The sequence below is a fragment of the Nitrospinota bacterium genome, assembly GCA_016208975.1.
Lineage (GTDB): Bacteria > Nitrospinota_A > UBA7883 > UBA7883 > JACRLM01 > JACQXA01.
Window position 1 is genome coordinate 1 of the sequence record JACQXA010000001.1, and the last position, 57671, is coordinate 57671.

The 57671-nt window shown below is 56.2% G+C and carries 45 protein-coding genes, 2 tRNA genes and 1 other RNA gene (1 of these 48 running past the window's edge); 36 read left to right on the forward strand and 12 right to left on the reverse strand.

Annotation, left to right across the window (positions count from 1 at the left end; genetic code table 11):
* The 12 genes from tuf to HY751_00060 all read left to right on the forward strand — a co-directional run.
* Positions 1 to 211, forward strand: a 211-nt coding sequence (gene tuf, locus HY751_00005; GenBank protein ID MBI4664770.1) for an elongation factor Tu, incomplete at its 5' end; no start/stop codon positions are given.
* A gap of 18 nt (positions 212 to 229) precedes the next feature.
* Complete coding sequence (gene rpmG, locus HY751_00010) at positions 230 to 379, forward strand: 50S ribosomal protein L33 (protein ID MBI4664771.1); 150 nt, start codon at positions 230 to 232, stop codon at positions 377 to 379.
* 32 nt (positions 380 to 411) lie between these two features.
* A tRNA-Trp gene (locus tag HY751_00015) sits at positions 412 to 488 on the forward strand.
* Between the two features lie 32 nt (positions 489 to 520).
* Entirely contained in the window at positions 521 to 712 is a 192-nt protein-coding gene (secE, locus tag HY751_00020; protein ID MBI4664772.1) for a preprotein translocase subunit SecE, read from the forward strand.
* 7 nt (positions 713 to 719) lie between these two features.
* Entirely contained in the window at positions 720 to 1268 is a 549-nt protein-coding gene (nusG, locus tag HY751_00025) for a transcription termination/antitermination protein NusG (protein ID MBI4664773.1), read from the forward strand.
* Between the two features lie 38 nt (positions 1269 to 1306).
* Entirely contained in the window at positions 1307 to 1729 is a 423-nt protein-coding gene (gene rplK, locus HY751_00030) for a 50S ribosomal protein L11 (protein MBI4664774.1), read from the forward strand.
* A gap of 36 nt (positions 1730 to 1765) precedes the next feature.
* The gene (gene rplA, locus HY751_00035) at positions 1766 to 2476 is read left to right on the forward strand and encodes a 50S ribosomal protein L1 (GenBank protein ID MBI4664775.1); all 711 of its coding nucleotides are present in this window, start codon (positions 1766 to 1768) and stop codon (positions 2474 to 2476) included.
* A gap of 15 nt (positions 2477 to 2491) precedes the next feature.
* On the forward strand, positions 2492 to 3028 hold the full coding sequence (locus tag HY751_00040; protein ID MBI4664776.1) for a 50S ribosomal protein L10: 537 nt from the start codon (positions 2492 to 2494) through the stop codon (positions 3026 to 3028).
* A 60-nt stretch (positions 3029 to 3088) separates the two neighbouring features.
* Entirely contained in the window at positions 3089 to 3457 is a 369-nt protein-coding gene (gene rplL / locus HY751_00045) for a 50S ribosomal protein L7/L12 (GenBank protein MBI4664777.1), read from the forward strand.
* A gap of 164 nt (positions 3458 to 3621) precedes the next feature.
* A complete protein-coding gene (rpoB, locus tag HY751_00050) occupies positions 3622 to 7671 on the forward strand; it encodes a DNA-directed RNA polymerase subunit beta (protein MBI4664778.1) in 4050 nt (1349 codons plus the stop codon).
* A gap of 90 nt (positions 7672 to 7761) precedes the next feature.
* Positions 7762 to 11928, forward strand: a complete 4167-nt coding sequence (gene rpoC, locus HY751_00055; protein ID MBI4664779.1) for a DNA-directed RNA polymerase subunit beta' — start codon at positions 7762 to 7764, stop codon at positions 11926 to 11928.
* 91 nt (positions 11929 to 12019) lie between these two features.
* Positions 12020 to 13798 carry a chloride channel protein gene (locus HY751_00060; GenBank protein ID MBI4664780.1) on the forward strand — a complete coding sequence of 593 codons (1779 nt, stop codon included), beginning with the start codon at positions 12020 to 12022 and terminating at the stop codon, positions 13796 to 13798.
* Between the two features lie 4 nt (positions 13799 to 13802).
* Here the strand turns inward: HY751_00060 and waaF are convergent, their stop codons facing one another.
* Genes waaF through hisB form a run of 4 tightly spaced genes read right to left on the reverse strand, consistent with a single transcriptional unit; the run spans position 13803 to position 17052 of the window.
* Complete coding sequence (waaF, locus tag HY751_00065; protein MBI4664781.1) at positions 13803 to 14792, reverse strand: lipopolysaccharide heptosyltransferase II; 990 nt, start codon at positions 14790 to 14792, stop codon at positions 13803 to 13805.
* An 8-nt stretch (positions 14793 to 14800) separates the two neighbouring features.
* Entirely contained in the window at positions 14801 to 15793 is a 993-nt protein-coding gene (locus HY751_00070) for a lysophospholipid acyltransferase family protein (protein MBI4664782.1), read from the reverse strand.
* Positions 15786 to 16412 (reverse strand): imidazole glycerol phosphate synthase subunit HisH, encoded by a 627-nt coding sequence (hisH, locus tag HY751_00075; protein ID MBI4664783.1) that lies wholly within the window; start codon positions 16410 to 16412, stop codon positions 15786 to 15788. Before hisH ends, HY751_00070 begins: the two co-directional genes overlap by 8 nt.
* Positions 16413 to 16461: 49 nt before the next feature.
* Entirely contained in the window at positions 16462 to 17052 is a 591-nt protein-coding gene (gene hisB / locus HY751_00080) for an imidazoleglycerol-phosphate dehydratase HisB (GenBank protein ID MBI4664784.1), read from the reverse strand.
* Positions 17053 to 17242: 190 nt separating this feature from the next.
* Between hisB and HY751_00085 the strand changes: the two genes are divergently transcribed.
* The 3 genes from HY751_00085 (at position 17243) to motA (ending at position 20848) form a co-directional block, all read left to right on the forward strand.
* The gene (locus HY751_00085; protein ID MBI4664785.1) at positions 17243 to 18709 is read left to right on the forward strand and encodes a diguanylate cyclase; all 1467 of its coding nucleotides are present in this window, start codon (positions 17243 to 17245) and stop codon (positions 18707 to 18709) included.
* A gap of 9 nt (positions 18710 to 18718) precedes the next feature.
* Positions 18719 to 19744 (forward strand): rod shape-determining protein, encoded by a 1026-nt coding sequence (locus HY751_00090; GenBank protein ID MBI4664786.1) that lies wholly within the window; start codon positions 18719 to 18721, stop codon positions 19742 to 19744.
* Between the two features lie 246 nt (positions 19745 to 19990).
* Positions 19991 to 20848 (forward strand): flagellar motor stator protein MotA, encoded by an 858-nt coding sequence (gene motA / locus HY751_00095; GenBank protein MBI4664787.1) that lies wholly within the window; start codon positions 19991 to 19993, stop codon positions 20846 to 20848.
* A gap of 128 nt (positions 20849 to 20976) precedes the next feature.
* On the opposite strand, the gene cobA is transcribed toward motA, so the two are convergent.
* The 3 genes from cobA to HY751_00110 all read right to left on the reverse strand — a co-directional run bounded on the left by cobA (position 20977) and on the right by HY751_00110 (position 23692).
* On the reverse strand, positions 20977 to 22497 hold the full coding sequence (cobA, locus tag HY751_00100; GenBank protein ID MBI4664788.1) for a uroporphyrinogen-III C-methyltransferase: 1521 nt from the start codon (positions 22495 to 22497) through the stop codon (positions 20977 to 20979).
* A gap of 35 nt (positions 22498 to 22532) precedes the next feature.
* An RNA gene (gene rnpB, locus HY751_00105) (RNase P RNA component class A) lies at positions 22533 to 22941 on the reverse strand.
* Positions 22942 to 22948: 7 nt separating this feature from the next.
* Positions 22949 to 23692: a hypothetical protein gene (locus tag HY751_00110; GenBank protein ID MBI4664789.1), complete on the reverse strand. Its 744-nt coding sequence runs from the start codon at positions 23690 to 23692 to the stop codon at positions 22949 to 22951.
* A gap of 521 nt (positions 23693 to 24213) precedes the next feature.
* On the opposite strand from HY751_00110, the gene HY751_00115 reads away from it, so the two are divergent.
* From HY751_00115 to HY751_00130, 4 genes are all read left to right on the forward strand, one after another.
* Positions 24214 to 25251 (forward strand): polyprenyl synthetase family protein, encoded by a 1038-nt coding sequence (locus tag HY751_00115; GenBank protein MBI4664790.1) that lies wholly within the window; start codon positions 24214 to 24216, stop codon positions 25249 to 25251.
* A 152-nt stretch (positions 25252 to 25403) separates the two neighbouring features.
* Entirely contained in the window at positions 25404 to 26594 is a 1191-nt protein-coding gene (locus HY751_00120; protein ID MBI4664791.1) for a nitronate monooxygenase, read from the forward strand.
* A 25-nt stretch (positions 26595 to 26619) separates the two neighbouring features.
* On the forward strand, positions 26620 to 28077 hold the full coding sequence (locus HY751_00125) for a magnesium chelatase (GenBank protein MBI4664792.1): 1458 nt from the start codon (positions 26620 to 26622) through the stop codon (positions 28075 to 28077).
* Positions 28078 to 28536: 459 nt separating this feature from the next.
* Complete coding sequence (locus HY751_00130; GenBank protein MBI4664793.1) at positions 28537 to 29592, forward strand: hypothetical protein; 1056 nt, start codon at positions 28537 to 28539, stop codon at positions 29590 to 29592.
* A 38-nt stretch (positions 29593 to 29630) separates the two neighbouring features.
* Here the strand turns inward: HY751_00130 and HY751_00135 are convergent, their stop codons facing one another.
* Positions 29631 to 33218 carry a UvrD-helicase domain-containing protein gene (locus tag HY751_00135; GenBank protein MBI4664794.1) on the reverse strand — a complete coding sequence of 1196 codons (3588 nt, stop codon included), beginning with the start codon at positions 33216 to 33218 and terminating at the stop codon, positions 29631 to 29633.
* Positions 33215 to 36484: an exodeoxyribonuclease V subunit gamma gene (locus HY751_00140; protein ID MBI4664795.1), complete on the reverse strand. Its 3270-nt coding sequence runs from the start codon at positions 36482 to 36484 to the stop codon at positions 33215 to 33217. The genes HY751_00135 and HY751_00140 overlap by 4 nt, the downstream gene beginning before the upstream one ends.
* A 75-nt stretch (positions 36485 to 36559) precedes the next feature.
* Between HY751_00140 and HY751_00145 the strand changes: the two genes are divergently transcribed.
* From HY751_00145 to dnaJ, 14 genes are all read left to right on the forward strand, one after another.
* Positions 36560 to 37102, forward strand: coding sequence for a TIGR00730 family Rossman fold protein (locus tag HY751_00145; protein MBI4664796.1), 543 nt, complete (start codon positions 36560 to 36562; stop codon positions 37100 to 37102).
* Positions 37103 to 37183: 81 nt separating this feature from the next.
* Complete coding sequence (locus HY751_00150; protein ID MBI4664797.1) at positions 37184 to 37423, forward strand: type II toxin-antitoxin system HicB family antitoxin; 240 nt, start codon at positions 37184 to 37186, stop codon at positions 37421 to 37423.
* Positions 37424 to 37453: 30 nt separating this feature from the next.
* On the forward strand, positions 37454 to 37648 hold the full coding sequence (locus HY751_00155; protein MBI4664798.1) for a type II toxin-antitoxin system HicA family toxin: 195 nt from the start codon (positions 37454 to 37456) through the stop codon (positions 37646 to 37648).
* A gap of 143 nt (positions 37649 to 37791) precedes the next feature.
* On the forward strand, positions 37792 to 42096 hold the full coding sequence (locus HY751_00160; GenBank protein ID MBI4664799.1) for a CoA activase: 4305 nt from the start codon (positions 37792 to 37794) through the stop codon (positions 42094 to 42096).
* A 25-nt stretch (positions 42097 to 42121) separates the two neighbouring features.
* Positions 42122 to 42370 (forward strand): YfhL family 4Fe-4S dicluster ferredoxin, encoded by a 249-nt coding sequence (locus HY751_00165; GenBank protein ID MBI4664800.1) that lies wholly within the window; start codon positions 42122 to 42124, stop codon positions 42368 to 42370.
* A 160-nt stretch (positions 42371 to 42530) separates the two neighbouring features.
* Complete coding sequence (locus HY751_00170; GenBank protein MBI4664801.1) at positions 42531 to 42770, forward strand: hypothetical protein; 240 nt, start codon at positions 42531 to 42533, stop codon at positions 42768 to 42770.
* A gap of 77 nt (positions 42771 to 42847) precedes the next feature.
* The gene (locus HY751_00175) at positions 42848 to 43285 is read left to right on the forward strand and encodes a DUF192 domain-containing protein (GenBank protein MBI4664802.1); all 438 of its coding nucleotides are present in this window, start codon (positions 42848 to 42850) and stop codon (positions 43283 to 43285) included.
* Entirely contained in the window at positions 43282 to 43581 is a 300-nt protein-coding gene (locus HY751_00180) for a hypothetical protein (GenBank protein MBI4664803.1), read from the forward strand. Before HY751_00175 ends, HY751_00180 begins: the two co-directional genes overlap by 4 nt.
* A 140-nt stretch (positions 43582 to 43721) precedes the next feature.
* On the forward strand, positions 43722 to 44723 hold the full coding sequence (locus HY751_00185; GenBank protein MBI4664804.1) for an ATP-binding cassette domain-containing protein: 1002 nt from the start codon (positions 43722 to 43724) through the stop codon (positions 44721 to 44723).
* Entirely contained in the window at positions 44724 to 45506 is a 783-nt protein-coding gene (locus tag HY751_00190; GenBank protein ID MBI4664805.1) for an ABC transporter permease subunit, read from the forward strand.
* A gap of 24 nt (positions 45507 to 45530) precedes the next feature.
* A complete protein-coding gene (locus tag HY751_00195; protein ID MBI4664806.1) occupies positions 45531 to 46898 on the forward strand; it encodes a GldG family protein in 1368 nt (455 codons plus the stop codon).
* 9 nt (positions 46899 to 46907) lie between these two features.
* The gene (locus tag HY751_00200; protein ID MBI4664807.1) at positions 46908 to 48689 is read left to right on the forward strand and encodes a DUF4340 domain-containing protein; all 1782 of its coding nucleotides are present in this window, start codon (positions 46908 to 46910) and stop codon (positions 48687 to 48689) included.
* A 16-nt stretch (positions 48690 to 48705) separates the two neighbouring features.
* Positions 48706 to 49287 carry a nucleotide exchange factor GrpE gene (locus tag HY751_00205; protein MBI4664808.1) on the forward strand — a complete coding sequence of 194 codons (582 nt, stop codon included), beginning with the start codon at positions 48706 to 48708 and terminating at the stop codon, positions 49285 to 49287.
* Between the two features lie 2 nt (positions 49288 to 49289).
* Positions 49290 to 50393, forward strand: a complete 1104-nt coding sequence (gene dnaJ / locus HY751_00210; GenBank protein MBI4664809.1) for a molecular chaperone DnaJ — start codon at positions 49290 to 49292, stop codon at positions 50391 to 50393.
* A gap of 170 nt (positions 50394 to 50563) precedes the next feature.
* Here the strand turns inward: dnaJ and HY751_00215 are convergent, their stop codons facing one another.
* The 3 genes from HY751_00215 to HY751_00225 form a co-directional block, all read right to left on the reverse strand.
* The gene (locus HY751_00215) at positions 50564 to 51490 is read right to left on the reverse strand and encodes a chemotaxis protein CheV (GenBank protein MBI4664810.1); all 927 of its coding nucleotides are present in this window, start codon (positions 51488 to 51490) and stop codon (positions 50564 to 50566) included.
* Positions 51491 to 51637: 147 nt separating this feature from the next.
* Complete coding sequence (locus HY751_00220; protein ID MBI4664811.1) at positions 51638 to 53188, reverse strand: NAD(P)H-hydrate dehydratase; 1551 nt, start codon at positions 53186 to 53188, stop codon at positions 51638 to 51640.
* Between the two features lie 29 nt (positions 53189 to 53217).
* The gene (locus HY751_00225) at positions 53218 to 55509 is read right to left on the reverse strand and encodes a hypothetical protein (protein MBI4664812.1); all 2292 of its coding nucleotides are present in this window, start codon (positions 55507 to 55509) and stop codon (positions 53218 to 53220) included.
* 383 nt (positions 55510 to 55892) lie between these two features.
* Here HY751_00225 and HY751_00230 point away from each other — a divergent pair, with 383 nt between their 5' ends.
* The 3 genes from HY751_00230 to HY751_00240 all read left to right on the forward strand — a co-directional run.
* Entirely contained in the window at positions 55893 to 56186 is a 294-nt protein-coding gene (locus HY751_00230) for an HU family DNA-binding protein (GenBank protein ID MBI4664813.1), read from the forward strand.
* Positions 56187 to 56386: 200 nt separating this feature from the next.
* Positions 56387 to 56462, forward strand: a tRNA-Ala gene (locus tag HY751_00235).
* A gap of 59 nt (positions 56463 to 56521) precedes the next feature.
* A protein-coding gene (locus HY751_00240; GenBank protein MBI4664814.1) for an efflux transporter outer membrane subunit crosses the window boundary here: on the forward strand, positions 56522 to 57671 show its 5' portion. It continues 266 nt past the right edge of the window; 1150 of the gene's 1416 nt are visible here — the first part of the coding sequence; it begins with the start codon at positions 56522 to 56524; the stop codon falls past the right edge of the window.

Consider the following 57671-nt stretch of genomic DNA (forward strand, 5'->3'; position numbering starts at 1 on the left):
CGGATACCGGCCGCAGTTTTATTTCAGGACGACGGACGTGACAGGTGTCGCCACGTTGCCTGAAGGCGTAGAGATGGTGATGCCCGGAGACAACGTTACGCTGGCGGTGGAGCTGATCACCCCCATAGCGATGGAGAAGGAACTCCGGTTCGCCATCCGCGAGGGCGGCAGGACCGTGGGCGCCGGAGTTATCACCGAGATTTCGGAGTAGGAAAGGCGTAGTTAGGCGATGCGCGACATAGTCCATCTGCAGTGTACCGAGTGCAAGAGGAAGAACTATAGCACCACGAAGAACAAGAAGACGGTGACGGACCGGTTGGAGTTTTCCAAGTATTGCCGGTTTTGCAAGAAGCACACCGCCCATCGTGAGGCCAAGTAGCACAGGCTGGGTAGCGGTTTACAAGTTTGGGAAGGCCAGTAGCTCTAACGGCTAGAGCACCTCGCTCCAAACGAGGGTGTTGGGGGTTCGAATCCCTCCTGGCCTGCCATTGTTTTTTTGTGGGGCTTTAACGGTTTTGTGATGAGCAAGGTAGAGCAGTTTAAGCAGTTCTTCAAAGAAGTGCGGATGGAGACCAAGAAGGTCACCTTTCCGAGCAGGAAAGATACCGTGGCCACCACGATGGTGGTGATAGCGGTGGTGATAATGATAGGAATCTATCTTGGCGTGGTGGATTTCGCCCTGTCCAAGATAATCGGGCTTGCGCTCAACTAGAGAAGTCATGGAAACGGAAAACGAAGCGAAGGCCAGGTGGTATGTGCTCCACACCTACTCGGGTTACGAGAAAAAGGTGAAAGAGCAGTTGATGGAACGGCTCCGCCAGCACGGCCTCCACGACAAGGTGGGGGAGATACTGGTGCCGGAGGAGAGCGTGGTGGAGATTAAGGGAGGGAAGAAACGCGTGTCCCTCCGCAAGTTCTTCCCGGGCTATATACTCATCCAGCTTGTGATGGACGAGAAGACCTGGCACGTGGTGAAAGACACGCCCCGGATAACCGGTTTTTTGGGGGACGCCAGCGCCCCCATACCGATGTCCGAGACGGAGGTGGAGCGTCTGCGGGAGCAACTTTCAGGCACGGCGGAGAAGCCCAAGCCCAAGTTCGCGTTCGAGGTGGGCGAGTCGGTGCGGGTGAACGAAGGTCCGTTCGCCAATTTCACCGGCGTGCTCGACGAGGTGAACCTGGAGCGTGGCAAGGTGAAGGTGATGGTGAGCATATTCGGCCGGGCGACGCCCGTGGAGCTGGAGTTCGCCCAGATAGAGAAGATTTAACCATAGCGACAACAGGCGCCGAGAGGTTATAGAAGAAAATGGCTAAAGAGATAACAGGAAAAATAAAACTCCAGGTTCCCGCCGGTTCGGCCACGCCCGCGCCCCCCATAGGGCCCGCGCTTGGCCAGCACGGCGTAAACATCATGGAGTTCTGCAAACAGTTCAACGCCAGGACCCAGGGGCAGGAAGGGCTTATCATCCCGGTGGTGATAACGGTGTTCTCCGACAGGAGCTTCACCTTCGAGCTCAAGTCGCCCCCGGCGTCGGTGCTGATAAAGAGGGCCGCCGGTATAGCCAAGGGTTCGGCGGAGCCTCACAAGAATAAAGTAGCTAAGATCACGTGGGACCAGGTGCGGGAGATAGTGCGCACGAAACGGGCGGACATGTCCGCGGCCGACGAAGAAGCCGGCATGCGGAGCGTTGCGGGAACCGCCCGTTCGATGGGCGTAATTGTCGAGTGACCGCGCCCCTCACAGGTAAGGAGACGGTGTAGACAGATGCCAGCAAGAAGCAAGCGTTACAAGGCGGCGGTCTCCGGCGTGGACAGGGACAGGAAGTATTCCCTGCTCGAAGCGCTGAAGCTCGTCAAGGCGAACGCGAAGGCGAAGTTCAACGAGACTGTGGAGATGGCCATACGGCTGGGGGTTAACCCCACCAAGGCCGACCAGATGGTGCGCGGGGCCGTCACAATGCCCAAGGGCACGGGGAAGGTCCGCAAGATCGCCGTGTTCGCCAAGGGCGAGAAGCTCAAGGAAGCGGAGGCGGCGGGCGCGGACTTTTCCGGGGCCGATGAGCTGATCCAGAAAGTGGCGGGCGGATGGATGGATTTCGACGTGGCCGTGGCCACGCCGGACATGATGGGCCAGGTGGGCAAGCTGGGCAAGGCGCTCGGTCCCCGGGGTCTTATGCCCAATCCGAAATCCGGCACGGTAACTTTCGACATCGAGAAGGCCATTAAGGAGATCCGGGCCGGCAAAGTGGAGTTCCGGGTGGACAAGGCGGGCGTGGTTCACGCCCCGGTTGGCAAAGCCAGCTTCGCCCCGGAAGACCTTTACGAGAACGCCCGGGCGCTTTTGGATCATCTTATGAAAATCAAACCCTCAACCGCCAAGGGCACTTATGTGAAATCCGTGGCGGTAAGCTCCACCATGGGCCCCGGCGTGAGGGTGGACACGGCCGACGCCGCAGGCGCCGGCAAGGCCGCCTAGGGAGGGACGCGGAAAATGGTTACAGAAGTTAAGAAAACTGAGCTGGAGGAGCTCCGCGAGAGCTTCAAGACCGCCAAGATGGCGCTGATGGCCAATTTCAGCGGCGTCACCGTGGAGGATGTGGACGTTCTGCGCAGGAACCTTCGCGCCTCCAACACCCGGCTGAAGGTTGTGAAGAACACCCTGGCCAGGCTTGCGGTGAAAGACACGCCGATTGAAGGCGCGGATAAGATGTTCAAGGGCCCTGTCACCGTGGCGTTCGGTTATTCGGACGACATAGGCGCCTCGGCGAAAACCTTTCTGGATTTCGCCAAGGCCAAGGCCGACAACCTGAAGATCATCGGCGGCGTGGTGGAAGGATCGGTCCTGACGGCCGAGCAGGTGAGGAAACTTGGCGACATGCCAACCAAGCCCGTGGCCCAGGCCATGTTCCTTGGGTTGTTACAGTCGCCTGCCAGGAACTTCCTGGGCGTCATGGAAGCGGCGGCCCGGAAATTCCTTTACGCGCTCAACGCCGTGGCGGAGAAGAAACAGGAAGGGGGCCAGGCTTAAGGCCGGCCCGTCTTTTCCATAAACGTATTTACAAGACTCGAGTTGGAGGATATTGGACAGATGACTAAGGACGATGTGAAGGATTTCATCAGGAACATGCCCGTTCACGAGCTTTTGGGCCTCGTGAAGGAGCTTGAAGACGAGTGGGGCGTTTCCGCCGCCGCTCCGGCCGCCGTTGCCGTGGCTGGCCCTGCCGCCGCCGCCGTCGAGGCCGCCCCCACCGAGGTTTCGGTGATACTGGCTGGCGCTGGCGACAAGAAGATACAGGTGATCAAGGTTGTGCGCGAGGTTACCGGCCTTGGCCTGAAAGAGGCCAAAGACCTGGTGGACGGCGCCCCGAAACCCGTAAAAGAGAAGATCTCCCCGGAAGAGGCCCAGAAGATAAAGGCCCAGCTGGAAGAGAACGGCGCCACTGTAGAGATAAAGTAACACGCGAAAGCATGTTGCGAACCGGCGGGGGCTGACCTCCGCCGGACAGGTTTTTGAAAAATGGGAGGGGCGGGATAAGTCCGCCCTTACCCTTTTTATAAGCTCACTATCACGCGCGCGCCGCCACACGGCAAAACAGAGCGGGCGATTGGGAGGTTTACAGGATGACTGAGGTCGCCACCTATAGGTCGGGCAAAGAGCCGATTTCACGCAGGAATTTCTCCCGCATCCCCACGATCGTAGAAATTCCCAGGCTGTTGGAGATCCAGACCAGGTTTTACGAAAAGTTCCTGCAGAAGAACGTCGCCCCGCAGAGGCGGGCCAGCGTGGGGCTACAGGAGGTTTTCACGGGCGTTTTTCCCATCACGGACTACAACGAGACCGCTACGCTGGAGTTTAAAGGGTACGAGCTGGGCATTTGGGAATGCAAATGCGGCGAGTACATGGACCTTGGCGGGCCAGGGGTGGTATGCCCCACGTGCAAGCGTGAGGTGAGCTACAAGGAAACCTATCCCACCGAGGAATGCCTCAAGCGGGGCCTTACATACGCCGATCCGCTAAAGATAAAAGTACAGCTTATCCTCAAGTCCAAAGACGAGGAGACCGGCGAGACGCAGGTTCGCGAGATAAAGGAGCAGAAAATCTATCTCGGCGAAATACCGCTGATGACCGACACCGGCACGTTCATAATCAACGGCACCGAGCGGGTGGCCGTTAGCCAGTTGCACCGTTCCCCGGGCGCGTTCTTCACCTCCGAGAAGGGGAAAGGCGCCCAGGCAGGGCTGACAAGCTACTCCGCCAGGCTAATACCGTACCGGGGCTCCTGGCTGGACTTCGAGTTTGACGTGAAAGACATCCTTTACGCGAGGATAGACCGCAGGCGCAAATTCCAGGCCACCATCCTGTTGAAGGCGTTGGGGTACGACACGCAGGACATCCTGAAGTTCTTCTACAACTCCGTGCAGGTGCATTACAGCGCGGCCAAGGACGAGTTCACCGTGGACCTGTCCAAGGACATATTGCCGCTTGGGTTCAAGGCTCCCTTGGACATAAAAGACCCAAAAACCGGCGAAGTGGTGCTGAAAGCCGGCAGGAAGCTCAACAGGAAAACCCTTCGCCATCTGGAGACTTCCGGCGTCAAATCGCTGAAGCTCACCGAGGACGAGGTTCTGGGCCGCTTCATGGCCGAAGACATAGTGGACGAGGCCACCGGCGAGATATTTATTGAGAACAACAGCGAGATAAAGCAGGACACGCTGAAAACCATCCGGGAGCGCAGGATAGATTCCTTCCCGGTGCTGGTGATAGACGAGCAGTTCAGGGACACAGCCATCCGCGACACGTTGCATATGGACAAGGTGGAGTCCACCGAAGAGGCTCTGAAGGAGATTTACAAGAGGATGCGCCCCGGCGACCCGCCCACGGCGGATACGGCGCGCGCCCTGTTCGAGAACCTGTTCTTCAACCCGAAACGGTACGACCTTTCGGAGGTGGGAAGGCTGAAGCTGAACACCAGGCTTGGGCTGGAGTTCCCCCTGAACAAGCGCCTGTTGACCAAGGAAGACATCCTGCACACCCTCAAGGTGCTGTTCGATCTGCGCCGGGGGCAGGGCCAGGTGGACGACATCGACCATCTTGGCAACCGCCGGGTGCGCTCCGTGGGCGAGTCGGTGGAGAACCAGTTCCGCATAGGCCTTGTCCGCATGGAGAAGACCATAACCGAGCGGATGAACATGATGGACCTGGCGGCCTGCATGCCGCACGACCTGATCAACTCCAAGCCGGTTACCGCGGCCATAAAGGAGTTCTTCGGGTCCTCCCAGCTGTCACAGTTCATGGACCAGACAAATCCGCTGTCGTCGGTTACGCACAAGCGCAGGCTTTCGGCCCTTGGGCCGGGCGGCCTTACCCGGGAGCGGGCGGGGTTCGAGGTGCGCGACGTCCATCCGAGCCATTACGGGCGGATATGCCCCATCGAGACCCCTGAAGGCCCGAACATCGGCCTTATATCCTCCCTTTCCACTTACGCCCGGGTCAACGATTTCGGGTTTATCGAGACCCCGTACAGGAAAGTGGTGGACGGGAAAGTGACCGCCGAGGTCAGCTATCTTTCCGCCATGGAGGAGGATAAATACACCATAGCCCAGGCCAACGCGACCCTCGGCAAAGACGGCGCGTTCCTGGACGAGCTTATATCGGCCCGGCGGGGCGGCGATTACGTGCTGGTGCCGCCCAACGCGGTGGACTGCATGGACGTGTCGCCCAAACAGCTGGTGTCTGTTGCCGCGTCGCTGATACCGTTCCTTGAGAACGACGACGCCAACCGCGCCCTCATGGGTTCGAACATGCAACGCCAGGCAGTGCCGCTTCTAAAGACCGAGGCCCCATACGTGGGCACCGGTATGGAGTTGAAAGTGGCGCGGGACTCCGGCGCCGTGGTTTCCGCCAGAAACGCCGGGGAGGTGATTTCGGTGGACTCCTCGCGAGTGGTTGTCCGCGCCGAAACCGGCGACCGGCACGAGTCCAAGGTGGACATCTACCGGCTCACCAAATACTCGCGGTCCAACCAGAACACCTGCATCAACCAGGTTCCCATAGTGAGCCTGGGGCAGAAGGTGAAGAAAGGTGACGTGATAGCCGACGGGCAGAGCACCGACCGGGGCGAGCTGGCCCTGGGGCGCAACGTGCTGGTGGCTTTCATGCCCTGGAACGGGTACAACTTCGAGGACGCCATAATCATATCCGAGAAGATAGTGAAGGAAGACGTGTACACCTCCATCCACATCGAGGAGTTCGAGGTGGAGGCGAGGGACACGCGGCAGGGCAAGGAAGAGATAACCAGGGACATACCCAACGTCTCCGAGGACTCTTTGAGGAACCTGGACGAGTCGGGCATCATAAGGATAGGCGCCAAGGTGAAGACCGGCGACATCCTGGTGGGCAAGGTTACTCCGAAAGGTGAAACGCTCCTTTCGCCCGAGGAGAAACTGTTGAAAGCCATCTTCGGCGAGAAGGCCGGAGACGTGCGCGACACATCCCTCACGGTCCCCCCCGGCAACGAGGGCACCGTGATCAACGTGAAGGTGTTCTCCCGCAGGGGCTCCGACAAGGACGCCCGCGCGGAAGCCATCGAGAAAGATGAGCGGGAGCGGCTTGAGAAGGACATGAACGAGGAGATCGAGATCGTCCTTCAGGAGAAGGACGGGAAGATCCGTTCGTTGCTTCTCAACAAGACCTGCGGCGACGACGTCAAGCGCGGCTCCAAGGTGCTGGTGGCCAAAAAGACCAAGCTCACCCGCGATGTGCTGGCCGAGCTTGAGGGCAAGGACCTGATGAAAGTCTCCGTGGACGATACGGAGGCCATCGACAGGATCCGCCAGATAGACGATGAGGCCCGCGAGGAGATAAGCGTCATAAAGAACCGCTACGAGGACAGGATCGAAAAGTTCTCCCGCGGCGACGAGCTTCCCCCGGGCGTGATCAAGATGGTGAAGGTTTACGTGGCCATCAAGCGCAAGCTCCAGGTGGGCGACAAGATGGCGGGCCGCCACGGCAACAAGGGCGTGGTGTCGGTCATCGTCCCCGAGGAGGACATGCCCTTCATGGAGGACGGCACCCCCATCGAGATAGTTTTGAACCCCCTGGGCGTTCCCTCCCGTATGAACGTGGGGCAGATAATGGAGACAAACCTGGGCATGGCCGCCAAACGGATCGGCCAGCACATGATGACTCCGGTGTTCGACGGCGCCCATGAGAAAGAGATAAGCGATCTTCTGGAGAAATCCGGCTATCCGCGCAACGGAAAAGTGGCGCTGGTGGATGGCAGAAGCGGCGACAAGTTCGACCAGAAGGTGCTGGCCGGCTACATCTACATGCTGAAGCTCCATCATCTGGTTGACGACAAGATCCACGCCCGCTCCACGGGCCCATACTCGCTGGTCACGCAACAGCCCCTGGGGGGCAAGGCCCAGTTCGGCGGCCAGAGGCTCGGCGAGATGGAAGTGTGGGCGCTGGAGGCTTACGGCGCGGCTTACACCCTGCAGGAAATGCTTACAGTCAAGTCGGACGATGTGGAGGGTAGGAAGCGGATGTACGAGTCGATAGTAAAAGGCGACCATACACTGCACCCCGGCCTGCCGGAGTCGTTCAACGTGCTGGTGAAAGAGTTGCAGGCGCTGGCTTTGGACGTGGAGCTTTTACAGCACCAGGGCTAAAGGCGCAAAAGAGGTTTTTTGTTTCGCCTCAAGGCGCAATAGTCTTGAGGCGGCGCGAATATATGACAATTAGAACAGGGAGATAAGCCATTGGAAACGTTCACCGCTTCCTTTGTGGAAAAACCCAGGGATCCCATATCGTTCAACGCGATTAGAATCAGGCTCGCCTCCCCGGAGAAGATACGGTCGTGGTCTTTCGGTGAAGTCAAGAAACCGGAGACCATAAACTACCGCACCTTCAAGCCGGAGAGGGACGGGCTTTTCTGCGCCAAGATATTCGGCCCGGTGAAGGACTGGGAGTGCAACTGCGGCAAGTACAAACGGATGAAGTACAAAGGCGTGGTTTGCGAGAAGTGCGGCGTGGAGGTGACCCTCTCAAAGGTGCGGCGCGAGCGGATGGGGCATATAGAGCTTGCCAGCCCCGTCGCGCACATATGGTTCTTCAAAGGGCTACCGTCGCGCATCGGCAACTTCCTGGACGTCACCCTGAAGGACCTGGAGAAGATAATATACTTCGAATCCTACGTGGTCACAGACCCGGGCGATACGGACCTAAAATACAAACAGCTTCTCACCGACGACCAACTGCGCAAGGCGGTGGAGCAACACGGAGAGCTGGCGTTCCGCGCCGGAATAGGCGCCGAGGCCATCGAAGAGCTTCTGCGCAACACCAACGTGGAAGACCTGGCCGAGGAGCTGAAAGCCGCCCTTAAGGAGACCACCTCCCAGCAGACCTTGAGGAAGCTGGCCAAGCGGCTTAAGGTGGTGGAGTCTTTCCGCAAGTCCGGCAACAAGCCTGAGTGGATGATCCTGAAGGTCGTCCCGGTCATACCGCCCGAGCTTCGGCCCCTGGTGCCGCTGGACGGCGGCAGGTTCGCCACGTCGGACCTCAACGACCTGTACCGGCGCGTCATCAACCGCAACAACAGGCTCAAGAGGATTCAGGAGCTCAAGGCGCCGGACATCATAATCCGCAACGAGAAACGCATGTTGCAGGAGGCTGTGGCCGCCCTGTTCGACAACGGCCGGCGCGGCAGGACGTTAAAAGGCCCCAACAAACGCCCCTTGAAATCCCTGTCGGACATGCTCAAAGGCAAGCAGGGCCGGTTCCGCCAGAACCTTCTGGGCAAACGCGTGGACTACTCCGGCCGGTCTGTCATCGTGGTGGGGCCCGAGCTGAAATTCTTCCAGTGCGGCCTGCCCAAGAAAATGGCCCTGGAAATGTTCAAACCGTTCATCTTCCACAGGCTGGAGGAGAAGGGTTACGCCACCACCATAAAAATGGCCAAGAAAATGGTGGACCAGGAGCGGCCCGAAGTGTGGGAAGTATTGGAAGAGGTTGTCACAAACCATCCGGTACTGCTAAACCGCGCCCCCACGCTTCACAGGCTCGGCATCCAGGCGTTCATGCCGGTGCTGGTGGACGGGAAGGCCATAAGGCTCCATCCGCTGGTGTGCGCCGCGTACAACGCCGACTTCGACGGAGACCAGATGGCTGTCCACATCCCGCTTTCACTGGAAGCGCAGATAGAGGCCAAGTTCCTGATGATGTCGGTGCACAACATACTGTCGCCCGCATCTGGCAAGCCTATCGCCGTGCCCTCGCAGGACATAGTGCTGGGTTGCTATTACCTTACCAAGGAGCGTGGCGGCTCGTTGGGCGAGAACAGGACCTTCTCGGGCATTCAGGAGGCCCGCTCCGCCTATGACAACGGCGAGCTTTCGCTGAACGCCCGGATCAGGGCCCGCCTTAACGGCAAGGTTTACAACACCACCGCAGGCCGCGTGTTCATGTACGAGATCATGCCTGAAGGCATGCCTTTCGACCTGGTCAACCGCCTGCTGGACAAGAAGACCCTGCAGGAGCTTGTGAACGAGGTGTTCATCAGCAGGGGCCGCGACACCACCGTGAAGTTCCTGGACGACCTTAAGGACCTGGGTTTCTCCATCGCCACCAAGGCGGGCATATCCATATCCATGGACAACATGCTCATCCCGGACGACAAGGAGAAGCTGGTCCGCAAGGCCGCCGAAGAGGTTGCCAAGGTGGATTCGCAGTACCACAACGGCCTAATAACCCACGGCGAGCGTTACAACAAGATCGTGGACATCTGGGCCCACGTCACCGACGAGGTCTCTAAGGAGATGTTCAAGGAGCTGGCCCGGCAGGACGAGGCCGTGGTTAAGGGCGAGGCCCGCGACCTTGACTTCAACTCCATATTCATTATGGCCGAGTCCGGCGCGCGCGGCTCTCAACAGCAGATCCGCCAGCTGGCCGGAATGCGCGGCCTTATGGCCAAGCCCTCGGGCGAGATCATGGAGACTCCGATAACCTCCAACTTCCGCGAGGGGCTGACGGTGCTCCAGTACTTCATATCCACCCACGGCGCGCGCAAAGGTTTGGCGGACACGGCCTTGAAAACGGCCAACTCCGGTTACCTTACCCGCAGGCTTGTGGACGTGGCCCAGGACATCATCATCCTGGAGGAAGACTGCGGCACGCTCAACGGCATCGAGATATACGCCCTGGTGGAAGGCGGCAAAGTGATACAGGACCTGGGCGAGCGCGTTCTGGGCAGGATTGCCCTGGAGAACGTGATAGACCCCTTCAACAAGGACGTACTGCTGGAAGCCAACCAGATGGTGGACGAGCAGGCCGTAGAGCTCCTGGAGGAGAGGGGCATAGAGCATATCAAGATACGCTCGGTGCTTACCTGCGAATCCAAAGAAGGCGCCTGCGCCCTGTGCTATGGCCGGAACCTTGCCAACGGCAAACTGGTGGAGATAGGCGAGGCGGTGGGCGTCATCGCGGCCCAGTCCATCGGCGAGCCGGGCACCCAGCTTACCATGAGAACCTTCCACATAGGCGGCACGGCCTCCAGGGTGGCGGAGCAGACAACGCTTGCGGCCAAGAAGGAAGGTATCGTGCGGTACGTGGAGATAAAGAGCATCCCGCTGGGCGAAGGCTCAGCGCAGAGGGAATGGGTGGTTATGAACCGCAACGGCGGCATCATCATCCAGAACGAGGAAGGGCGCGAGCTGGAGCGGCACCGCATAGTTTACTCCGCCCGCATGAAGGTGGCGGACGGCGCCCGGGTGAAAGAGGGCGAGATCCTGGCCGAGTGGGATCCGTACACCCAGTCCATCCTCACCGAGTTCGGCGGTAAGCTGGCCTTCGGCGACATCGTGGAGAACGTCACCATAAAAGAGGAGATAGACGAGACCACGGGCCACGCCGAGAAGGTGGTGCTGGATCACCGCGATCCCACCAAACAGCCCCGGTTATCCATAAAGGATGACAAGAACAAGACCATCGCCCGCTACCTTCTGCCGGCCGGGGCCCACCTGGCCGTTATTGAAGGCCAGGCGGTGAAAGCTGGTGACGTGATAGCCAAGATACCCAGGGAAACCACCAAGACCAAGGACATCACCGGCGGCTTGCCGCGGGTTGCGGAGCTTTTCGAGGCCCGCAGGCCGCACGACCAGGCCACCATCACCGAGGTTTCGGGCAAGGTGTCGTTCGGCGGCATCATGAAAGGCATGAGGCGGCTCATCGTTACCACCGATACCGGCGAACAGCACGAGTACCTCCTGCCGCGCGGCAAGCACGTGAACGTGCACGAAGGCGACTATGTGCGGGCTGGTGAGGCGCTTATGGATGGAGCGGCCAATCCGCACGACATCCTGGCGGTCCTCGGCGAGAAGGAGCTTCAGAAGTACCTGGTCAACGAGATACAGGAGGTTTACCGCCTCCAGGGCGTTATGATAAACGACAAGCACATCGAGGTGATCGTGCGGCAGATGTTGCGCCATCTTGTGATAGAAGACGGCGGCGACACCGACATGATGATTGGCGAGATGGTCCCAAAAGCCATGTTCGCCGAGAAGAACCGCGCGGTGATGGCCGATGGCGGGCATCCGGCCAAAGGGCGGCCCATACTGCTGGGCATCACCAAGTCGTCGCTCTCCACGGAGAGCTTCATCTCAGCGGCGTCGTTCCAGGAGACCACCAGGGTGCTTACCGAGGTGTCGGTGTCTGGCAAGGTGGATACGCTGAAGGGGTTGAAGGAAAACGTCATCATGGGCCGGCTGATACCCGCCGGAAGCGGCGCCAGGCGCTACTTCGGCTATGGGCTGAGGATGACGGAGCTTCCCAGGTTCCAGAGGCGCGAGGAGCCGGTGGACCTTTCCCCGGCGGCGGTGCTGGACGTGGATATCGAGGACGAGGACGACATCGAACTGGAAGACGCGGAATAAGCGCCGCGTTAGCGAAGTTTTAAAGAAGGCCGGTGAGTCGTAAAAGAATCACCGGCCTTTAGTTTTTCATGGGGGTGTTAAAATCGGGCGCATGACCGGAAAATTCGCCGAGAGCATCCGCAAGACGCTGGAGCGGAGCTTCGCCTCCCGATCCTCCCACGAGCACACTGTGTTCATGATTACCGCCAGCGTGCTTGGCGCCACATGTGGCGCGTTAGCGGTATTGTTCGAAAAACTTGTGGAGTTTTTCGAGTATCTCTTTTTCGAGGTTTCATGGAACTTCACCGGGGGAGACTCGACAGTCTTCAAATGGCTCGTCATCCCACTGCTTCCAGCGTTAGGCGGGCTATTGGTGGGGCTTCTGACATGGCGGTTCCGGATGGGGGCGGAGTCCGCTTCCGCCGCCGAGGTAATGAAATGGACGGCCGTTGACGGCGGTGTGGTGAAACCCCGCATAGTTTGGTTCCGGACGCTGGTGTCCACTATCTTTCTTGGGTCTGGCGGCTCCGGCGGACCGGAAGGGCCGATCGCCCAGGTGTGCGGCGCGTGGGGGTCCACCATTGGTCAATTTCTTAACGCCTCGTCGGAGCGGTTGCGGCTGTTGGTGGGTTGCGGCGCGGCGGCTGGCATCGCGGCGGCGTTCAACGCCCCAATAGCCGGGGTGATATTCACCGTGGAGCTTGTTCTGGGCGACTTCAACGTAATATCGTTCCTCCCCATAGTTATAAGCTCGGTGATGGCCACCACGGTAAAACGGCTCATGCTGGGCGAGGTGCATGTGTTCTCCGCCCCGCCTTACGCCCTGGTGTCTTCATGGGAAATATTCCTGTACGCAATCCTTGGCGTGCTGTGCGGGCTGGCGGCGCGGCTTTTCGTGGCCACCAGCGCCCGCAGTGAGGAGTTCTTCAAGAAGAAAGTAAGAATCCATCCAGCGTTAAAACCGGCGCTGGGCGGTTTGCTGGTGGGCATAATAGGAATATGGTGGCCGGAGATTTTTGGCGGCGGTTTTGAGACCATGGACGTGATGCTGGCCGGTGAGATGGCCTTGAGCCTGGCGTTCACCCTCGTTTTCATAAAGATAATCGCCACGGCCATATCATTGGGCTCTGGCGGCTCCGGCGGCATATTCGCCCCATCGCTTTTTATAGGTTGCATGACCGGCGGGGCGTTCGGCTATCTGGTGAACATGGCCGCGCCGGACGCGGTGGCCTCGCCCGGCGCCTACGCCATGGTGGGGCTTGCGGCCGTTATGGCCGCCGTGGCGCACGCGCCGCTAACAAACATCCTCATGGGTTACGAGCTTACGGGGAACTACGAGATCATCCTGCCCATCATGACCTCCTGCATCATGGCCACGTTCGTGATAACCCGGTTCTCGCCGGAATCCATGTTCACGGAAAAACTCTCTAAACGAGGCATCCGCCTGTGGCGCGGGCGGGACCTGGCGGTGATGGACAGGATAAAGGTTGGGGAGATAATGACAAACCAATTCACCACAATTCCCGAGAACACGCCGTTCCGCAGGATAATGGAGCTTATCGCCACTTCGCGGGACAGTTATTTCCCCGTGGTGGACGCTTCCGGAAACTTAACCGGCATCATATCCATCCAGAACGTGCGGGAGATATTGCTGGACAGCGTGGATCTGGCGGACATAGTGGTGGCCAAGGAAATAGCCACCGAGCATGTCATCACCGTTATCGAAAGCAACAACCTCAACGAGGCCATGGAGCGGTTCGCCATGAAAGAGATAGAGCAGTTGCCCGTGGTCGCCATGGACGACTCTAAGAAGATCATCGGCATGTTGAAGAGGGTGGACGTGATGGCGGCGTATAAAAAGGAAGTGCTTAAGAAAACTTCGCAGGACTGACCAGTTATTTTCGTCTCAACATTTCCAGCGCCGCGCCGTAAACCTCGTCCACGGTGATAGACTCCATACATAAATGATCCGTGGGGCATTTGCGTTTCCAGCAAGGGGCGCAGGCGGCTTTCTTGTAAATCACCTTCACATTGGGGCCCAGGGGGCTTGTTTCCTCCGGCGATGTGGGGCCGAAGATGGCCAGGGTGGGCGTGCCCAGCGCCGCTGATATATGCATGGGGCCTGTGTCGTTGGTTATGTAAATGGCCAGGCGGGCCATGACCGCGGCCAGCGCGCCGATGTCTGTCTTGCCAACAAGGGAGAACGGTTTCACCTTTTCGCAGGTTTTTAAAATCTCATCTTCAGCCCACCGGTCTGCCTCGCCGCCCAGCAATACTATTTGATAATCGCTGGAAAGCCGGGCCGCCAGCTCCGCGAATTTTCTTGACGGCCACATCTTTGCGGAACCATAGGTTGCCCCGAACCCGAACCCCACAAAAGGTTTTTGAACGGGTGGCAAAATGCTCCCGGCCTTGGCTTTGGCTTCGGCGGTTACGGTAAGCTCCGGCGCGGCGATTGTGATGTCCGGGGCGATCTCCCGCGCCAGACGCAGGAAATACTCCGACTGATGGAGTGAATGTTTAACTCCCGGTTTGGCGACAGGGCGTGTGAGAAGCCAGGACCGCAAATCCCCCGCGTAACCAATCCTAGCGGGCGCGCCGGTTCGAAAAACCTCCCACGCCGACCGGAAGGAGTTGGGTAGAACCAGAGCCGTGTCGAATTTTTCCGCACGGGCTTTGGTGATATATCCGCCAGCGTCATCCAGCGGCAATACATCATTCGCCGAAGGTATCAAACGGCCAAGGCCTGCCAATTGGCTTTTCATCAACAAAGTTATTTGGCAGTGGGGCAGGGCGGCGCGGAGCCCCATTATGGACGGAGCGGCCATGACGCAATCGCCCAGCCAGTTGGGCATTCTGATCAGGATTTTGGATGGCTGGCTCATTGGCTTTGCTATTTTGCCGGGGCGCTGGCGCCTGTGGTGGCGTTGATTATTTTCAAGTCCGCTTCGATGGCGGCCAGGTCTTTTTCCTCCGGCGCGGTCTTCCAGCGTTTGTGTATCCACAACCATTGTTCCGGGGCGGCTTTCACAGCCTCTTCCAGCGCCTCGTTTATCTTCATGGTGACAAGCCTTATGTTGGCGGACATGGAGCCTGTGGGATGTAATTTGACCGCCGGATGGATTTTCACTTTAAGGATATTCTCCCGCCCGTCCCATATGGAGAACATGGGCAATACCGGAGCGCCGGTCCGCAAAGAGGCCACGGCGGGGGCCACTATGGTGGCCGCAAGTTTTCCAAGGAACGGGGTGAAAATGTTGTTGAACCCGGCGTTTTGGTCCACCGCGATGGTCACCATCCCACCGGAGCGAAGATGTTTGATTATCTCCGTGGCGGCGTTCTCCTTTTTGATAACGCCAAGGCCCGTGGATGTCCGGCAATCGTCGGTGAGCCAATCAATGTCTTTGTTGTCCACGGTGCGGATGACCGACCAGACTGGATAGCCCTCAAGGGCCAGCGCGCCGTTGGCCGTTTCGAACCAGCCGAAATGGGCCGTAGCCAGGATGACCCCTTTTTTCAGCGCAAAAGCTTCCTTAAGGTTCTCGAGCCCTTCGAAGCGGATTAACTTGTCCGCGTCTTCCCGCGTAAGCGATTTCAGCCTGCCCGCCTGGATTATGAACCGGCCCCAGTGCAGGCACATCCTCCGGGCCAGCGCCGAAAGCTCCTCGCCGCTGGCGGAAGGATAAAGGTTGCGCATGTTATCCATGGCCACCTTCAGCCGCGTGGCGCGAACCACCAGCCAGAAGAGCCTCCCAACCAGGTTTCCCAGCGCCAGAGAACCTTTGAAAGAAAGCAGGTTAGCGAGCCATCGCAGACCAAGGGTGGCGAAGAATGCCAACTTACCGGGTAGCGGGTTCTTTTTCTTGCCCACGGGTTTGTTATACAAGTCCCGCCACGCGGGCGAAATTTGCAAGCACCGCCAGCCCGGCCCTTTGGCTTTTTTCCGGGTGGAACTGGGTGGCGAAAATGTTCCCGTTCTCCACCGCCGAGGCGAAGGTCTGCCCCGCGTATTCGGTGGTGGCGCACACTATGTCCGCTCCGGGTATTGGGAAGTAGGAGTGTACGAAATAAAAATCTGTCCCATCGGCGATGCCTTCGAACAACCGGCTTTTTTTCGTGATCCTGGCCTGGTTCCAGCCCATGTGGGGTATTTTGGCGCGCGATTCCTTCGGAAACGAAAACCTTACGCATTTTCCCGGAAATACGTTCAATCCGGTGATGGGGCCGAACTCATCACTCTCTTCGAAAAGTAGCTGGTAGCCCACGCAAATCCCCAGGAACGGTTTGCCCGAGCGAAGATATTCCCTTACCGGATTTAAGAGGCCATATTTTCCGAGATTGGCCATGCACTCGCCGAACGCGCCCACGCCCGGAAGAATGAGCGCTTCCGCCGAAAGCACATCCGCAGGGTTTGAGGAGACCAGGGTTCTCGCCCCGGTTTTTTCGACAGCTTTCTGCACGGACCTCAGGTTGCCGACATCGTAATCCACAATCACCGCGGGCATGGCTGTATCCTGTAAATAGTTGGTATAACCGGCGGACTCGGGGCGGTTTTTAAAGCACGCCCTTGGTGGAGGGCACAATGCCTTCCAGCCGGGGGTTTTTCTCCACCGCATGGCCCAGCGCCCTGGCCACGGCCTTGAACATGGCCTCTATCACATGGTGCAGGTTTGTCCCATGGCGGGCGGTGATATGGAGCGTAATACCCGCCGCGTTGACGAAGGCGCGGACAAACTCCTCGGCCAGTTCCGCGTCGAACTCTCCCACCTTGCCCTTGGGCAGTTCCGCCTCGAACACGCAGAAGGGCCTGCCGGAAATGTCCAGGCTGGCCTCCACCAGCGCCTCGTTCAAGGGGACGGAGGCGAAACCGTAACGGTTAATCCCTTTCTTGTCTCCCAAAGCGTTTACCAGCGCCATTCCTAGCGTAAGGCCCACGTCCTCCACCGTATGATGGCCATCTATCTGGATGTCCCCTTTGGCCGATACGCTCATGTCTATAAGAGAATGGCGGGCCAGATGGTCCAGCATATGGTCGAAAAAAGGTATCCCAGTGTTGTGGGCGCTTTTCCCGGAGCCGTCCAGATCGAGTTCGACGGTGATGTCCGTCTCGTTGGTTTTCCTAGTTATGTTCGCAGTTCTGGCCATTCGTTTAAAAAACCTTATGTTTCATGGGATACGGGATACATGTTACCCGATTTTGCGCCGGTTGCCCATATTTAGCCGCTTTTAGACAGTGTAGATTTCGGGCTTTTTCATCCCGGCTTTGGGGTTTATACTTAGGTACTGCCAATGGGGCAGAGGATGGTTAACTGAGGGTTTTTTAGCAAGCAGGCATATGCCGCAAACGCTTGACGAAGATATATCGCGCCTTGTGAGCCTGGTGGCCAACGTCACCGACGCGTTCACGGCGGCCTTGTTCCTCGTAGAGGGCAAGAAGGGGGATAAACTCAGGCTTCGCGCCTGCCAGTCCCTTTCCAACAGTGTTGTGCCCGGGGCGGAGTTCCCTGTGGGGCACGGCCTTGTGGGTTGGGTGGCCAAGACCGGCAAGTTCACCCAGGCCGCGAATTTCAAGAGCGACACTACCACGCTACAGTTCTATTCGAAGGACGAAGACATAAAATCCTTCGCCGCCGCGCCGGTGCTGGACCATTCCGGCAGGGTGATGGGGGTGTTAAGCGTGGACAGCAAGAAAAACTACGTCTTCACCGAGAAGATGGGGAAGATACTGGTGGAATTCGCGGCGGCCCTGGCCAATGTGGTCATCCATGGCCGCAAGCGGATACGCCTCAACGTGGAAGCGATGGCTCTGGACGGCCTGCTGGAGGTGGTCAACCGCCTTACGGCTTGCGAGACCATCGCCGAGCTGGCCCAAACGTTGCGGGCGGCGGCGCCTCCGCTTATCCCCCACGAGTTGCTGACGCTGGCCGTGAAATCCTTCGACGACGAGGGGTTCTACCTTGTGGGGATGAACGACCACGGCAATGGCAATAACCGCCATACTGCCTTGCCCCTCACCCATTACAGGATGGGCTGGGTTATCCATAATTCCATGCCCGTAAACCTGCCGGAGATAGACGGGGCGCCCATATATCCCGGATGCGGGAACATCTGGCGGTCGTTCATCGGCGCGCCCATGGTTTCCCACGATCAGACCGTGGGGGCGGTGGCCCTGCTTTCAAGGAAACCGCGGGCTTTCCGTCAGGCGGATTTCAAGGCGTTGCAGATACTGGCGGCGGCATGCTCGTCGGCTTTCGTGTGCCTGTACATGCACAACAAGGAGAAAAAATCGGTATTGCGAGACCCGCTCACGCGGCTTGTCACCCATCGCTATCTTCTGGAGTCCATGGGGCCGGTGGAGAGGTCTTCCGCCGTCCTGGCCATCAACGTGATGAAGTTCGGCATGATAAACGCCGAGCTGGGGCATGACGGCGGCGACGAGTTCCTCATGGAGATGGCCGGCAGGCTTAAAAGGCTTGTGGGTGACGATGGGATGGTTTGCCGGTATTACGGCGACAGGTTCCTGGTGTTCCTTGAAGACCATAGCGCCGAAAAAGCCGTATCGGCGGTGGAGGGGATACTTAAATCCATAGACACCGAGCCGTTCATGGTAAATGGCGCCACGTTCCTGGCCCCGGTCTCCGTGGGCGTGGCCACAAGCCCCGAAGACGGGCGCGACATGGAGGAACTTATCGCCAAGGCCCATCTGGCCGCCGACAGGTCCAAAACATCCCCTGGCCGGGTGGCGTTCTTTAGCGACACACAAACCCCCCTTCAATTCAAACTGCGTTCACTGGAAAGGTAACCCGCCCTGATGTTGTTCGAGAAGTTATACAATTTTGTCTCCGCCGATATGGCCATGGACCTGGGCACCGCAAACACTCTGGTGCATATCCGGAACAAAGGCATAGTGCTCAACGAGCCTTCGGTGGTTGTGATCACCAAAAAAGGGGAAAGGCTTTTGGCCATCGGCGCCGAAGCCAAGGCCATGTATGGCAAAACCCCCGACGAATACGTGGCCGTGCGCCCCATGAAAGACGGAGTGATAGCCGATTTCGATTCCACCCGGAAAATGATCGCCTATTTCATAAAAAAAACGCGCCCCAGCATGTTCACGCTGAAACCCAAAATAGTTATCGGCGTGCCTTCGGGCATAACCCAGGTAGAGAAACGGGCCGTCATAGACTCGGCCATGGGGGCGGGGGTGCGGGAGGTGTTCCTGGTGGAGGAGCCCATGGCCGCGGCCATCGGCACCAAAATGCCCGTGTGGGACTCGGTGGGGAACCTGATAGTGGACATCGGCGGCGGCACCACGGAGGTTGCCATCATTTCCATGTTCGCCACGGCCTACTCGGAGTCCATCCGGGTGGCGGGGGATGAGATGGACGAGGCCATCGTGCGCCATGTGCGGCAAAAACACAGCCTGGACATCGGCATTTTCGAGGCGGAGCGGGTGAAGATCGCCATAGGCTCCGCCTTTCCGCAGGAACAGAAAGTAACCACCAAGACGTTTGGCAGAAATATAGTGAACGGATTGCCCACCGGGATAGAAATTTCCGACGACGATGTGAGGGAGGCCCTGGAAGAGCCGGTTCGCGCCATCATAGACGCCACCAAGAAGGCCATGGAAAAAACCACACCGGAATTCGCCCAGGACATTTCCAGCCGGGGCATAGTGCTGGCCGGAGGGGGCGCCCTTCTGAAAGGATTGGGCCAGCGGCTCAAAAAAGAGCTTCAGGTGCCTGTTTACCGCGCCAAAGACCCCCTCACCGCCGTGGCCAGGGGCGCGGGAATCGTTCTGGAGAAATGGAAGACCTTCAGAAGAGTGACCATAAACTAAATTTTGCGTTGTCCAGACTCTATGCGGTAGGGGGGCGGGAATATTAAATTATCATGGTCTTTGTCTAAAAACTTGATTTTATAAAATGCCTTTATGTTATACTTTCGGCTCTTTTGTATTTGGAAGGGAATGATACAGTTTTTGCCCTTCCGGAATGGCGGGTTTCCGGTTAAACCGGGAGCTAAAAGAGCATGGTTGAGGCTGTGCGTTGTACCAAGGTTTGTAGGGATATTTAGGTAGAAGGTCATGTCATCCATAGCTGGGATTATCATCGTTCTGGTGGCCGTTATTGGCGGTTACATCATGGAGCACGGTAATCTGGCCATTTTGATCCAGCCGGCGGAAGTCGTGATAATATTCGGCGCGGCTATCGGCGGCGTGGTGATAGCCTCGCCCCCGGCTGTTATAAAGGCTATCATCCAGGGTTTTAAATACGTCGTTACGGGCAAAACCCGGTCCAAAAAGGATTACGTTGACCTGCTTAAATGCCTGAACGAAATCATACAGAAAATAAGGAAAGACGGGCTGGCTTCAATTGAAGAGTCCATGGACAAGCCCAATAACAGCCCCATTTTCAAGAAATACCCCGCTGTGCTGAACAACCATCATGCGGTGGCCTACATAACCGACTCGTTCAGGATAATCAGCACCACGAAAATATCCCCAAACAAGCTGGGCATGCTGATGGACACCGAGCTGGACACCCATCACGACGAAATGATGGTGTCGGTGAATTCAGTGAGCAACGTGGCCGACTCGCTCCCCGGCCTGGGTATCGTGGCGGCGGTGCTGGGCGTGGTGATAACCATGCAGAAAATGAGCGAGCCGCCGGAGGTGCTGGGACACAGCATCGGCGCGGCGCTGGTGGGCACTTTTTTGGGTATCTTGATGAGTTACGGTTTCGTGGGGCCTATGGCCAAGAAGCTGGAGCATCTGGTGGCCAACGAGACCCAATACCTGCGTGTCATCCGGGAGATCATAATTGCGTTTGTCGGCGGGGAGCCGGTGCAGATAGCCATAGAGTTCGGCAGGAAAGTCATCCCCGGCAACGTTAAACCAACCTTCAGCGAGATGGAAGCGGAGCTGAGGAAAACCAAGGCCTAAAAGCCCCGGATTCCCGGATAACGCTGGTGAAAAATCGCGTCATGGTGAGCCTCGCCGAACCATGACACGCAACATTATTGCCACCCCTCGGCAGGCTCGGGGTGACAACGGATTAAAACCCCGCCCGGTTATTTCGAGTAGTAAGACTCCAACGCCACGGCCAGCGCCTCGGTGGTATAGTCTTTCGGCTCTATCGAAGGCTCCAGCCCGAATTTTCTGGCCGTGTCCGACGTGATGGGGCCGATGGACGCCACCTTAACGCCATTCATCAACCGGACAGCCTCTTCCTTGCCGAACATATCCATGAAGTTGGACACGGTGGAGGATGAGGTGAAAGTCACCGCGTCCACCCGGTTTTCGCTGAACAGCTTTACCATCTCGTCTTTTAACGCCGCCGGTTTCACCGTTTCATAGGCTTCCGCCACGGTGACATTGGCGCCTAGCTTTACGAGCTCTTCGGGAAGTACCTCGCGGGCCACTTTGGCGCGGGGTATAAGGATATTTTTGCCCTTCAGGTTTTCGCCACCCAGCGCGCCAAGGATGGCTTCGGCCCGGTACTCCGATGGCACGGCCGCCACCCGCACGCCAAGGTTTTCGATAGCCTCGGCGGTTTTGGGGCCGATGGCGCAAATTTGGGGGCCTTTGAGCTCGCGGATGTCCGACCCGCGCTCTTTGAGCCTTTGCAGGAAATAACGCACACCGTTAACTGATGTGAAGATGACCCAGTCAAACTGCGGCAATCTTTCAATGGCCGCGTCCAGGCTATCCCACGAATCCGGTTGTTTGGTCTCGATGGTGGGAAACTCTATAACGTCCGCGCCGGATTTTTTGAGTCTGTCAGCGAAAACCGAGGCCTGCTCCCGGGCGCGGGTTACAACTATCTTCCTGCCGAACAACGGTTTTTTCTCGAACCAGTCCAGCGTGGGTTTTAAACTTACCACGTCTCCCACCACGGTGAGGGCGGGGGGTTTTATGCCCGCCTTGGCCACCTTCTCCACGATATCGGCCAGTGTGCCGGTTACCGTTTTCTGCTCCGGCGTGGTGCCCCAGCGGATAACCGCCACGGGAGTGCTGGCGGCCCTGCCGTTTTTCGTGAGGTTGTCCACGATGTTGGGCAGGTTTTTTACGCCCATGAAGAACACCAGCGTGCCAATCCCTGTGGCCAGCTTGTCCCAATGGATGTTCGACTCTTCCTTGGTAGGGTCCTCATGCCCGGTTACAAAGGCCACGGTGGCGGTGAAATCCCGATGGGTGAGTGGGATACCCGAATAAGCGGACGCGGCCACCGCCGCCGTAACGCCCGGAACAACCTCGTACCGTAAACCGGCCTTTATAAGCTCCTCGGCCTCCTCGCCGCCCCGGCCGAAAATGAACGGGTCGCCCCCTTTTAAGCGGGCCACGCTTTTCCCGGCGCGGCATTTTTCCACCAGCAGGCTGTTGATGTTTTCCTGGGTCATGGTATGGGCGCCGCCCATCTTGCCAACGTAGATTACCTCGGCGTCTTTCCGCGCGAAATCCAGCAGGCGCGGGTTGGCCAGGTAGTCATAAACAACAACGTCGGCTTCTTCTATAAGGGCGCGGCCTTTCAACGTAAGCAGGCCAGGGTCGCCGGGACCGGCCCCGATCAGATAAACGATACCTTCAGGCATAAATTCTCACTATAAAAAGAGTGACGACAAAAAAAATGAAGAGGCCGGTTGTAAGCCGGATTTTGTGCCGGAACCCCGAAAGGTTCCGATGACGGCCATTCCTCTAGCCGCTCCGTTGCCGGGCGGTCCAGCGGCCTACCCGGAAGCGTAAGACGAGCCGCCTTATGCCTGGCCTTTCAGCCAGGCGCGCTTCCCTATTTGGCCTTGCGCCAGGCAGGGCTTGCCATGCCAGCGATGTCGCCACCGCCGCGGTGGGCTCTTACCCCACCATTTCACCCTTACCGCGCCCGCCGGGTTAACGGCAGGCGGTAGGCGGTATGCTTTCTGTTGCGCTTTCCCTGGGGTTGCCCCCGCTCTCCGTTAGGGAGTGCCTTGCTCTATGGCGTCCGGACTTTCCTCCCGCCCTTGCCAAAGGCAAGAGCCAGCGGCCGTCCCCCAGCCTCTTCGTTTACTATTGTACCTGTTTTTCAGGGGCCTTTTCTTCAGCGGCTTCCGGTTCGCAATAAAGATACCGGTTACAGTGGGGGCATTGGATTATCTCGTCCGAATACCTCACCTGGTAATAAAGCTGGGGAGGTATCATCTGGTTGCATCCGTTGCACAGCCTGTCTTTCACCGGGGTGACGCCAACCCCCTGCCGGGCCTTTAGCACCCTTTCGTAGCTGGAAAGGATGGAAGGGGCGATGCCCGCCATCAACTGGCCGCGTTTTTCCTGAAGCTCATCAACCGTCATTTTCAGTTCGCCGATGGCGGATTCTATTTCAGCCACCTGACCGCCGATACGTTTTTCGTCCACCTTTACGGCCTCTTCCACAGTCTTGCGTGAGCCGCCGTGGCTTTCCATCTTTTCCATCAGCTCCAGCTGTTTGTCGTCCAGCGCGCTTATCTGATGCTCGAACGTTTCTATTTCCTTGAGGACGGCGCGGTATTCCACGTTGGTCTTAACGGCGGGAAGCTTGGATTTGGCCTTGGCTATGTGGTCTTTTACAGATTCCACCTCCATCTCCAGCTTTCTTTTATCCTTTTTTTCCTCTTCAATGGCCTTGTCGAAATCTTTCAGCTTTTGCCGGGCCGCCTCAATCTCCGCCTGCAGGGTCTTTACCTGTTGGGGGTGGGACTGCAGGAGGGCGGATTTCCGCTGTATCTCGGCGTCGAGCTTCTGAAGGTTTACAAGCCGCTCCAGGTCGGGGTTCATCGGTGTCCTTCCTGTGTACTGTAATGGGCCACCGCCAGCCAAACTTTTTGGCGTTCCGGCGGCTAAACAATGAATATTAGCAAAGCGGGGGGACAGAATCAAAATTCTTTTATGGTGTTATTTGCTCCTATGATTATTGAATCAGGGGACAGCCTGCATACAGCCGGTCATCCCGGCCAAGCGAAGCGCGAGCCGGGATCGGGGCTTCCGCGCCGGTAAAATATTGAAGCCCGGCATGACAATATCTCCAATTAAATCTCCAAGCCAGGCGTCAACTCTCCAAGGCCGGTGGTGTCCCAGTTTGAATCTCAAATAACAGACAGATCCTTCACTTCGCTTGCGCTTCGCCCAGGATGACAATGTTATCAACGGCTGTTATATTGTCATTCTGGGCGTAAGTGGAGAATCTCCCCTGTGCTTTCAAACCGGGATACTACCCCAAGGCCAAATTCCTTGACTTAAAATAGCCGCTCCAGCATACTTGAACTTCGTTTAAAACCCATTGGTAAGCATCGGTAAAAGTGGCTCATCTAAATTCCACCCGCCCCAAATCAGGCGATTTGGCCAATCCTGCGGCGTCCCGGTACGCCAGCGCAGTTGCGTTGTACGCGCAGGACCTGGAGAGGGTGGAGCGGGAGATAAACGCCAATTTCCATTCCGATGTGGCGTTAATACCGAAAGTTAGCGCATACCTGGCCGGGGGCGGAGGAAAGCGGATACGCCCTTTGCTGGTTATAGCCTCATCCCGCCTTTGCGGTTACACTGGAGCCATCCGTCAGATCACCCATTCGGTGGTGGCTGAATACATCCATGCGGCCACCCTTTTGCATGACGATGTGGTGGACGAGGCGGAGCTTCGCCGGGGCGCCCAGTCGGCCAATATGAAGTTCGGCAACGAGGCTTCGGTGCTTGTAGGGGATTTTCTTTTCGCCAAATCGTTCCAGCTGATGAGCGACGATGGCGACATCCGCATAATACAGACCGTGGCGGAAGCCACCCGCAACCTGGCGGAAGGTGAGGTGCTCCAGCTTGTGAACACCATGAACCTGGAGATCACTGAAGATATCTATCTGGACACCATATATCGCAAGACCGGCGCCCTCATAGAGGCCTGTTGCAGAATAGGGGCTATTCTCGGTGGCTCTCCCACAGAGCGGGAGGAGGCGCTGGCCGGATACGGACGCGACATAGGCATGGCCTTCCAACTGGTGGACGACGCGTTGGACTACGCCGGGGAAAAATCGGCCTGGGGTAAACCTATCGGGGCCGACCTGGCGGAAGGGAAGGTTACCATGCCGCTTATCCGGGCGATCCAGATGGCCGGTGACGCTGAACGGGAGGACATAGCCAGCCTGATGGAATCAGACGAGGAGTTGGGGCCAAGGCTGGACCGTATCATGATGATACTTAAAAAATACGACACCATCTCCACCACGCTGGAGATGGCAAGAGGCTACGCCGCCTCGGCCCGGGAGCGGCTTATATCCGCTTTTGAGCCCTCAATCCACCTGACATCCCTGCTGGACGTGGCGGATTATATTGTGGAAAGAAAGGTTTGACCCTCTTTTCCCTGGCAACGTGTCCAAACGCCGTTTACCCGAATTTGATTGCATGCTTCCCCCCGGATGGAATATCATTTTAGTTAACTAACGCCGTCCGGTTAGTTACCGCCTGGCGAATATCATCAATACAAACAACAAGGCATTTAACATTGACTGACCTCCAGAATATCACCCAGCCATTGCCTCCTCTCACTATAAGGAGCCATCATCCTGACTCTACCAGGGAGATAGTTCTGCGAACTCCGGTCATCAATGGTGGCATGGGAGTGGGGGTCACCGGCCCCGAATTAGCGGCGGCCATCACTAACGAAGGCGGTGGCGGCGTGATTACGGGTGTGGCTCTAGGATACCCATTCCAAGTTATCTTGAATAAATACGTTGATAAAAAGCCTTTCGAGGCCAACAGCCTGGCCCTGATGGACTGGATAGCCGACACAAAGAAAAAATGCAACAACGGTTTCGTTGGCGTGAACATAATGGTGGCGGTGAACGATTTCAAGGATCTGGCATATAACGCCGCCAAGGCCGGAGTGGACCTTATCGTGGCTGGCGCCGGGCTTCCCATGGCGTTGCCGGACATAGTCTCCAAATTCCCGGACACTATGATAGCCCCCATCATCTCATCGGTTAAAGCGGCCCGTGTAATGGTTCGCCGGTGGCTTTCCCGCCATAGGCCGCCAGACGCTATCGTATATGAATCCATACATCATTCCGGCGGGCATCAGGGTGGCGATCTTTCGGAGATAGCCGCTGGGGCGAATCAGCCGGAGGAAGTTATAGGCGGCGTCCGTCAACTGTTGGACGAAAACGGGTTGCAGGACGTGCCGGTAATCGCCGCTGGAGGCGTGTGGGACAAGGTGGATATCCTTAAGTACCTTTCGTGGGGGGCGCAAGGGGTGCAGATGTCCTCCAGGTTCGTTCTAACCCACGAGGCGGGAGCGGAGTTCGGCGGCATACCGCTGTTCAAAAAGCTTTATATGGACAACAACATCCCCACGATACTGGAACGGAGCCCGGCTGGTCTTCCCGGCAGGGCCATCGCCACGCCGTTTTCCAAACGATACGCTTATGCCAACGTGGACATGGTGAATGAAGAGCACGACTGTCCCTCGGCGTGCCTGGCCAGTTGCGACAAGCAAAAGTCCATCTATTGCATCCTCTATCATCTTACCGAGGCGTTGAGGAACAATTACGAGGAAGGGCTGTTCTTTGCGGGCTCTAACGTGGGGAAACCGGGCATAATAAAGGAAATCCTGTCGGTGAAAGAACTGATGCGGCGTCTTGAGGAGGGTGAGCCTGGCGTAATATCCCCCTCACAGGTGGCCGCCGCGGCCCTGTAACCATGTAAAACCACTCCGGCGCTTGATGAAGCGCCCGGAGCGTTTCTCTTGGAGGTGGCCTGTGGAGAGTCATGCAAAACTTCCCAGGACTATTGGCGAACTCAAGGAGAACGGCTACCAAATCCTCCCCGTTAAAGAAGAATTGGAGAGGAACCTCATCCGCGCCATGGAGGCGGGGGAGGAGCTTTTCCCGGGGGTTCAGGGTTATGAAAACACCGTCCTGCCCCAAATCGTAAACGCCATCCTGTCCCATCACGATATCATCCTGCTGGGGGAAAAGGGGCAGGCCAAAACCCGCATCATGCGTTCTCTCACCCGGTTTCTGGATGAGCGCATCCCCGCCATTTCCGGTTGCGAGATAAACGATAACCCCTATAATCCCATCTGCCGCGCCTGCAAACATAAGGTGGCCGAGCATGGCGATATTGTGGAGCTAAACTGGATACACCGGGACATGCGCTATGGCGAACGGTTGAGCCCAGGCACGAAAATAGCCGACCTTATTGGCGACCTGGATCCTTCCAAGGTGGCCGAAGGGGCGGCCCTTTCTTCCGAAGCGGCCCTGCATTTCGGGCTGATACCCCGGATGAACCGGGGTATATTCGCCATCAATGAACTGCCGGACCTGGAATATCTTATCCAGGTGTCGCTTTTTAACATATTGGAGGAACGGGACATCCAGATACGAGGCTATCCCATCCGGTTTCCGCTGGACGTGCTGTTGGTTTTCAGCGCCAACCCGGAGGACTATTCCCGTCCCGGTAAAATAATCAGCCAGTTGAAGGACCGGATAGGCTCCGAGATCCGCACCCATTACCCCTTGAGCCGCGAAACAGGTGTGGCCATTATGGAGCAGGAGTCCAAGATGGACGTGGGGGAAGGGTACGAACTGGCATGTCCGGGCTTTGTTAAAGAAATAGTGGAGCAGATAACCATCGAGGCGCGAAACTCGCCTTATGTGAACCACCGGTCCGGCGTGTCGGCCCGGCTTTCCATAGCCAATTACGAGATTGTGGTGGCCAACGCCCGGCGGCGGGCCATTACACTGGGCGAAAAGATAATCACGCCAAGAATCTCGGACCTTGGTTATCTATATACATCATCTTCCGGCAAGATAGAGCTGGACCCGTTTCGGGAAGACTCACTATCCCAAGAGGATGCGCTGGGCCGGATAATCGAATCGGCCATATTAAAAGTGTTCAACGAAAAGTTCGACAAGGAATCGCTGGCGGGGATGACCCCTGATTTCGGCGCCAAAAATGGAGCCGTGGAAGTGGGGGACATGACACCCTCCGCCCATTACCGGGAGGTTATATCCAAATTCCCCCAGCTATGGGAGCCCGCCCATACACTGGGAGCTGATCAGAATGACCCCATGCGCGCCTCTTGCGTGGAATTCATTCTGGAAGGGCTTACCCTCAACGGAAAAATCTCCCGAAAGAAGATTGGGGAGATGACCACCTATCGCAACCAGCCCCAGTAACCGCCAAAACTCCAGGAATCCGCTTCGGGCCGTTACGGTTTTGTGGATATTTATCTATTACTAATAGCGCCGTAACATATTGAAAATATAGTAATAGAGCTTCCGGCTACATAAAATTTAGGTAGTGTCTAAGTTTGAAAGTACAGGGGAGATTCTTCACTTACGCTCAGAATGACAATATAAAAGCCGTTGATAACATTGTCATCCTGAGCGAAGCGCAAGCGAAGTGAAGGATCTTTCTATTATTTGAGATTCAAACTGAGACACCACCAAAATTTAACATTGATCCACCTTTCCCCTAAAGATTTTGCCTTAACACTCCGTAAAGTTAGTAAGCCGGCCCGGTAACAGGCTGGTGAAGACGCAAGAGGTTTAAGCTCAAAGGATATGAGCTGGCCGATCCCATCCAGGATGGATAAAGGGACGCCTGCGCAACACGGAGGTTGAAATAAAGTAGCCATGAGTTTGGGACTGCCAAACACAAAGTTCAGCGCCAATCAGCCAATACAGAGGCTGGGGCTGAGTTCACGACAGCACAAGGTCGCCCCTTCCATAGCGGAACAGGCCATTTTCATACCCAAACCCCACGACCGGGTGGAGTTCAAACTGTCCACCGGTGGCGGAGATATTAAGCCCATGCCGGCCCTGGGGGAAAAGAAGCCCGCCGAATCCATACCCTTGCCCGGTTCCGGAAATAGTAAGGACGGCCCAAAGGGGACAAACATAGCCAGGGGTGAACTGGGCGCCAACGGCCTTACCGCCAGGTTCGACACCAGCGCCTGGAAGGGAGCCCCCGGCGGTTATGTGGAAGTCCAGGTGAACATGACACCTGAGAAACAAACAAGTATAAGCAACGACCCCATTCCCACCCAGGAGGAGGGGCGTCAGGTTAACCATAAAGAGATCAATTTCACCCAGCAGTATGACGCATACGGCAGGCCGAGGATAGGTTTCTCCAGGGAACCCTACGATTTTGCGGCCACCAAGTTCGTTTCGGTAACAAGCCAGGTGGCATTTCAGGCCAACATGGCCGAAATGCACCAGGAGTTCAACAAGTATCTGCTGACAAATAAACAGCCCGAAACCGCCAGCGCTCCCGAACCTTCGTTGATGGGAGAAGAGAACGCGCAGGTGTCCTCTGAACCATCAGTTATGGGTCAGGAGAATGCCCAGGTATCTTCCGAACCGGCGTTGATGGGAGAAGAGAATGCCCAGGTATCTTCCGAGCCAACCGTAATGGGCCAGGAAGACACGAAGAAAGGAAGCGGGGAAATTCCTATATTCGGATCCACTTCCGATAACGTCTTCAAGACGCAGGATGGAAAAGATAGCGAAGGCGGCGCCGAGGACAAGGGTGTTTCCGCCGAGGAGTCTTTCGAGAAACAGAAAGTCTCGGTGCAGGACACCTTCATGAACGACGCGGCCGCCGGAATGAAAACCAGCAAAGCTGGCTCGGCTTATTCGGCTTCCTTAAGCCCGGCGACGGAATCCGGAGCGTTTGCGGCCAAAGTATGAGTTAAGAAAACCCGTTGGTCCCCTGCGGCAGACCCTGTTCAATCGCCGGAAGCATGAACATCCTCCCTGCCGCCGGGGAAACAGCGGGTTTTAAACCTGCAACCCGACGCCGAACAGGTTTTCACATCAATCACAGGCCAGTCTTTTTCGGGTGAGCCTTCCATCGCCGCCACCAACTCCGCAAGCCTTAAAACCGAATTTTTGATATTTCCATATCTCGCTGAATTTACGTTCAAGCTCTCCGTTTCAAGCTTCTTCCCACCCAGGTATAGGATGGCGCAATCCAGTTCCTTTAAACCATAAGCGGCCATCAACGCCGCCGAATACATCTCCATCTGGAAGGTATGGATGGAATTATCCCCCCGCTTGCGGGCGAATTTATAGTCCACCAGGCAGGGGCCGGTTTCGTCCACGAAGAAAAGGTCCGCCGTGCCACGGGATATGATGTCAGCCCCATCGTTGGAGAATCTTATAGCCAATGGGGCTTCTCTGGTTATCCAGACATCACGGCGCTTCCGGAGCCTTGATAACGGCTTCGATGAAAAGGCTTCAACAGTGATACCCGACACGGTTTGCCTGAAACTTGCAGGCATGTCGCCGAAACGCCCGTTTACAGCCGACTCTACGGTGTTTTCGAAATCCGTGTCTGCGGGATCCAGCTTTTCGAGCAGATTGTGAAACCTTGTTCCAAGTTCCACCGGGTCCGGCCCGGCGGGTTTTTCCGGCTCTTCCCAGAACGCCGCATCAACTTCCCTGGAGGCGCCGGGAAGCTCCATGGCGTACTGGTAATAATAAAGCCTGGGGCAGTAATTGAGCGTTGCCAGTTCGGTTACTGTAAGGTTGATGAATGGCTTTATTCGCCGCGCCTGTTTTGGCGTCTGCGGAGCGGATGGAGGATCGGGCCGCCAGCCGTTAATGATGTCACTGGCCAACCCGGGCATGGCCTCATATGTGGCTGTACTCTCAAAGCCAGCGGACTCCACACTTTTGAAAGCTGTATTTTCGGCATCTTTCATTTTTTGCAACTCCGCCATTCCAATCCATCCGCCTGTTTTTTTCGAGCCAGTACCGCCGGTTATTATCAGGTGATCCCTTGCCCTGGTGGTGGCAACGTAAAAGAGGCGTTTGCTCTCTTCATCTTCGGCGGTTTTGGCCTGCGCGTCCATTTCGCGGTAAACCGGCCCCTTCACCCAGTCCATTTCCTCTTCAAGGTAATAGCGCATGAAAATGCCGCTTCGGGGATGGATGTTCACCCTGCCGCCGTTTTTTGAGTTAGTGAAATTTAAATCCGCCAGCGCCACCACGGGAAATTCCAGCCCCTTGCTCTGGTGGATGGTCATTATGGCCAGCCGGTTGTTGTCTTTGGAAATTGCTCCGGCGGCGGGCTCTTTTTCGCCACCCCGGTCCGCCAGTTTTTTAAGCGACCGGATGAAATCCGGCATGCCAGCGCCGTTCCGTTCCGCCATCCGCGCCTGCTCTATAAGCTTGGAGAGGTTGCCAACCCTCTGTTCCCCCTGGTACCGGCTCATCATAACCGCCCCGTAACCGGTATCCCCAAGCAAAGTCTCTATCATTTCGGAGATGGTGAGCCGACTCTTGGCCTTCATCCATTTGGCGGCCCGTTCCCGGAAGCGGATGAATTTCCGGGTGTCTTCCTCATCACCCAGTTGTGGAGCCGGGGCAGTGGGGCTTAACACCGTCTCCAGCGGACGCGCCATAGCCGTTTCGTCCCTGCGCAACCGGAAAAGCCCCGCCTCGCTCATTCCCACCAATGGCGACCGTAGAACGTTCATCAAAGAAAGTGAGTCCGCCGTATTATCAAGAAACGAAAGCAGACTAATCATGTCGATGATTTCCTGGGCGGCGTAAAACCCCTTACCCCGCACCACGGAATAGGGCACGCCAGCCAGCCTGAAAGCGTTTTCGTAAGCCTCCAGGTAAGAAAAACGGCGAAGTAGAAGAGCAATGTCCCCATAATGCGCGTTGCGGATTTTTCCCGAGTCCTCCACGGTCATCGTTCCGCCGCCGATCTCTTCTTTGAAGAACGTGGCCAGAGCTTGGGCCTCTTGCGCCCGCGCCTGCCCGGCGTTGGAACTGTCGGGCAGGTTGAGCCATGTGACGCCAGCCCGCTCCGGATTCACGCTTCTGTGGGGGGTCAAGGAGTCCTTTTCCTTGTTGAACGGTATTTTGCCCTCGCCACCTGTCATTATGGCGCTGAAGAGGTTGTTGGTAAAATTGATTAGCGCGGGGGCGCTTCGCCTGCTTTCCACAAGGTGGAATCGCGTTCCACCTTTATTCTCTATCTCGTCCGCCGTCTCCTTGAAGACCATCACGTCGGCTCCCCGGAAACCGTATATGGATTGCTTGATGTCTCCAACGATGAAAAGTTTTCCACTGCCCGGCGGGGCGATGGAGTAAATAATTTCCTTCTGAAGCGCGTTGATGTCCTGAAACTCGTCCACCATAACCCGGTGGAACTGGGCGGCGTATTGGGCGCGTATGGCCGAGCCGGGGGATAAAAGTTTTAACGCCCGCTCTTCGAGGTCTTCATAATCCAGGGCGGACACCTGGGCCTTCATGTCGCCGTATTCCCGCAAGACCTGCGACAGCAACGATGCCACCCGTTCAACATCCCTCGTTATTTCATTTTCCACCACCGGCGACGCTATTGAGCGGAGCAGGCTGACAGCCCGTTTACCCCCGGCGTGGTCCGTGTCCGATTTATCCTTCCTTCCATTGATGGCTTTCTCCAGATCATCCGCCCAATCGAGGGCCTTAACCGCGATGATGAACGAAGGCCCCGATCCACTTAACAGGTCGTTGCCAACAGCCTCTATCTCCAAGGCTGTCTTGAACTCTTTTGAACCCTTTTTGTAACCGAGCAGAACGGGCAATAACTCCGCCATCTCTTTGATGGAAGCTGTCGCGGCGGCGCCGTCTTTCTCGGCCAGCTCCCTGTATCGCCTTACCAATTCTTCTGGAGATTTGTTCGCCACACGCATCAATGGAATCAGGCTTACCACCATTTCCCTCAGCCCTTTTTCAAACTGGCCTTTCCTGGAATACCCAAAACACAGTGCCAGCCGTTCTACATCCTTGTCTCCCGCCCTAAGACTTCCAAAAATGACTTTTTGGGTGGCGGCGCCAAGCATGGCGCCGGCCTGGTTCTCGTCTATCACCTTGAAGTTGGGATCCACTCCGGCCGGGGCCGGATTTTCCTTAAGCAAACGGGCGCAGAACGAATGGATGGTGGATATGTAGGCGCTCTGGAGCGATTGGCGTTGCAAAATGAGATGGGCCGCAAGTCTGGCCTCGTGTTTCCTGTCCGGATCGTTTTGGGCCAGGTTGGCGGCGGAACCTTCCAGCCCGGCGGTTTTGCGAAGCTCCTCAATTCTTACGGTCAGCTTGTCGCGGACGCGCCCTTTCATTTCCGCCGCGGCTTTCTCGGTGAATGTGATAGCGGCCAGCTGATCCAGCCGGGTGAAACCCTTTTTATCCGCCTTCTCCAGTTCGCCTAGATATTTTATGACCAGCGCGTGGGTCTTTCCCGTTCCGGCTCCGGCCATAACGGCCATGTCCGTCTCGCAGGCTTTTATTGCGTCGAAAATGTTTTGGCCGCTGGTCATTCCTCTTCCTGCTCCTCGACAAACGCTTTTGTGAAACGGCACAGGCCGGGGAATTCGCAAAATTCACAATCCCTGGGGCTGACAGGGAAAACGCCGGATTCGATTTTTTCCACAACGCCGGACAATATGGATATGAAAGTTTTCGGGGACTCTTGAGGATTAACGGCACCCGGCTCGTTTAAAAAAACGCCGTCATCCGCCGTGTCCGCCATCACAAAAGAGTCCTTGAGCGCTTTGGCTTTAAGAAGCCTGTATCCGCCTTGCGCTTTGGGCGCTCCAGTCAGGTGTCCCCGTCCCAGCGTGAACCGTTTTGCCAGCATCATATAAACAGGCTGTTGGAACGATGTCGCTCCCATCTCTTCCCGTTTTACCAGCTTCCTGTATTTTGTTTTGTTGGAGCTGTTCTTATAATCAATGACCCTCAACTCATTCTTTTGCCGGTTGATGTCTATCCGGTCTATGATTCCGCATAACAGCCTCTCGCCCAGTTTGGATATTTGGAACGCCAAAGGTGGATATAGCTTTTTCCGCTTGTCCCTGCTCTTTATATCAAACGGCGCTTCCACCGCCACGGGATAAAATCCACTGGCCTTCTGCTCCTCCGCCTCTATGCGGAATATATGTCGAAGTAAGTGGATGGTCCTTCTAATTTCTATACGCCACACCGCGGGGTCGCCGGTGTTGTCCTCCTCCTCAAACCGGCGGAAAACTTCTTCCGCCGATTCCAACAGGTTGTTCAGTTCATCTTCAGAGCCTGTCAGGGGTGTTGGCCCAAATGCTATGCGTTTTGAATAGAAATTTTCAAGAATGAGGTGCATAAGGTTCCCGGCGCTTTTCGCGTCCAGCTCCTCGGCTGGCTCCTCCACCGGTTCCAGCCCCAGCGCCCGTGAGGCGAAGAACCTGAAAGGGCACTGGCCGTATTTTTCCAAGTCCGTTGGTGTGTATCTTCTTTCCCTGCCGCGCTCCATAAATTGGGCGAAAATATCTTCGCAACCAACCAGAAGCCCATTGAACGGGGTTATCTGCTCCACGCCCTTCGATTGCCCGGAGCTTGCGAAATAACGGTCCCGCTCCCACTCGATGGAGGAAATCCCCAGCAACGTTACCAGCTTGCTCCACCGGTTATCGTCCATGGCGAAGCTTGAAAGTATGCCTGCAAGCTTTTCATGATCAGCATCAGGATTAAACAGGCGATGGATAAGCCGGGCTGTGGTCTCTTCCTCGTCAGGAGGGGTTTCATCATACGCATCATCCATCGCCCTGGCGGCGGCGTGGAAAATATGTTTCTCCCGATCCTCCGGAGATAACGCGGGGTATAGGGCCTCCAGCGAGTCTTCAATGAATTGTGATTTTAGCAACGGCTCGCCATTTAGCTCGAATTCGCTGAATGAAAGGCACAGCCGTTTTCCGGCGCAACGGGCCGTCTGGAAAAACAGGAGCGACTGTTCCTGCCACTTTTCCGCCCACCGGTCGAACACCCGTCGGCCTTTCACAATGGCAGGGTCATGTTTTTTGATAACCTCGGCGTGAATGGCGTTGAACCGCATCCGTTCATCTTCGTTGAGTAGCGAGGACACTTGCGGAAATGCAGGGAACTCCCCTTCCGTAAGACCAAGCGCGAACACCACCTGGTAGCGGCTTCCCACAATATCGTGCGGGTTCAGCGTAGCCACCCGGTTCTGGTTTGCCGCGCCCGGTTCGGGAACATAACGGCTTTCCACCTGCTCCGTGAAAAGGTTCCGCAGGGCCAAAAACCCCAGCGGCGCGTTTTGCGCGTTCAGCGATTCCACCGCCAGCCTGGCTTCCCGCAATATTTCCAGCAACTGGGCGTGGGCGTTGTAGTCCCGGAACCGGACCCGCTCGGCCATTGGCATGCCATCTGGAGGCTCCGGGTTTATCTTGAGGAAATGCAGTATCTCCGCCAGCGTGTCCAGAAACGGGGCCGCGCGGCTCTGGCTTTGTAAATCGTCCAGCCTGTGGAGCAGGGATTCGATGGCGTATCGGGCCCTCTCCGCCGGTTCCCGCTCTGCTTCTTTAAACTTGGCGATTCCCTTTTTCAGCTTGGATATCCAATGCCGGGTGGAGCCATCAATGATTTTTGATGAAAGCGCCAGACTTTTGGCCACGGAAGGCTCTATGTCCGAGAATGTCTGGAAATAGGGGGATAGGACAATATCCAGAACTGCGTCACGTTCATAACCGCTTTCGATGGACTTGAAAATGGACATCACGGATATTACCAGCGGGTTGGTGGCCAACCTTATACCCCGCCTGAAATGAAACGGTATGGCGTATCTGCCGAAAACATCTTCTATAAGCGGCGCGTAAGCGTTCACATCCCGGGTGACAAGGCAGTAATCGCTATAGTCATGCCCATCCTCGGCCATTAACTTTAGAATGGCCAGCCCTGCCTCCTCCACCTCGCGGTAGCGGCCGGGGCATTTGATTATGGTTACGGGGCAGTTAGCGGTTTCCGTGTTTTGTTCCGGCGATGGCGGGGCCAGATCGAAAAGTTTTTTGGAAAACGAGGCCAGCGGCCCCTCGCATGGCTCTTCCCACTCGATTTCCAGAAGACCCTCGGCGTCTCCCAGGTTTTCGTACTTCTCCATGTTGGTGACGATGTATCCGAAAGCTTTCCTACGGTCATCGGGCGTGGGGGCCACAATTTTCACCGGAATGGTTTTGGCGATCCGGCGGAACAGCTCGAACCGGTATGGAGTGAACTGGTAAATATCCCTCAATGTGATGGAGCCGTAGCGCGAAAGGGTGGGCCGTCCATACGCCTCGCCGTTGGCTACCGCTTCCACCAAGGCTTTGCGGGCCATGCCGGTGTCCGCGAACCCCAGCTTGCCAAGTTCAGCGCGATATAGTTGATAAATCCCCGCCAACTCATCTTCCTTGCCGTCCGCATAACCTTTAATGGCGTTCAGGTCGTCTGGTTGAATCAGGCCAGCGCCCAGCTCGTCGAAAAAAGAGAGGATTGTGTCGTAAAAACCTTTGAACCTTAAAGAGCCTTCGAACGCGCCACCTTTACGCTTGGTGTAGAAGCCCGATACGACGCGCATGATGAGGATGGAGCGGGCCACAGGTGGAATTATGTTCAGCGGGATTAGAATCTCTTCCTGAAGTTTCTTCTCGAACTCGCCTATGGTCATAAGGCCGCCGCCGGCCAGCGCTGAATTTCCGGGGGCGCTCAACCGCTCCCTCAGGGCGGAGGCCAGCCGGTGAGCCGTGGGGTAAATTATCAAACCTGGTTTTTCAGACATACAGAGGATTATAAGGCCCCCGGTTTTTATATCAAACCATCAACCACACAACCGATTGCGGGTTATAATTTCCGGATGGGGGTAAAATCGGTTTGCGTGTTCTGCGGCTCCAGCACGGCGGCGCCGGAATGGGCCATGGATCTGGCGGAGCGGGTGGGGCGCGGCCTGGCGGAAAAAGGGGTCCATCTGGTTTACGGCGGGGCCAGCATAGGCATGATGGGGGCCATGGCCAACGCGGCGCTGGCGAACGGAGGGCGCGTGACCGGCGTTATTCCAAAAAACCTGATGCTGGACGAAGTGGTCCACGAGAGCCTTACCCATCTTGTAGTGACGGAAGACATGCATAGCCGGAAAAAAGCCATGTTCGGGATTTCCGACGCTCTGGTGTGCCTGCCCGGCGGGCTTGGCACACTGGAGGAGACGCTGGAGATGATGACCTGGAAATATCTCGGCATCCACATCAAGCCGGTGATAATAGTGAACCATAAGGGTTTTTATGACCATCTGTTAAAACAGTTCGAGCGGTGCGGGCAGGACGGGCTTTTGCGGCCGGGGCTGGAGAAATTGTGGAAGACCTGCCAGGACGAAGAAGCGCTTTTCGCGCTCATGGGGTTATAAGCTGGCGCGTTTTGAAGTTAGCTTATTCCAGTCTGCGCGAGTAAGGTTTATTATGATTAGACGGTAATGGTGGAGAAGCTGATGAAATACTACGCTTTTGAGATAGTCATCGAAAAAGAGGATGAAGATGAAGGCTATTCCGCGTATAGCCCCACATTACCGGGGTGTTTTAGCGACGGAAAGACGATTGAAGAAGCGAAACGCGATATCCGGCAGGCAATTGAACAACATATAGCTTCTTTACTGGCGAATGCCCAGGCAATCCCACAAAACGAGCGTCTGGTACATGTGGAAGAGTTAACGGTAGGCGTTCCTGAATGACACGATTGCCTCAAGTGTCGGCGCGGGAACTTGTACGTTTTCTTAGATCACGAGGTTTCGTTGAGGATCGGCAATCGGGAAGCCATCGTTACCATCTGGAGCCAGGAGCGCAAGATGTCTGTTACCGTGCCGATGCATACAGGTTGCGACATCGGCAGAGGGCTTGCCTTGCGGATATTAAAGGAAGCGGGATTTTCTGTGGATGATTTTATAGAATTGCGCTGAGCCACAACTTTTTTATGTCTTGACAGGAAAAGTTCAAAGGTTTATTTCAAAATGGTGTTCACTTAAGAATCTGTATTGCCGCTTCACCTCTTCTAAGTTTGAGGTTTTGGACCAGGAGTTACTGGACGTAATGAGGAGTGGTTATGGGCGCTAGAGCAGACGAGTTTGTGTTCCTGGGCCTTGATATAGGCTCTGTGGCCGTTAAAGGCGCGGCGGTTGACCCAAACAACTGCATCGTGGCCAGTTTTTATCAAAGGTCCCACGGCCAGCCTGTTAAAACATCCATTACTGTGCTTTCAAGCCTGCTAGAGGCTTTAGAAGGCCGTTCTGTCGGCGGATTGGGCGTTACCGGAACCGCAGGGGAGCTTATCGCCTCCCTTGCTGGCGGATTGTTCACGAACGAGGTAATAGCCCAGGCTAAAACCGTTACCACCCTTTATCCCCACATACGCACCCTGGTGGAAATGGGTGGTGAGGATTCTAAACTCCTTATATTCAAGGAAGGGGACAACGGCGCGGGGTTGGAGGATTTTTCAATGAACAACCTCTGCGCCGCCGGCACCGGCAGTTTTCTGGACCAGCAGGCCAGCAGGATGGGGTACAGCATCGCCGAGGAGTTCGGCATGCTGGCGCTTAAATCGAAACACCCGCCCCGGATAGCCGGGCGCTGTTCCGTGTTCGCCAAGTCGGACATGATACATCTCCAGCAGATAGGCACGCCCGATTACGACATAATCGCCGGGTTGTGCTACGCCGTGGCCCGTTCGTTTAAGAGCAACGTGGGCCGGGGGAAGGATTTCAAGAAACCCGTGGCGTTTTTCGGCGGCGTGGCGGCCAACGCCGGGGTTGTAAAAGCCCTGTCGGAGGAGATCGGCGTGGAGATGGACGAAATCTTCATCCCGGAGGAGCACGCCGTAACCGGAGCTATCGGCGCGGCGCTCACGGTGATGGAATCGGCGGAGAAACCCGGGTTCACTGGGGTTTCGGGCTTATCCAGCTATCAAGCCACGAGGGACGCGGCCAAAGGGTTCATGAAACCGTTGACCGGCGAGAAGAACGATGAAAGCTACAACACCGCCGTGCGCAAACTTGCGGGGCAAGAGCGCGCCGGTTGTTTCATCGGCATAGACATAGGGTCGCTTTCCACAAACGTGGTGGCGATTGACGAGGACATGAACGTCCTCGCCCGCAGATACATCCGCACCCAGTCGCGCCCCATTCAGGCGGTCACCCGGGGGCTTCTGGAGATAGGGGAGGAGATTGGCGAAAAGGTAAAGGTGCTGGGGGTTGGGACAACCGGGTCTGGCCGGTACATGATAGGCGATTTCGCCGGGGCGGACGTGGTGCGGAACGAGATCACCGCCCAGGCCACCGCTTCGATACATTTCTGCCCGGATGTGGACACCCTGTTCGAGATTGGCGGGCAGGACAGCAAATACGTGGCCATGGAAAACGGCGCCGTGGTGGATTTCGAGATGAACAAGGTTTGCGCCGCTGGCACCGGCTCCTTCATAGAAGAGCAGGCCGAGAAGCTGGGGTTGAACATAGAAAAAGAGTTCGCTTCCACCGCTTTTGGCGCCCAGACCCCCGGCAAGTTCGGTGACCGGTGCACGGTGTTCATAGAGTCCGACCTGGTGAGCAACCAGCAGAAGGGGATGAACAAAGAGGACCTGGCGGCGGGGCTGGCCTATTCCATAGTCTCAAATTACCTCAACCGGGTGGTTGGGGACAGGCGCATTGGAGAGCACATTCTCTTCCAGGGTGGCGTGGCCTGGAACAAGGCTGTGGTGGCGGCGTTCGAGAGCGTAACCGGCAAAAAGATAACCGTGCCGCCCCATCATGACGTTACCGGGGCCATAGGCGTGGCGATAATGGCCAGGAAATGGCGGGATAAAAATGGCTCCAACATCCCGTCCCGGTTCCTCGGGTTCGACCTGCGCGACAGAAAATACAAAGTATCCACCTTCGAGTGCAAGGCGTGCGACAACGTTTGCGACGTGAGCCGCGTGAGGTTTGAGGGGGAACAGGCCCATTATTACGGCACGCGTTGCGAGTTGTTCGAGGGGGACAAGAAGAAAAAGAAAGAAAACACCCTGCCCGACCTTTTCTCCGAGCGGGACCAGATGCTGTTCGGCGATTATTTGACACAGAAGAAGGCGGAGCGCAAAGGGACGGCCACCATAGGCATACCCAGGAGCCTCTATTTTTACGAGCATTTCCCATTCTGGCGGGCGTTTTGGGAGAACCTTGGGTTCGACCTGGTCCTTTCGGGCCGTACCAACCAGAACGTGATAGCCGACGCCATAGAGCATGTGAAGGCTGAAACCTGTTTCCCCGTAAAAGTCGTGCATGGCCACGTGGTGGACCTGGTGAACAAAGGGGTGGATTATGTCTTCCTTCCCTCCACCATCACGGTGAACACGGAAAATTCAAAGTTCTCCAACAGCCACACATGCCCCATGGTCCAGGCCATGCCCTACATCATCAAATCCGCCATGGACCTGAAAAAGGGAAAGGTGGAGTTGTTGGAGCCAGCGGTGCATTTCCAGCGGGGGCTCGATTTCGTAGCCAAAGAGCTTTCGGATACGTTAGGGGCGAAATTCAATTTGCCGTACAGAAAAATCCGTCAAGCGGTGGAGCAGGGGCAAAAGGCGCAAAAGGGGTTTTACGACGCCATTAAACAGCGGGGCAGGGAGGTTATAGAGTCCGTCAAAGCCAGCGGGGGCAAACCAGTGGTGATAATCAGCCGCCCCTACAACGGTTGCGACTCGGGCATAAACATGGACCTGCCGCGCAAACTGAGGGAAATGGGCAAAGTCGCCATACCCATAGATTTTCTGGATATAACCGAAAAAAATGTGGCCGCCACCAATCCGGACATGTATTGGCGCTCAGGCCAGCGGATGATGGCCGCGGCGGACCTTATAAGGCGCGACCCGGCCATGGACGCCATATTTATAACCAATTTCAAATGCGGGCCGGACTCTTTCATCCAGTACCATGTGAAAGAAAAACTGGGGGGCAAACCGTGCCTGACGCTGGAGATAGACGAACATTCGGCGGACGCCGGGGCCATAACCAGGTGCGAAGCGTTTTTCGACAGCCTGGAAAACGTGGACACGGTGAAATTCTCGCTAACCAATACCCATCACCAGCAGGGCGCCACGCTGGCTTGTGGGGCTCCGTCCGGAAACGGCGACGGGAACGCCAATGTTGAAAGCAACGGAAGGCGTAACGGCAATAACGGGCATCAGCGCACATTGTATCTGCCATACATGTGCGACCATGGATACGCGCTGGCGGCGGCGTTGAGGGGTTCCGGGCTTTCAGCGGAAATGTTGCCGGTGTCCGACCAGGACTCCCTGGACATAGGGCTTAAATACGCCTCCGGCAAGGAGTGCATCCCCTTCACCATCACCACGGGCGACATCATAAAGAAAGCCACCGAACCCGGTTTTAATCCGGAAAAGTCCGCTTTTTTCATGCCCACCACCCAGGGGCCGTGCAGGTTTGGGCAGTACCAGTCGGTCCAGAAAATGTTCCTTACGGAACTGGGCATGCCGCAGGTTCCCCTGCTGTCGCCGGATTCGGACAACGGTTATGGCGAAATGGGGGGGCTTGGAACCAAATTCCGGCGGGACACCTGGCGCGGCGTGGTGGCGGTGGACATCCTCCAGAAGCTTTTGCATGAAACCCGCCCTTATGAACAGAGAAAAGGGGAGACTGACGGGGTTTACCAGCAGTGCCTTGACGGCGTTGTGGACGCGCTGGAGAAAGACAGCGCCAGGCTGTTCGACTACATGTGGGAAATCCGTGACCGGTTCAAGAGTATTCCCAGGATCCAGGTTAGAAAGCCTATAATAGGAATTGTCGGGGAGATATACCTTCGCAGTCACAATTTCGGAAACCGGGACATTATCCGCCGCATCGAAGAGCTTGGCGGGGAAGTGTGGCTGGCCCCAATCGGCGAATGGGTTTTGTACTGCACCAACAGGTACGTGGAGAACTCGAAAAAGGACAAAAAATATCTTGACCTGTTTAAGGGATATATGCAGGATAGAGTCCAGAAGAAAGACGAACACCGGTTGTACGAACCTTTCCACGGCTCCCTGGTAAACGGGGAAGACGCGGCTACCGCGGAAATCCTTAGAAACGCTTCTCCGTATATGGACGCCACTTTCGAGGGGGAGGCTATTCTAAGCATCGGCAAGGCTGTGGAATACGCCGAAAAAGGTTTGTCCGGCGTGGTGAACGTGATGCCGTTTTCGTGCATGCCGGGCACTATTGTCGCGGCGCTATCCAAAAAAGTCCGGGACGACTGGAACAACATTCCCTGGCTGAATCTGGATTATGACGGCATAGAGGAGACGGGGGCTCAAACCCGTCTTGAAGCTTTCATGTACCAGGCGGGGCGTTACCGCTCCAGACTGGTGGAGAGTTTGGTGTAATCTATTTATTTGGAGATCTGGAAAAATGGCTTTAATGATTAATGATGAATGCGTCAACTGCGGCGTTTGCGAGCCGGAGTGCCCCAACGAGGCCATCAGCGAAGGGGAAGACACATATGTGATCGATGCGTCCAAATGCACCGAGTGCGTGGGCGCCTACGAAGATCCACAGTGTGTGGACGTTTGCCCGGTGGACTGCATCGTGGCCGATCCCGACCATCAGGAGTCGCCCGAAGAGCTGAAAGCCAAATACGAAGGGCTTCACAAGAAATAACCTGTTTCGTACGGCGGACGATCAAATAAACGGCTCTCTCCGGTGAATGGGGAGGGCCGTTTGCCATTTCCGGAAATTTCCGGAGCGGCCAGACGAAGTATGTATCAAGTATCAGCCCGGGGTTCCGATAAGGTTAGGTGAGGATTGAAGGACTCTCAACATGACGCTGGATATTTTGGAGCCGGTGTTCCGGCTGATACTGCTGGCCGAATTCGCCTTTATGGCGGTAGCGGGCATCGCCGCGGCAATCCACTGCCTTACGCTGGATTCGGAGATCAGGTCCATATCCTCAATCCAGCGGCAGATGCTGGAAGGCATCCGGGAAGGGCTGGAAGCCAAAAAAGCGGAACGGGAATCCAAAATAGCCGCCCGTCTCGCCGCCATGAGGGAAGGTATTTAAAGCTTCCGCCTATTAAAGCCAAGTCTAGCCTGATTCAAGGCCTGTCCATTTTTATTCATAATCCAATGCGTTAATATATGAAGCTAAACATACTGATAATAAATATGTTAACCATGGCGCTTCTGGCCAATCCCTCCTTCGCGCGAAGTGTTAAGTTTCCGCAATCTCCAGGCCTGGTTCAAGTAACTGTTGAAGTGGCGGATACCCCATCTAAAACCCAGATGGGCCTTATGTTCCGGGGAGCATTACCGGAAGGGACCGGGATGTGGTTTATATTCCCCCAGGATGAGGCGCTTTATTTCTGGATGAAAAACATGGCCATCCCGCTGGACATCATTTTCATTGACAAAGAGTTCATCATACGCAAGATATGGAGTGGTGTTCCGCCATGCCGGGGTGAGCCTTGCCCCAGGTATGGTTCGGGAACAGCAGTGCGGTACGCGCTGGAGGTTCCGGCGGGGTATTGCCTAAGACATGGGATAATGGAAAAAACCAGGGTGGAATATAAAAAGTGAAGTTTTTCAGAATGTTCACGGTTTTAGCGGCGCTGGCCGCCACGTTCACAGCTATTGGATGCGCCACCGCCCCCCTTGGGATAGACGAACCCTACAGGATTACCGCCGAGAAGGTGGGGAACATCAAGGAAGGCGTCACCACCCGGGAAGACCTGAAAACCATGTTCGGCGAACCGGACATGAAGGTTTCCGCCCCCGAAGGGGCCGCCTATTTCTATAAGGACATCAATTTGAGCTCCCTCTGGGTGGAGTTTACGGACGATTGGACCGTATCCGACTACAAATGGTCCGAATGACGGGCCAACCTATTCCCTTACCCATTAAACGCTTAGGTGGCCGGGTTTGAACCGGGCCGATTATCTATGGACACCAGCATTGACAAATCCCTCCGCCAGTTTTATATCTTCTGTACTAATTTGATATTTATTGGATTAAATTGATAAGCGTAGATAATCTCACCAAGAAGTATGGGCCGGTCACTGCGGTGGACGGCATTTCCTTCTTTATGGAACAAGGGGAGATATGCGGCTTCCTGGGCCCGAACGGCGCCGGGAAAACCACCACCATGCGCATCCTTACCGGGTTTATGCCCCCCACGGATGGCAGGGTAACCGTGGCCGGATTCGATGTGGTGAACGACGTGATGGAGGTCAAGAAGCGTATCGGCTACCTGCCGGAGTCCACACCGCTATACACCGAGATGCGGGTTGAGGAATATCTGTATTTCGTTGCGGACGTGAAGGGCCTTTCCGGGCAACAGAAAAAATCCAAGGTGGGCGAGGTTATGGAGTCCACCGGCATATCTGGCCGGAGCCGGTCGCTGATAAGAAGCCTGTCGAAAGGGTACCGGCAACGGGTGGGTTTGGCCCAGGCATTGTTGAACGACCCGGAGGCGCTGATTCTGGACGAACCCACCATAGGGCTTGACCCACAGCAGATCGCCGAAATCCGGTCGCTGATAAAAGACCTTAGCGGGAAGCGCACGGTGATACTCTCCAGCCATATCCTGCCGGAAGTGCAGATGATCTGCTCCCGGGTGCTGATAATAAACAACGGCAAACTTATCGCGGCGGATACCCCGGAGAACCTGTCCCGCCAGTTCGCCGGAGGCGGCAGGATAATTGTGAAGATAGAGGCTCCCATGGTTTCCGCGCTGGAGGCGCTGGGTTCCCTGCCCGGGGTTGATACCGCTTACATGGCGCAGACTACCGTGGCCGACGGGGTGGAGACTGGCACATTCCACCTTATACCCGGCCAGGGAAAAAACCCCCGCAAAGAGCTTATGAAAATGGCGGTGGACCGGGATTGGGAGGTTATGGAACTGTCATCCACAGAGTCACTTTCGCTGGAGGAGGTTTACTTGAAACTTGTCACCCGGGAGCCCCAGACAGCGGCCGAACCTGTGGAAAACCCCGCTGGCGAGATTGAGGAGCTTTAGATGGGTGGCATGACGGCGGTGATGAAACGGGAGTTGCAGTCATACTTCTACTCCCCGGTGGCTTACGCGGTTATGGTGATGTTTTTAATCATCGCCGGATATTTTTTCTACACCGGCATGGTGTATTACGGCGTGGCCAGTTTTGAAATAAGCAGGATGGCCCAGTTCGGGGGCGGCATGGAGCAGGAACTGAACGTGGAAGAGTATATCCTGCGCCCGTTATTCGGCAACATGTCGGTGGTCCTGCTGATGATGGCCCCTCTTTTTACCATGCGGCTATTCTCCGAGGAAAAGAAAGGCGGCTCCATAGAGCTACTTTTCACGTGGCCCATTAAAGACCTGGCGCTGGTCATGGGCAAATACCTGGCGGCCCTGGCCATGGTGTCCATAATGGTGGCGCCAACCTTCATTTACATAGGGCTGTTAGCCTATCATTCCGGCTTTTCCTGGGGTTGCGTGGTCACGGGTTATCTTGGGTTGATACTGCTGGGCGGGGCGTTCATATCGCTGGGCATTTTCATATCCACCCTTACGGAGAACCAGATAATCTCAGCGGCCATCACCTTTGGCGCCCTGCTCCTCTTCTGGATAATCAGCTGGGCCGCCGGGAGCGACACCGGGACCATAGCCGAAATACTGAAAGGCTTCTCCATACTGGAACGGGTGGACAATTTCGCAAAAGGGGTGCTGGACACGCGGGATATCGTCTATTACGCCACATTCAATTTCTTTTTCCTGTTCCTCACTATCCGGTCGCTGGAATCGAAGAACTGGAGAGGTTGATTTAAAGGCAGTGGGCGCGGGCAAATGAACAAGCGGTTAAAATACGGTTCCGGGTCGGCAATCTTCGTCATGCTCACCCTGGCGGTGATTATTGTCATCAACGCGCTGGCCGCCTCCCATCATAAACGGTGGGACTTTACGGAGACGGGCAGTTTTTCCCTATCGCCGCAGACCCTAAAAACCCTTCAGGGGCTGGAGGGGGATGTGACGGTCTATTCCTTCGTAAAACCCGACGCGGCGAAACTAGCCCAGGACATTCTGGAGCAGTACGCTTACGAATCCAAAAAGATCCATTACGAGATAATAGATCCGGACAAAAAACCGGCGCTGGCGAAAAAATACGATGTCCGGGAATATAACACGCATGTAGTGGAGACCTCCCAAGGCAGGAAGGAAGTTGTTAAGCGCCTTACGGAAGAGAGCCTGACCAACGCCATACTGAAAGCCACCTCGCCGGGGGTCAAAAAAGTATATCTGCTGGAAGGCCATGGCGAACGCGGGCCCGACGATAACAGCCCAAAAGGATGGTTTGCCGCCCGGCAGGCGCTGGAGTCGGCGGGTTACGCCGTAGAGACGCTGAATTTCCTGAAGACGCCGGAAATACCTGCGGACGCCGACCTTGTGATAATCCCCGGCCCCACGAAAGACATCCAGCCAACAGAAGCGGACAAGCTTCGAAAAAGGCTCGATTCGGGCAGGGCTCTTATAGCCGCGTTAGACCCAGGAAAAACCCCGAACCTGCAAAACCTGCTCAAAGAGTATGGATTTGAAACTGTGGATGACATAGTGCTGGACCCGGTGAGCCAGCAACTGGGATTTGACGCGCTGGTGGCGGCGGTGGCCGAATATGGCCCTCACCCGGCGGTGAAAGGTTTCAACGCGGCCACGTTTTTCCCCATGGCCAGGTCGCTGGAGATAGGGCCGGGGAAGGGGAAAATTGCCCCCGTGGTGGTGGGGCAAAGCTCCCAGCATGGATGGAGTGAAACGGATATGGGCTCCATCGAAAAGGGAACGCCCGAGTTTGATGAGAAAAAGGACCTGCCCGGCCCCCGGGTGATAGTGGCCGCCGCCGAATGGGAGGCGGGCCAGGCTAAAGAGGAGAGGAAGATAGGCGAGAAGGCGGAGAAGACCAGGCTGGTGGTGGCCGGTGACGCCGATTTCGCCTCCAACTCCGCCATTGGCATTTCCGGCAACCGGGATATTTTCCTCAATCTAGTGAGTTGGTCGCTGGAACAGGAAAACCGGATATCCATCCGCCCGAAAGCGAAGGGGTTCAACCCCATCCTGTTCACTCAAACGCAACTGGCGGCCATTTTCTGGGTGTCGGTGGCGCTGTTGCCGATGATGGTGATAGTGGCCGGCGTTTACGTATGGAAGAAACGCCGCGTTTAAGCCCCTCGTATGCGATTTAAAATAATCATAACGCTGGTTTTATTTGTCTGCCTGTCTGGGGCCTATTATTACTTCGACGTTTCGGGCGGCGCCGGAAAGAAGAAAGAGAACAAGACCCCGCCGGTGTTTGCCTTCAACCCGGAAGATGTCGCCGCCGTCACTCTAAAACGCCCCGGCCAGCCGGTGATAGTGTTGGACCGGCAAGATAAAACATGGACGATCACAAGCCCGGTAAAGGCCCGGGCCGATGAGGAGACAGTAGAGAAGTTAATATCCTCAGCTACTGAGTTGAAGGTGGTCAAAGACCTTGGGGCGGTGGAGAACCTGGCCGAGTTTGGACTGGCCGAGCCCGAGGAGGCGCTTTTTGTGACCTCCGGGGGGAATATGTTCACCCTGAAAATCGGCGACAAGGCGCAAACAGGGAAAGAGTATTACCTGATGGCCAGCGGGCGGGACACGGTGTTTCTGGCCAGCGCGAGACCTGTGGAGGCCGTCACCAAAGGGTTGGGCGACCTGCGAAATAAAAAGCTGTTCGATTTTGACGCGCTGGATGTTAAATCCCTGGAGTTGAAATTAAACAAACTCGGCCTGAAGTTCGAACGGCTATCCAAATCCAAAGATGGCAAGGAAGTAAAGCCCGAGGACGCGCCATGGAAAATGACAATACCCCATGCCACCCAGGCGGACGGGGGCGCCATCCTAAAACTGTTGTCCATCCTCACCACCCTTAAGGGAATTGGTTTCGTTTCCGGCCCGGAAGGGGAGTCGGTGGAATATGGGCTGAAAAACCCTGAAATAACCGTAAAAATGGGTACGGATAAAGGGACCTTCGGATTCGCCATGGGCCATTACTCCCCGGACGGCGGCCGGTACATAAAACGGCTGGACACCGGCGAGATATTGACCGTGGATGACCGGATTGAAAAGGATCTTCCGCAATCGGCGGAAGCCTTTATGGATCTTCGGATACATAACCTGACCCGGGAAAATATAACCCGGGTGAAAATTGAAATGCCCGAGGGAAAAACGGTCATAACCCGCAAACCCGGTAAAGTGGCGCAGGGTAAACAGACCGGGCCGGAGTGGATTGTAACCGAGCCTGCCGGGCTTGTTATGGAAGAAATGTCCGTCATGGCGTTTCTTTACGATCTGGAAAACGCCAAGTATTTACGGATAGCAGGGCCAGCTTCCAAAGGGCTGTCAAAACCCGCATTGACCATAACCATCTCCGCCGCCGGTGGCGACAAGGCGCTCACCCTGGCGAAAGCCCCCGCCAACAAAGGGGATAGTTATTTCGCCTCCTTTACGGGCCGGGATGACGTGGTGGAGGTGAGCGGCGAAACGTTCAAATCTTTATTCAAGAACCCTGGCGAGTTTGAGGACCGGCGGTTTTTCAAGATACTGTCCGACCAGATAGGGCGGGTGGTGGTAAACCGCAAAGGGCAGGTGTTCGACGTTTCGAAAAAGGATGAAGATTTCACCATGGCCGCGCCGGAGAATAAAAAAGTGTCCGCCGAGGCGTGGCGTGCCCTGGTATGGGCGCTGTCTGGGTTCCGGTTCAGCCAGAGGGCGCCGGAAGGCGCCGCTGGCGGGCTGGATAAGCCAGTTCTGACAGTGTCGGTTTATAATAAATCTGGCGGCCTGGTGGACGAGGTGGCCGTTGGCGCCCGGGCCGGAAAACCCGGCTATTTTTACGCCAGAAGCGTCAGGACGAAAGAGCTGTTTTTAGTAGGTGAGAGGTTTGTGACAGAGGATATGGTGGCCTCTCTTGAAAGCCTGTTATCCTCCTGACCGGATTAGAGGAACCATGAGTGAAGATGCCGCAAAAATAACCGTTACAGACAAACGGCGGATAAAATCCGCTGAAGACACCATAGATGATACCACCGCGCCGGATCTGGAGCGCGTGCCCACCTATGTGGAGGAGCTGAACCGGAAGATAGCCGAGAACGATGAGCGCCTGAAAGAGTACATCGCCGCCTATAAGGAAAAGATGGCGGATATGGACCAGGTGCGCAAACGGCTGGAGGCCGACGTCGAGAACCGCTCCAGGCAAAGGTTTGGCGACCTTGTGGCGGAGCTTCTGCCGATTGTGGACGATTTCGACCGGGCAATAGAAAGCGCCTCTAAAGGCAGTTCGTCTCAAGACATGGCGGAAGGGCTGGCCCGTCTGCGGGAAGGGATGATGAAAGCGCTGGTCAACCGGGGCTTGAAGACAATACAATGCGCCGGTGAACCGTTCAATCCGGAAACCGCCCAGGCGGTGTCGGTGGCGCCGGTGGACGACGAGGCGCAAGACAACATGGTGCTGGAGCAGTTGGCCAGCGGTTACATTTATGAGGGAAGGGTGCTTCGTCCTGCGCTGGTGCGCGTGGGCAAGATGAAGTGATTATGACAAAACAGGACTACTACGAGATTCTCGGCGTTCAAAAAAACGCCTCGCCGGACGAGATAAAGAAAGCTTACAGGAAGAAAGCCTACCAGTACCATCCAGACCAGAACCCCGGCAACCCGGAAGCCGAGGAAAATTTCAAGGCGGCTTCGGAGGCCTACGAGGTTCTGCGCGATCCGGACAAAAAATCACTGTACGACAGATACGGCCATGATGGGCTAAAACAGACCGGTTTTTCCGGATTCTCCGGGTTTGAGGACATTTTTTCCAGTTTCGGCGATGTTTTCGAAGACTTTTTTGGGTTTAGCGGCGCCCGCCGTGGCGCTCCAAACCAGCCGCGAAAAGGGGCCGACCTGCGGTACGACATGGAGGTCGAGTTCAAGGAGGCGGTTTTCGGTGTGGACAAAGATTTTGAGGTGGAGAAATACATCCTTTGCTCCGCCTGCGAAGGCTCCAGGAGCGAGCCCGGCTCCAAAAGCTCCGTATGCCCCACATGCCGGGGCGCCGGGAAGGTAACCAGGTCCCAGGGGTTCTTCGCCATTTCCACCGAATGCCCGTCGTGCCGGGGGGAAGGCGTGAAAATAACCAACCCATGCAAGAAATGCAAAGGCTCTGGCCAGACGCTGGAACGCAAGAAGCTTTCCGTGAAGATTCCAGCCGGTGTGGAGACAGGCTCCCAGCTCCGGTTGAAAGGGGAGGGGGAGCCCGGGCGCAACGGCGGCCCCGCGGGTAATCTTTACGTGGTGCTGTTCATCAAGGAAGACGAGGTTTTCAAACGCCACGGAGACGACATTGTAGTGACCGTGCCCATAACCTTTTCCCAGGCGGCCCTGGGGGCGGACATCACTATACCCACCCTGGAGGGGGAGAAAGAGTTCAACATCCCCGCCGCCACCCAGAGTGAATCAATCCACAGGTTGCAGGGGATGGGCGTCCCCCACCTCAGGCATTACGGGCGGGGCGACCTCATAGTGCGGCTGGTGGTGATGACGCCGGAGAAGCTCGGCAAGCGGCAGGAGGAGCTTTTCAGGGAGTTGGCGGAGCTGGATAAAAGCTCCGTGCGGGCGCACCAGAAAGGCTTTTTCGAGAAATTTATGGGGTGAGGCGGGGGCGCTTATCCCACCATGATATTGACCGCTTCCCCGTGGTCGCCCGACCACGGGAATGGTTTGGCGGGAAACCGGGGTAAACGACCCCGGCGAAGCAAACCTGGTAGGCTGGGCCCGTGATGGCGGGCTAGCCGGGCCGCGAAGCCTTCCAGCAATGCGCGGTTCTATTTGTTCAGGAAGTACTGGTCTATAAGCTCAATCAGCTGGCTGGTCTGCGGTTTTGTGGTATAGGCGTTGGCGCCCACCTCGCGGCATTTCATGGCCATCTGTTCGTTTATCATCGAGGAGAACATGATAACCGGCAGGTCTATGCCCGCGTCCATCTTCACCTTCCGGCAAAGGGTAAGCCCGTCCATCTGGGGCATCTCGATGTCCGTAAGTATGCCGCTTATGAATTTCTTTATGGGCACACGCTGGCTCTCCGCCTCTTCCTTGATCTCCATAACTTTGGCGAAGGCGTCCTTGCCGTTGGTGAAAACCGTCAGGTTCGTGTAACCGACTTTTTTGAGTATTTTTATAACGGCGTCCCTTATCAATGGCGAATCCTCCGCCACGATTATCTGGGCCTCTTCCCTGCGCAGGGAGCTGGCGGGCAAATTATCCTCGTCGTAAGTGACGGCGGATTGGGGATAGATGGTGGATATGATGTGCTCCAGGTCCAGAATGAGTATCTGCCTGTCTTCAAAATGCACGGTGCTGGTTATCATGGGCCGGTACTGGGAGACGAAATTGGCCACCGGTTTGACGCTCTCCCAGGAACAGCGGTGGATCTGGCGGACACCGTCCACCAGGAACCCGTTCACCAGGGTGTTGAACTCGCACACCAATATGACGCGCCGGTCGGAGTTGGACACATGCTCGTTTTTTAATATGGACGCCAGGTCTATAAGCGGGAAAGTCTCGTTCCGGAGGTAGTACAGGCCAAGCATGGCCGGGTGGTGTTCCGGGATGGGGGTGATGGATTTGCCATCGTACTGGATTATCTCCCGCACCTTGGCCACGTTCACCCCGTAGCTTTGGGAGCCCACGAAGAATTCGACTATCTCAAACTCGTTGGTTCCGCTTTCAAGAAGGATTTCCTGCCCGTTCATTTACATGTCTCCGGCGCAAAATCGCCGCCTCGGTTTGACTGGTTTTTAATAATGGATTCCGGTAAAGCCCGACAGCCCAAAGGAGAAATGTGACTGCCGGTGATTAAAGATTACCTAACGGCTAATGATAGGACAACCCGGAACCAATTACAACTCTCCCATGGCCTGGGGCATCAAATTTAGCAAGTCCGAGGCCATGAGGGTTATGGATTGCACGTGTTTCGCCTTATAAATGTCCGCCAGCAGGCCGTGGATGTAAGCCCCGGCCACGGCGGCCTTCCATGCCTCGGCCCCTTGGGCCAGCAGGCCACCGATGAGCCCCGTAAGCACATCTCCCGTGCCGCCGGAGGCCAAACCCTCGTTCCCGGTGGGGTTTATATAGTTGGCCCCATCGGGGGTGGATATAACCGTTCCAGCCCCCTTCAGCGCCACGATCGCTCCGGTTTCCATGGCAAGCGCGGATGCGGCTTTAAGCCTGTCCTGTTGAACTTGGGCGGCGGTTTGGCCCGTTAGCCTCCCCATCTCGCCTGGGTGGGGTGTGATGATTGTGGGGTGTTTCCGCCGCTTGATAATATCCATATGCCCGGCAAGACAGTTCAGCCCATCGGCGTCCAGCACCATGGGGATTTCCGCCGATTCCACCACACGCCGGACGAACGAAGCGGTGGATGGATGGGTTGTAAGTCCCGGACCCATGGCTATGGCGGACTTCCCCTCCAGCGCCGCCATGAACCGATCGAACCCCCCATCGGATATGGAGCCTGTCTCCGTTTCTGGTAGGGGCAGGCCGATAACCTCCATGGCGCCCAGCTCGAAAGAGGGGAGGAGGTTGGAAGGCAACGCCGCAGTGACAAGGCCAGTCCCCGCACGCAGGGCTGAAAGGCCGCAAAGCGCCGCCGCGCCACCCATGCCAGTGGAGCCGCAAGCGGTTAGCAGATGCCCGAAGGTTCCCTTATGCCCGTCCGGCGGGCGGCGGGGAAGCATTTTGCGGATGTCCTCTTTTTCCGGGAGCCACCCTGAGCAGGGGGATTCATCCACCACCTTCGAGGGGATGGAAATATCGGCTATCACGAGCTGACCTACAGCGTTTCTGGCTGGAGTTATAAGTAAACCGGGTTTTGGCAGGCCGAAAGTGACCGTAACATCGGCCACAAAATGCGCGCCGGGAATGGAACCGTCGTCGGCCATGACGCCGGAGGGAATATCCACCGCCACTTTCAGTTTGCCCTGGCCGTTCATAGCCTCCAACGCCTGGATATAAAATCCCTTTGGCTCTGAAGATGCCCCCGTGCCCAGAAGGGCGTCCACCACTACGGTGGTGTGGAAGAACTTGAGTTTGAAGTTGTGGATGTGTTTTTCGGTAGTGAACTCTTTAACCCGCCCGCCTATGGCTATGAAGCTGTCCAGGTTTATGCGGGCGTCCCCTTTTATCTCTTCCTTTTCAGCCACAAGGAACACCGTGGGTTCGGCCCCCAAGTTGAAAAGGTGGCGCGCCACCACAAACCCGTCGCCGCCGTTATTCCCCTTGCCACAGAAGATGTTAACCCGCGTCTTGCGCAGGTCCGGAATTTTTTCCCGGATGGCGTTAACCACCGCAATCCCGGCGTTTTCCATAAGGACCACGCCGGGTATCCCCATCTCCTCGATAGTCCGGCGGTCTATATCCCGCATCTGCGCGGCGGTAACAACTTTTATCATTGAACTGCGCCTTGCTACGGGGTTTGGGCTTACGCCTGGTTCTTCATCCCGAAATACTCGTTGAGCTTCTTCTCTATCTCACCGAGCAGGAATTTCAGTTCCACTATCTGGGCTCCGGCTTTGTCTATCACCCGTTCCTCTTCCTTCAACGCGCCCGCCTTGGCCTGCACGTCTTCGGCCAGAATGTTCAGGTCGTTCAACCTCTGCTCCAGCCGGGTGACGATGGCCAGCTTGGAAGACAGACGCTCCATCTTGGATTCTTCCTCGCTCATCATCTCGTTGATGCCGGATATGCGGGTGGTGATGGCCTTGAAGCTTTCCTTGTCCCGCTCCAGCGCCTCTTTCTGGGCATGGGCGTCCCGCAGGGATGCCTGGAGACCGGCCATCTGTTCGGCCATCTTCTTTATGTCCTCTTCCTTGCCCTTCAAAGTGGCTATGCGGTCATCTATGGAGGAGTAAACGGTACTCAGGTAAGACAGCTTCTTCTCCATATCCACTATACGCTCGTCCTGCTCACCCAGGTAGCGGACCCGCTCTTCCACTTCCGTTATTTTCCCGGCGATGGACTCCACCTTTTCCTTCACCACATCACTGTCTTTCACCAGGCGTTTGGCCTCGTCGATCTGCTCCTGGGCGCGGGTGAGGGCCGGGTTGATGGTCTGCTGGATGCTTTTCAGCTCTTCGAGTTTCTTGTAGCCCGCTTCCGCTTCGGATATCTTGCCGTTTATTCCGTCCTCCACCTCGGACAGCCTGTCATACAGGTTTTTTAGCCTGGCTTCGGTGGCGTCCACGTTGGCCTTTTCCTTCGCCAGGCCCAGCAGACGTTCTTCTAGCGAACCGGTCATCTGGCTGAAACTTTCTATCCTGCGGTCCAGGGAATCCACCATTTCGGTTTTCCTGGTTACCTTGTCGATCTTCAGGTTGGCGTCTTCGATGAGGTAATCCAGCCCGTCCAGCTTTTTCTCCAGCTTTTCGATAAGACCCCGCCGTTCCAGCTGGTTCTCCATTTTTATGTCCAGGTTCAACACCATGTCGTTGAGGGAGTTTATTTTCCCTTCCACCTGCTCCACCATAATCTTGCGTTGGGCAAGCTCCTCCATGCGGCGGTTCACGGTGTCGAACATGTCGCCGAGGCGGTTGACGTTGGTTTCGATCTCCTCGGCGACCTTGGCCTCCTGCCGGAACTTTGAAAGTTTCTCCTCCACCTGCCCGGCGGAGTCGAAAAACCGCTCCACGTTCTGCTGGGCGCCCTCCACCACCTTTAACTGATCCGACACCAGCTTAAGCTTTTCCTCAACGACGCCGGTAAGCTGGGTGTTAAGCTCGTTTACCTTGGTCTCCACCACCTTGGCCCGTTTCTCTTCCTCACGAAGACGCGTAAGGTTCATCTCCACATTGGCCGAAAGCCTGTCCAGGTCCGCCAGCCGTTCGCCGATCTTGCGCACCTGGTCTTCCCGGGAGAGCACGTTGCGCATCTCCACCCGGAGGGAGTTTATGTTCTGCAGGAATTCGGAAACCTCCCGCTGGGTCTCGGAAACAAGGCTCTTTTGTTGCGTCAGCTCGTCTATGGCGGTCTGCATGGAGTCCAGCGAGTTCTGGTTCCGTTTTACGTCGGCGTTAAGGCGCTCCACCGATTGTTTGTGGGAGGTGAGGGATTCCATCCTGGCGTCCATTTCACCAAGGGTTTTGCGCATGGAGTGGCTTTTATCCTCCGCCTGGGATAGAAGCTCCTTGAACTTGTCGATGCTTTCCATGCGGCTGGACACGGTTTCCAGCATGTTTTCCAGCCGGACTATGTTCTTTTCAGACTTGCGGACAAGCTTGTTCTCCTCGGCAAGGCGCTTGATGCGGGATTCCATGTCCCAAAACAGGACATTCAGCTTTCCGGCTTCCTCGTTGGCCCGCTCCACGATGACCCTTTGGAGGGATAGAGCCTTTATTTTCGAGTTGATGTGCTCCACCAACCTGTTTACGGAGTCTATGTCCTTCTTATTCCGGTTCAGCTGATCCATAACCTCTTCGGCTTTCTGAGCCGTCTCGCCGATGGAGGAGCCTACGCCACGGAACTCCGCAAGCTTCCGGTCCATATCGCTGGATATGGAGTCTATCCCCGCCAGTTTTTCCTCCACCCGGCGGAACACTTCCACCTTGTTTTCCAGAGGTTCAAGGTTCTTCGATATATATTCCACCAGAAGCTGGATGGTCTTGCGCTCTTTGGCCGCCTCGTCCAGAAATTCCCTGTAGGCCGCCATGCCAGCGCCTGACATGTTTTCTATATCCGCCCTGGCGGTATCGGATTCACTGCTGGTGTGGTCGCTCATCGTTTAAAAGATCCTCCTGGATGCTGTGACGGGCGCCGGGATCCGGCGCAATAAAGTTAAGGATTTTCCCGGTGATTATACAGAAAAACGGTCATCCGCTGGGTTTGTTTTTTCAATTTGACCTCCGGCGCGCCTGGCCACGGAGGAATTACCGGCGCGGTCCTTACGTCACGCGGCGTTACGCCGTATAGCGCTATATCGCTTAATTGCTGGAACCCGAAAAGAACACGTGTTCCGAAAAACCGCGTCATCAGCGGGTGAAACGACGCTTGCGATGAATTAAAAAAACCAACTTTTGTGTTGAACTGCTTATTAAACTCTGGTAAAAATCACTAACCTTTAAGTTCCGATTAAGCTACAACGCATGAGAGGAGAACCGTTAGATGGCTGGAAAAAAACCAATGACCAAGGGGCAAATCGCTGACAACATCGCCACCGCATCCGGCTTAACAAAGAAGCTGGCCGCCCAGATCCTGGACGGTTTGGCCGCTTTGGCCTACAAAGAGGCGAAAAATGGCTTCACCCTGCCGGGGTTGGGCAAACTGGTTCTGGTTCAGAGGAAAGCCCGCAAGGGTAGGAATCCGCAGACTGGCGAAGTAATAAAAATACCCGCGAAGAAGGTTGTTAAATTCCGCGTGGCCAAAGCCTGCAAAGACGCCGTACTGGGCTCCAAATAGGGGCTCTGATTTTCGTTAAACCGGCCCGGCGGAAAGGGTGTGGGGGAAAATACAAAAACCCGCGTTCCGCTGGCCGGTTTTTCTTTTTGCCTAAAGCGGTTTAAGCGCCGCCATGGCTAGCATTCACAAGGCGTTAAGGCCCCAAACCGCTAAAAAATGTTGGGCGGCCTTGGTGAGTTATGTTATCATCCAAACTTTGTGGGGCAGTAGCTCAGTTGGGAGAGCGCAGCGTTCGCAATGCTGAGGTCAGGGGTTCGATCCCCCTCTGCTCCACCAATTTTTCCAGCCATCCTACCGCTTTATTATTAAAGCTGTTCACACTTTTTCTATCGGTCTTGGTTTATTCCGGTTGCGCCGGCACAGGCTCTTATAAAAACCAGTCATCGCTTATAGATCCTCCTTCCGCGTCGAAAACCATGGCAAATGCCGCAAAAGAAGGGGCGCTTACGCCTGGGCCGTGGCCGGGTATTGAGTGGTGGAGGGATTTTAACGACCCGGTTCTTGCAAAACTGGTTGAGGAATCCTTCAGTAATTCACCTGAAATGAAGCTGGCCCAGGCCAAGGCCCGATTTGCCGACGCGCAGGCGCGGCTTGCCGGAGCGGTGGATACTCCTGACGTTTCGATGAACGCTGAATCTTTCCGCCAGCGGATAAGCGACAACGGCTTGATACCGACCAGGTTTTTCCAAAATCCGAACACGCTGACGCAGGCATCTTTAGCATTCAGCTACGAACTGGACATCTGGGGCCTTCACGCCTCCATCATAAAAAGCGCTTTAGGCGAGGCCGCGGCAGTTAAGGCCGAAACCTATATGGCCAGACTGTTACTCTCGTTCGCCGTGGCCCAGGCGTACTTCGACCTATCATGGTTCCGGGAACGGCTGGAGCTTATGGGAATACTCCTTGCCAACAGTGAATCGTTGGAACGCCTTGCCGCTAAAAGGGTGGAGGGGGGATTGGATTCCATAACCTCCCTGCAAAAGGCGCGACTAGATCTGGAGCTAATGCGTTCCTCGGTAGCCGGGGCCAAACGTGACGCTGGCATGGCCGCCAACAAACTTGCCGCGTTAATGGGGCGCGGGCCGGACTATGCCATGTCCAGCGAAACGGCCAAATCGCGGGATTTTGCCTCTCCCGCCGCGTTGCCGGATAACCTGATGACGGACATTCTCGCAAGAAGGCCGGACATCATCGCCGCGAAGTTGAGAGTGGTAACGGCGGGGTATCGCGTGGACGCGGCCCGGGCGCTGTTTTACCCAAATGTGAACATCAGGGCGCTGGTGGGGCTTCAAAGCGTGGATATAGAAAAACTGTTCAATGCTGATAGCCATATGTATAACTTCGGTCCGGCAATCCACCTGCCCCTTTTCGACGGGGGCAGGCTTTCGGCCAATCTTGAATCCCGTGGCGTGGAATGGGACATGGCCGTGGAAAAATACAACCTGACGGTGATTAACGCGGTAAAAGAAACGGCGGACTCGGTTA

Excerpts from the sequence above, each read along its gene's own strand:
- rpmG (MBI4664771.1), top strand. The coding sequence starts at position 230 with ATGCGCGACATAGTCCATCTGCAGTGTACCGAGTGCAAGAGGAAGAAC.
- secE (MBI4664772.1), top strand. The coding sequence starts at position 521 with ATGAGCAAGGTAGAGCAGTTTAAGCAGTTCTTCAAAGAAGTGCGGATG.
- nusG (MBI4664773.1), top strand. The coding sequence starts at position 720 with ATGGAAACGGAAAACGAAGCGAAGGCCAGGTGGTATGTGCTCCACACC.
- rplK (MBI4664774.1), top strand. The coding sequence starts at position 1,307 with ATGGCTAAAGAGATAACAGGAAAAATAAAACTCCAGGTTCCCGCCGGT.
- rplA (MBI4664775.1), top strand. The coding sequence starts at position 1,766 with ATGCCAGCAAGAAGCAAGCGTTACAAGGCGGCGGTCTCCGGCGTGGAC.
- HY751_00040 (MBI4664776.1), top strand. The coding sequence starts at position 2,492 with ATGGTTACAGAAGTTAAGAAAACTGAGCTGGAGGAGCTCCGCGAGAGC.
- rplL (MBI4664777.1), top strand. The coding sequence starts at position 3,089 with ATGACTAAGGACGATGTGAAGGATTTCATCAGGAACATGCCCGTTCAC.
- rpoB (MBI4664778.1), top strand. The coding sequence starts at position 3,622 with ATGACTGAGGTCGCCACCTATAGGTCGGGCAAAGAGCCGATTTCACGC.
- HY751_00060 (MBI4664780.1), top strand. The coding sequence starts at position 12,020 with ATGACCGGAAAATTCGCCGAGAGCATCCGCAAGACGCTGGAGCGGAGC.
- waaF (MBI4664781.1), bottom strand. The coding sequence starts at position 14,792 with ATGAGCCAGCCATCCAAAATCCTGATCAGAATGCCCAACTGGCTGGGC.
- hisH (MBI4664783.1), bottom strand. The coding sequence starts at position 16,412 with ATGCCCGCGGTGATTGTGGATTACGATGTCGGCAACCTGAGGTCCGTG.
- hisB (MBI4664784.1), bottom strand. The coding sequence starts at position 17,052 with ATGGCCAGAACTGCGAACATAACTAGGAAAACCAACGAGACGGACATC.
- HY751_00085 (MBI4664785.1), top strand. The coding sequence starts at position 17,243 with ATGCCGCAAACGCTTGACGAAGATATATCGCGCCTTGTGAGCCTGGTG.
- HY751_00090 (MBI4664786.1), top strand. The coding sequence starts at position 18,719 with ATGTTGTTCGAGAAGTTATACAATTTTGTCTCCGCCGATATGGCCATG.
- motA (MBI4664787.1), top strand. The coding sequence starts at position 19,991 with ATGTCATCCATAGCTGGGATTATCATCGTTCTGGTGGCCGTTATTGGC.
- cobA (MBI4664788.1), bottom strand. The coding sequence starts at position 22,497 with ATGCCTGAAGGTATCGTTTATCTGATCGGGGCCGGTCCCGGCGACCCT.
- HY751_00110 (MBI4664789.1), bottom strand. The coding sequence starts at position 23,692 with ATGAACCCCGACCTGGAGCGGCTTGTAAACCTTCAGAAGCTCGACGCC.
- HY751_00125 (MBI4664792.1), top strand. The coding sequence starts at position 26,620 with ATGAAGCGCCCGGAGCGTTTCTCTTGGAGGTGGCCTGTGGAGAGTCAT.
- HY751_00130 (MBI4664793.1), top strand. The coding sequence starts at position 28,537 with ATGAGTTTGGGACTGCCAAACACAAAGTTCAGCGCCAATCAGCCAATA.
- HY751_00135 (MBI4664794.1), bottom strand. The coding sequence starts at position 33,218 with ATGACCAGCGGCCAAAACATTTTCGACGCAATAAAAGCCTGCGAGACG.
- HY751_00140 (MBI4664795.1), bottom strand. The coding sequence starts at position 36,484 with ATGTCTGAAAAACCAGGTTTGATAATTTACCCCACGGCTCACCGGCTG.
- HY751_00145 (MBI4664796.1), top strand. The coding sequence starts at position 36,560 with ATGGGGGTAAAATCGGTTTGCGTGTTCTGCGGCTCCAGCACGGCGGCG.
- HY751_00150 (MBI4664797.1), top strand. The coding sequence starts at position 37,184 with ATGAAATACTACGCTTTTGAGATAGTCATCGAAAAAGAGGATGAAGAT.
- HY751_00160 (MBI4664799.1), top strand. The coding sequence starts at position 37,792 with ATGGGCGCTAGAGCAGACGAGTTTGTGTTCCTGGGCCTTGATATAGGC.
- HY751_00165 (MBI4664800.1), top strand. The coding sequence starts at position 42,122 with ATGGCTTTAATGATTAATGATGAATGCGTCAACTGCGGCGTTTGCGAG.
- HY751_00170 (MBI4664801.1), top strand. The coding sequence starts at position 42,531 with ATGACGCTGGATATTTTGGAGCCGGTGTTCCGGCTGATACTGCTGGCC.
- HY751_00175 (MBI4664802.1), top strand. The coding sequence starts at position 42,848 with ATGAAGCTAAACATACTGATAATAAATATGTTAACCATGGCGCTTCTG.
- HY751_00190 (MBI4664805.1), top strand. The coding sequence starts at position 44,724 with ATGGGTGGCATGACGGCGGTGATGAAACGGGAGTTGCAGTCATACTTC.
- HY751_00195 (MBI4664806.1), top strand. The coding sequence starts at position 45,531 with ATGAACAAGCGGTTAAAATACGGTTCCGGGTCGGCAATCTTCGTCATG.
- HY751_00200 (MBI4664807.1), top strand. The coding sequence starts at position 46,908 with ATGCGATTTAAAATAATCATAACGCTGGTTTTATTTGTCTGCCTGTCT.
- HY751_00205 (MBI4664808.1), top strand. The coding sequence starts at position 48,706 with ATGAGTGAAGATGCCGCAAAAATAACCGTTACAGACAAACGGCGGATA.
- dnaJ (MBI4664809.1), top strand. The coding sequence starts at position 49,290 with ATGACAAAACAGGACTACTACGAGATTCTCGGCGTTCAAAAAAACGCC.
- HY751_00215 (MBI4664810.1), bottom strand. The coding sequence starts at position 51,490 with ATGAACGGGCAGGAAATCCTTCTTGAAAGCGGAACCAACGAGTTTGAG.
- HY751_00220 (MBI4664811.1), bottom strand. The coding sequence starts at position 53,188 with ATGATAAAAGTTGTTACCGCCGCGCAGATGCGGGATATAGACCGCCGG.
- HY751_00225 (MBI4664812.1), bottom strand. The coding sequence starts at position 55,509 with ATGAGCGACCACACCAGCAGTGAATCCGATACCGCCAGGGCGGATATA.
- HY751_00230 (MBI4664813.1), top strand. The coding sequence starts at position 55,893 with ATGGCTGGAAAAAAACCAATGACCAAGGGGCAAATCGCTGACAACATC.